The sequence below is a fragment of the Saccharopolyspora terrae genome, from assembly GCF_004348435.1.
Lineage (GTDB): Bacteria > Actinomycetota > Actinomycetes > Mycobacteriales > Pseudonocardiaceae > Saccharopolyspora > Saccharopolyspora endophytica.
This window is the reverse complement of record NZ_SMKS01000045.1, coordinates 1-49,930: the sequence shown is the minus strand read 5'-3', so window position 1 is coordinate 49,930 and position 49,930 is coordinate 1. Positions and strand designations below refer to the sequence as shown.

At 69.5% G+C, this 49,930-nt stretch carries 47 protein-coding genes and 1 tRNA gene; 24 read left to right on the top strand and 24 right to left on the bottom strand.

Going from position 1 to position 49,930, the window contains the following annotated elements; genetic code table 11:
- Positions 1-159 precede the first annotated feature (159 nt).
- Together E1181_RS22095 and E1181_RS22090 are read right to left on the bottom strand one after the other, a co-directional pair.
- Positions 160-585 (bottom strand): DUF4259 domain-containing protein, encoded by a 426-nt coding sequence (locus tag E1181_RS22095; RefSeq protein WP_165944714.1) that lies wholly within the window; start codon positions 583-585, stop codon positions 160-162.
- 25 nt (positions 586-610) lie between these two features.
- Positions 611-7,225 carry a golvesin C-terminal-like domain-containing protein gene (locus E1181_RS22090; protein WP_165944713.1) on the bottom strand — a complete coding sequence of 2,205 codons (6,615 nt, stop codon included), beginning with the start codon at positions 7,223-7,225 and terminating at the stop codon, positions 611-613.
- Positions 7,226-7,467: 242 nt separating this feature from the next.
- Between E1181_RS22090 and E1181_RS22085 the strand changes: the two genes are divergently transcribed.
- A complete protein-coding gene (locus E1181_RS22085) occupies positions 7,468-8,415 on the top strand; it encodes a YncE family protein (protein ID WP_132677555.1) in 948 nt (315 codons plus the stop codon).
- On the top strand, positions 8,372-8,548 hold the full coding sequence (locus tag E1181_RS22080; protein ID WP_165944712.1) for a hypothetical protein: 177 nt from the start codon (positions 8,372-8,374) through the stop codon (positions 8,546-8,548). The genes E1181_RS22085 and E1181_RS22080 overlap by 44 nt, the downstream gene beginning before the upstream one ends.
- A 73-nt stretch (positions 8,549-8,621) precedes the next feature.
- Here the strand turns inward: E1181_RS22080 and E1181_RS22075 are convergent, their stop codons facing one another.
- Positions 8,622-9,119, bottom strand: coding sequence for an RICIN domain-containing protein (locus E1181_RS22075; protein ID WP_165944711.1), 498 nt, complete (start codon positions 9,117-9,119; stop codon positions 8,622-8,624).
- 245 nt (positions 9,120-9,364) lie between these two features.
- On the opposite strand from E1181_RS22075, the gene E1181_RS22070 reads away from it, so the two are divergent.
- The 5 genes from E1181_RS22070 to E1181_RS22050 all read left to right on the top strand — a co-directional run bounded on the left by E1181_RS22070 (position 9,365) and on the right by E1181_RS22050 (position 15,325).
- Positions 9,365-10,195 carry a hypothetical protein gene (locus tag E1181_RS22070; RefSeq protein WP_132677552.1) on the top strand — a complete coding sequence of 277 codons (831 nt, stop codon included), beginning with the start codon at positions 9,365-9,367 and terminating at the stop codon, positions 10,193-10,195.
- Positions 10,196-10,282: 87 nt separating this feature from the next.
- Positions 10,283-10,828: a GNAT family N-acetyltransferase gene (locus tag E1181_RS22065; protein ID WP_235876946.1), complete on the top strand. Its 546-nt coding sequence runs from the start codon at positions 10,283-10,285 to the stop codon at positions 10,826-10,828.
- Positions 10,825-12,096, top strand: a complete 1,272-nt coding sequence (locus tag E1181_RS22060) for an MFS transporter (RefSeq protein ID WP_132677551.1) — start codon at positions 10,825-10,827, stop codon at positions 12,094-12,096. The genes E1181_RS22065 and E1181_RS22060 overlap by 4 nt, the downstream gene beginning before the upstream one ends.
- A gap of 35 nt (positions 12,097-12,131) precedes the next feature.
- A complete protein-coding gene (locus E1181_RS22055) occupies positions 12,132-13,610 on the top strand; it encodes an ABC transporter substrate-binding protein (RefSeq protein ID WP_132677550.1) in 1,479 nt (492 codons plus the stop codon).
- The gene (locus E1181_RS22050; RefSeq protein ID WP_132677549.1) at positions 13,607-15,325 is read left to right on the top strand and encodes an ABC transporter permease subunit; all 1,719 of its coding nucleotides are present in this window, start codon (positions 13,607-13,609) and stop codon (positions 15,323-15,325) included. The genes E1181_RS22055 and E1181_RS22050 overlap by 4 nt, the downstream gene beginning before the upstream one ends.
- 12 nt (positions 15,326-15,337) lie before the next feature.
- Here the strand turns inward: E1181_RS22050 and E1181_RS22045 are convergent, their stop codons facing one another.
- Positions 15,338-17,221, bottom strand: a complete 1,884-nt coding sequence (locus E1181_RS22045; protein ID WP_132677548.1) for an N-acetylmuramoyl-L-alanine amidase — start codon at positions 17,219-17,221, stop codon at positions 15,338-15,340.
- A gap of 111 nt (positions 17,222-17,332) precedes the next feature.
- Positions 17,333-18,148, bottom strand: a complete 816-nt coding sequence (locus E1181_RS22040) for a polysaccharide lyase (RefSeq protein ID WP_207922250.1) — start codon at positions 18,146-18,148, stop codon at positions 17,333-17,335.
- A 533-nt stretch (positions 18,149-18,681) separates the two neighbouring features.
- Between E1181_RS22040 and E1181_RS22035 the strand changes: the two genes are divergently transcribed.
- From E1181_RS22035 to E1181_RS22025, 3 genes are read left to right on the top strand one after another with little or no spacing between them, the layout of a single operon-like run.
- Positions 18,682-19,410 (top strand): NUDIX hydrolase, encoded by a 729-nt coding sequence (locus tag E1181_RS22035; protein ID WP_132677547.1) that lies wholly within the window; start codon positions 18,682-18,684, stop codon positions 19,408-19,410.
- Positions 19,411-20,559 carry a 5'-methylthioadenosine/S-adenosylhomocysteine nucleosidase family protein gene (locus tag E1181_RS22030; protein WP_132677546.1) on the top strand — a complete coding sequence of 383 codons (1,149 nt, stop codon included), beginning with the start codon at positions 19,411-19,413 and terminating at the stop codon, positions 20,557-20,559.
- Complete coding sequence (locus E1181_RS22025; RefSeq protein WP_207922249.1) at positions 20,556-22,511, top strand: hypothetical protein; 1,956 nt, start codon at positions 20,556-20,558, stop codon at positions 22,509-22,511. The genes E1181_RS22030 and E1181_RS22025 overlap by 4 nt, the downstream gene beginning before the upstream one ends.
- A 132-nt stretch (positions 22,512-22,643) precedes the next feature.
- Here the strand turns inward: E1181_RS22025 and E1181_RS22020 are convergent, their stop codons facing one another.
- On the bottom strand, positions 22,644-23,369 hold the full coding sequence (locus tag E1181_RS22020; RefSeq protein WP_132677545.1) for a helix-turn-helix domain-containing protein: 726 nt from the start codon (positions 23,367-23,369) through the stop codon (positions 22,644-22,646).
- Between the two features lie 156 nt (positions 23,370-23,525).
- On the opposite strand from E1181_RS22020, the gene E1181_RS22015 reads away from it, so the two are divergent.
- Together E1181_RS22015 and E1181_RS22010 are read left to right on the top strand one after the other, a co-directional pair.
- Entirely contained in the window at positions 23,526-25,400 is a 1,875-nt protein-coding gene (locus E1181_RS22015) for a S9 family peptidase (RefSeq protein WP_132677544.1), read from the top strand.
- Positions 25,397-26,041, top strand: a complete 645-nt coding sequence (locus E1181_RS22010) for a DUF3159 domain-containing protein (protein ID WP_132677543.1) — start codon at positions 25,397-25,399, stop codon at positions 26,039-26,041. The genes E1181_RS22015 and E1181_RS22010 overlap by 4 nt, the downstream gene beginning before the upstream one ends.
- A gap of 4 nt (positions 26,042-26,045) precedes the next feature.
- On the opposite strand, the gene amaP is transcribed toward E1181_RS22010, so the two are convergent.
- The 13 genes from amaP to E1181_RS21945 form a co-directional block, all read right to left on the bottom strand.
- Positions 26,046-26,660, bottom strand: coding sequence for an alkaline shock response membrane anchor protein AmaP (gene amaP, locus E1181_RS22005; RefSeq protein WP_132677542.1), 615 nt, complete (start codon positions 26,658-26,660; stop codon positions 26,046-26,048).
- On the bottom strand, positions 26,660-27,193 hold the full coding sequence (locus tag E1181_RS22000; protein ID WP_132677541.1) for a DUF6286 domain-containing protein: 534 nt from the start codon (positions 27,191-27,193) through the stop codon (positions 26,660-26,662). Before E1181_RS22000 ends, amaP begins: the two co-directional genes overlap by 1 nt.
- Positions 27,194-27,198: 5 nt before the next feature.
- Positions 27,199-27,540 (bottom strand): Asp23/Gls24 family envelope stress response protein, encoded by a 342-nt coding sequence (locus tag E1181_RS21995; RefSeq protein ID WP_132677540.1) that lies wholly within the window; start codon positions 27,538-27,540, stop codon positions 27,199-27,201.
- A complete protein-coding gene (locus tag E1181_RS21990) occupies positions 27,537-27,716 on the bottom strand; it encodes a hypothetical protein (RefSeq protein ID WP_132677539.1) in 180 nt (59 codons plus the stop codon). Before E1181_RS21990 ends, E1181_RS21995 begins: the two co-directional genes overlap by 4 nt.
- 39 nt (positions 27,717-27,755) lie before the next feature.
- Positions 27,756-28,022: a hypothetical protein gene (locus tag E1181_RS21985; protein ID WP_132677538.1), complete on the bottom strand. Its 267-nt coding sequence runs from the start codon at positions 28,020-28,022 to the stop codon at positions 27,756-27,758.
- Positions 28,022-28,162, bottom strand: coding sequence for a hypothetical protein (locus tag E1181_RS32250; RefSeq protein WP_235876945.1), 141 nt, complete (start codon positions 28,160-28,162; stop codon positions 28,022-28,024). The genes E1181_RS21985 and E1181_RS32250 overlap by 1 nt, the downstream gene beginning before the upstream one ends.
- 216 nt (positions 28,163-28,378) lie before the next feature.
- Positions 28,379-28,885, bottom strand: a complete 507-nt coding sequence (locus E1181_RS21975; protein ID WP_132677537.1) for an Asp23/Gls24 family envelope stress response protein — start codon at positions 28,883-28,885, stop codon at positions 28,379-28,381.
- Positions 28,886-29,031: 146 nt separating this feature from the next.
- Entirely contained in the window at positions 29,032-29,595 is a 564-nt protein-coding gene (locus E1181_RS21970) for an anti-sigma factor (protein WP_132677536.1), read from the bottom strand.
- Positions 29,588-30,154 (bottom strand): RNA polymerase sigma factor, encoded by a 567-nt coding sequence (locus E1181_RS21965; protein ID WP_132677535.1) that lies wholly within the window; start codon positions 30,152-30,154, stop codon positions 29,588-29,590. The genes E1181_RS21970 and E1181_RS21965 overlap by 8 nt, the downstream gene beginning before the upstream one ends.
- A 103-nt stretch (positions 30,155-30,257) precedes the next feature.
- Entirely contained in the window at positions 30,258-31,232 is a 975-nt protein-coding gene (locus E1181_RS21960) for a YihY/virulence factor BrkB family protein (RefSeq protein ID WP_235876944.1), read from the bottom strand.
- A gap of 105 nt (positions 31,233-31,337) precedes the next feature.
- Positions 31,338-32,666, bottom strand: a complete 1,329-nt coding sequence (gene gdhA / locus E1181_RS21955; protein ID WP_132677562.1) for an NADP-specific glutamate dehydrogenase — start codon at positions 32,664-32,666, stop codon at positions 31,338-31,340.
- A gap of 377 nt (positions 32,667-33,043) precedes the next feature.
- The gene (locus E1181_RS21950; protein WP_132677534.1) at positions 33,044-33,649 is read right to left on the bottom strand and encodes a class I SAM-dependent methyltransferase; all 606 of its coding nucleotides are present in this window, start codon (positions 33,647-33,649) and stop codon (positions 33,044-33,046) included.
- A gap of 86 nt (positions 33,650-33,735) precedes the next feature.
- Positions 33,736-34,182, bottom strand: a complete 447-nt coding sequence (locus tag E1181_RS21945; protein ID WP_165944710.1) for an STAS domain-containing protein — start codon at positions 34,180-34,182, stop codon at positions 33,736-33,738.
- Between the two features lie 346 nt (positions 34,183-34,528).
- Between E1181_RS21945 and E1181_RS21940 the strand changes: the two genes are divergently transcribed.
- Entirely contained in the window at positions 34,529-34,996 is a 468-nt protein-coding gene (locus E1181_RS21940; RefSeq protein WP_207922248.1) for a MarR family winged helix-turn-helix transcriptional regulator, read from the top strand.
- Between the two features lie 344 nt (positions 34,997-35,340).
- Here E1181_RS21940 and E1181_RS21935 read toward each other — a convergent pair whose 3' ends face one another.
- Positions 35,341-36,339 (bottom strand): MBL fold metallo-hydrolase, encoded by a 999-nt coding sequence (locus E1181_RS21935; RefSeq protein WP_132677532.1) that lies wholly within the window; start codon positions 36,337-36,339, stop codon positions 35,341-35,343.
- Between the two features lie 236 nt (positions 36,340-36,575).
- Here E1181_RS21935 and E1181_RS21930 point away from each other — a divergent pair, with 236 nt between their 5' ends.
- From E1181_RS21930 to E1181_RS21920, 3 genes are all read left to right on the top strand, one after another.
- Positions 36,576-37,754 (top strand): acyl-CoA dehydrogenase family protein, encoded by a 1,179-nt coding sequence (locus E1181_RS21930; protein WP_132677531.1) that lies wholly within the window; start codon positions 36,576-36,578, stop codon positions 37,752-37,754.
- Between the two features lie 26 nt (positions 37,755-37,780).
- Positions 37,781-39,298 (top strand): acyl-CoA synthetase, encoded by a 1,518-nt coding sequence (locus tag E1181_RS21925; RefSeq protein ID WP_132677530.1) that lies wholly within the window; start codon positions 37,781-37,783, stop codon positions 39,296-39,298.
- A 138-nt stretch (positions 39,299-39,436) separates the two neighbouring features.
- Positions 39,437-40,714: an MFS transporter gene (locus E1181_RS21920; protein ID WP_328590904.1), complete on the top strand. Its 1,278-nt coding sequence runs from the start codon at positions 39,437-39,439 to the stop codon at positions 40,712-40,714.
- Positions 40,715-40,735: 21 nt separating this feature from the next.
- Here the strand turns inward: E1181_RS21920 and E1181_RS21915 are convergent, their stop codons facing one another.
- Complete coding sequence (locus tag E1181_RS21915) at positions 40,736-41,182, bottom strand: MarR family winged helix-turn-helix transcriptional regulator (RefSeq protein WP_132677528.1); 447 nt, start codon at positions 41,180-41,182, stop codon at positions 40,736-40,738.
- A 90-nt stretch (positions 41,183-41,272) separates the two neighbouring features.
- Here E1181_RS21915 and couN point away from each other — a divergent pair, with 90 nt between their 5' ends.
- The 3 genes from couN to couM are packed head-to-tail and all read left to right on the top strand — an operon-like array spanning position 41,273 to position 43,604.
- Positions 41,273-42,184: a 4-hydroxyphenyl-beta-hydroxyacyl-CoA dehydrogenase gene (gene couN, locus E1181_RS21910; protein WP_132677527.1), complete on the top strand. Its 912-nt coding sequence runs from the start codon at positions 41,273-41,275 to the stop codon at positions 42,182-42,184.
- 8 nt (positions 42,185-42,192) lie between these two features.
- Entirely contained in the window at positions 42,193-43,083 is an 891-nt protein-coding gene (couO, locus tag E1181_RS21905) for a 4-hydroxyphenyl-beta-ketoacyl-CoA hydrolase (protein ID WP_132677560.1), read from the top strand.
- Positions 43,084-43,118: 35 nt separating this feature from the next.
- On the top strand, positions 43,119-43,604 hold the full coding sequence (gene couM / locus E1181_RS21900) for a p-hydroxycinnamoyl-CoA hydratase (protein WP_132677526.1): 486 nt from the start codon (positions 43,119-43,121) through the stop codon (positions 43,602-43,604).
- Positions 43,605-43,821: 217 nt separating this feature from the next.
- Here couM and E1181_RS21895 read toward each other — a convergent pair.
- Positions 43,822-43,896: transfer RNA gene (locus E1181_RS21895), tRNA-Val, on the bottom strand.
- 160 nt (positions 43,897-44,056) lie between these two features.
- Positions 44,057-45,277 carry an NADP-dependent isocitrate dehydrogenase gene (locus E1181_RS21890; protein ID WP_132677525.1) on the bottom strand — a complete coding sequence of 407 codons (1,221 nt, stop codon included), beginning with the start codon at positions 45,275-45,277 and terminating at the stop codon, positions 44,057-44,059.
- 236 nt (positions 45,278-45,513) lie between these two features.
- On the opposite strand from E1181_RS21890, the gene E1181_RS21885 reads away from it, so the two are divergent.
- The 3 genes from E1181_RS21885 (at position 45,514) to E1181_RS21875 (ending at position 47,160) form a co-directional block, all read left to right on the top strand.
- Positions 45,514-46,347: a metal-dependent hydrolase gene (locus E1181_RS21885; RefSeq protein ID WP_132677524.1), complete on the top strand. Its 834-nt coding sequence runs from the start codon at positions 45,514-45,516 to the stop codon at positions 46,345-46,347.
- A gap of 126 nt (positions 46,348-46,473) precedes the next feature.
- Positions 46,474-46,902 (top strand): hypothetical protein, encoded by a 429-nt coding sequence (locus E1181_RS21880; protein WP_235876942.1) that lies wholly within the window; start codon positions 46,474-46,476, stop codon positions 46,900-46,902.
- Positions 46,903-46,959: 57 nt separating this feature from the next.
- Positions 46,960-47,160, top strand: a complete 201-nt coding sequence (locus E1181_RS21875; protein ID WP_132677523.1) for a DUF1918 domain-containing protein — start codon at positions 46,960-46,962, stop codon at positions 47,158-47,160.
- Positions 47,161-47,188: 28 nt separating this feature from the next.
- On the opposite strand, the gene E1181_RS21870 is transcribed toward E1181_RS21875, so the two are convergent.
- On the bottom strand, positions 47,189-47,863 hold the full coding sequence (locus tag E1181_RS21870; protein WP_132677522.1) for a TetR/AcrR family transcriptional regulator: 675 nt from the start codon (positions 47,861-47,863) through the stop codon (positions 47,189-47,191).
- A gap of 89 nt (positions 47,864-47,952) precedes the next feature.
- On the opposite strand from E1181_RS21870, the gene E1181_RS21865 reads away from it, so the two are divergent.
- Both E1181_RS21865 and E1181_RS21860 read left to right on the top strand, forming a co-directional pair.
- On the top strand, positions 47,953-48,978 hold the full coding sequence (locus E1181_RS21865; protein WP_132677521.1) for a medium chain dehydrogenase/reductase family protein: 1,026 nt from the start codon (positions 47,953-47,955) through the stop codon (positions 48,976-48,978).
- Between the two features lie 82 nt (positions 48,979-49,060).
- Positions 49,061-49,897: a DUF4253 domain-containing protein gene (locus tag E1181_RS21860; protein ID WP_235876941.1), complete on the top strand. Its 837-nt coding sequence runs from the start codon at positions 49,061-49,063 to the stop codon at positions 49,895-49,897.
- Positions 49,898-49,930 lie beyond the last annotated feature (33 nt).

The following is a 49,930-nucleotide window of genomic DNA, read 5'->3' as shown; positions in this document are numbered from 1 at the left end:
GCCGAAACCCCCGTCCGAAACCCGGTGTTCGGCCACCCCCCATGCCGCGCACCGGAACGGACGCCCCCAAATGAGGTCGGGTTCCCGCGCACAGTCCCCCAGCGCGCGGGAACCCGACCTTTGGGTATTCGGGCAAGCGGGTCATCCTCGAAGGAAGCCTCAATCCTGCGCTGCGGCGCGAAGCACAACGAGCAGTCGACCAAGGGCTTCGTCGAACTCGCGCCGGTCGCTGGCATCAACCCAGCTCCGTCGCCACCAACCTTCGGGCGGGAGCGCCGCCTCGATCGCTTCCACGGCGAGTGCGGAATAACGAGCGTGCACGGGCTTCGTCAGCCAGTGATCGACTCCCTCCGCGTCCTCATTCCAGGGAAGTTCAGCTCCCCCAGGAAGATTGGCTGCGAGTATCGCCGCAACTGCCAGCGTCTCATCAGGAAGCGGATCCTCTGACGATTCACCGTTCTGAACAGCGGAGACCAATGTGCGCTCGATGAAGTCGAGGCGCTCTTCAGGCGAGTACGACACAACCACGTCGATGACGTCGAGAGCAGTGTCACTGCCGAACGGACTGGTTGCCCACGTTCCCAACGGTGTACCTCCAAAGTTGCGCGGGTCAGAAATACCCTCCCACAGGAACGTGGATCTCCGGGTCACGCCGGTTCAAGAGCTTCGTCCCATGGCTCTTCCAGCCCTCCATCACGGTCTGTTCCAAGCGCCGAGCCGTAACGGATTTGATGCCTGAAGGCAGATTCATCCACGTCACATTGGCCACGTCTGAAGGCCCGTACCCACGTGAGCCAACGGCGTGCTTCTTGCCCATGGATGCACTGACTCGCCCGTTGATGTTGGTGGTGGACATCCCGACGTACTTCTCACCGCTGTTCATGTGGATCGTGTAGACACCCGGCTGGTTCGGCACGCCGAACGCATCACCGAGCTGATCACAGGGTTGCGCCCCGGCGTTGTGGACCAGGACGTTCTGGTCACCGACCGCGATGTTGTAGGTCGGAGTGCCGTCGATGGTGAGGTTGTGGACCATTCGGTCGAAGGACGTCCACGTGCGGATGGACACGACCAGCAAGCGCTCACCCGAGGGCGTGCGGAGTTCCTGACCCGGCTTGACATCCTCGGCCAACGACCAGTGGCCTTCGTCGTCCACCCAAATCGGGTGGCCGTCGGTGGACTGGACCTTGGACGTGGCGTTGCCCCGAGCGCCGTCCGTGTCGACCGTCAGCTCGACCATGTTCTTCATGCCGGAGCCGGTGATCGTGGCTGCTACCGGGCGGACTTCACTTCGCCCGGTCGTGGGGTCGGTGGTGACAACCTGGTCGCCCTCCTTGACCTGCTCGATCGGCTTGCGCGATCCGTCGGCCATGAGCACGCCAGTCCCGCCGACGAAGCTGTTGCAGCTCGGGTTCTTGCCGCCACCCTTCGGGGAGCCCGGCGTTTGCGCGTCCGGAGGTTTCGGTGGTGGTGGCGGTGGTGGCGGCTCGGCTTTCACCGACGGTGCGGTGGGCGCGTTGGAGCCTCCGCCTTCGGGTTTGTCCCCGCCGCCTCCGGGCTTGTCGCCTCCCCCGGGTTTGCCGCCGTCGGGTTTGCCTCCGCCCGGTGAATCGCCGCGCGGTGTGCCGCCGCCCTGCTTGCCGGCGTTCTTGGCCGTGCCCGCTGCTTCGTCGGCTCCCTTGGTGCCGCTGCGGATCGCCTTGGCCGCGTACTTGCCTCCCTTGGCGGCCGCGGCTCCCCAGCCGACGAACGGGATCGCTCCCGCCGCGGACAGGGCCGCGTCGGTGTAGTTGCCCTCGGCCGCGTACCAACCGGCGTTGGCCAGGTCCGCGACTTCGCCGACGACCGGGACGAGGCCCGCGACGTCCAGTGCCGCGTGGCCGAGGTCGCTGAGCCAACCGTGGCCGTCGATCTCCACCCGGCTCAACGGGTTCCCGCCGCCGAACGCGTAGCGGTTCTGGGTGAACGGGTCGGTGGTGAGGTTCAGGTCAGCCAGGGCCCCGTTGTAGAGGTCCATGGTGGTGAACCGGTTCAAGCCCGGGTCGTAGTCGCGGAACCCCATGTCGTAGTTGCCCGACGAGGCGTCCCAGCGCATCGAGTTGTAGCGGTAGACGTTCTGGGGTTCCTGCGACGGCTGGCCGCCCTCGGGCGAGTCGGCGCCGGTGAACTCCGACTGCTCGTCCTCGCCGTAAGCGGTGTAGCCGTAGGTCGACTGGGTGTTGCCGTCGTCGCCGGTGGTGGCTTCGACGTCGGTGTGCGAGTTGGTGCTGTACTCCGAGTCCTCCTCGCTGCCGTCGTCGTTGAACTTGATCTGCGACAGGCGCTCCCCCGTCGCGGAGTACTGGTAGGACTTGCGCAGCTTGCCGTTCTCGGTCTCGCCGATCACCTGGTCGCCGATGCCGAGGTAGGTGAACTCGGTGTTCTTGTCCTCCCCGTCGCCGGTGACGGACTGGCGGGTGGTGCGGTCCAGCGGGTCGTAGCTGTAGTCGCTGGTGACGCCGCCCTGCCCGCCCGGGCCGTACTGGCGGTGCTGCGCGGTGCGGTCGAAACCGTCGTAGCGGTAGGACTCCTGCGGATCGCCGGCGAAGGTGAGCTTGTCCAGCCGCCCGAAGGTGTCGTAGCGGTACTGGGTGGTGGCGCCGTTGGAGCTGGCCGAGACCAGCCGGTTGCGGTCGTAGGAGAAGCGGGACGTCTGGCCGCCGACTGTCTGCTCGATGACGTTGCTGTTGTCGTCGTTGACGTAGTTCTCGCGGGAGTCCTGGCCGTCGCCGGACTTGCGGACCTCGCTGATCCGGTCGCGCGGGTCGTAGCTGTAGGTGGTGTCGCGGTCGATGGTGTCGGAGTGGTCGTCCGCGTTCATCTTCCGCGACTCGTCGCGGGTCCGGTTGCCGTTGGCGTCGTAGCTCGCGCGGTGCTCGTTGACCAGCGCGCCGTCGGCCTTGCGCTCGATCTGGTGCGAGAGCTTGCCGTCCAGGAAGTGCTCGTAGTCCGTGCGGTTGTTGTTGGACTTGTTCTCGGTGACCAGCATTTCGCGCTTGTCGTAGGCGAACGTGCTGGTCTTGGGGTCCGGGTTGTCGCCGGCCTTGGAGTTGGTGACCTTGGTGACCAGGTCGCGGGCGTCGTAGGCGTACTCCGCGGACTGCTGGTCGTGCTGGTAGCGGAGCAGGTTGCCGGTCTCGTCGTAGCCGAACGTCGTGGAGTGCCGGCGGTTCCCGCCCTGCAGCTCGTCGACCTTCGTCGCCCGTCCCAGCTGGTCGTAGTCGATGTTGTACGTGTCGGCGCGAGCGCCGGAGGAGCTGTCGGTGACCCGGGTGAGGTTGCCGTTCGGGTCGTAGGAGTGCTCGAAGGTCTTGCGCTCGTCGTCGCGGGTTCCGAGGTTGTCGCGCACCCAGCGGACCGCGTCGGCGTTGACCGCGCCGTCCGCGCCGCCGTTGAGGGTGACCGAGCGCAGCTGGCCCTCGGTGTAGTCGTAGGAGCCGAGGGAGACCCAGCCGTCCTCGCTGACCTGCGTCTGGTCGACGGTCTTGGTGGTGCGGCCGCCGTCGTGCTCGACGGTGTAGGTGGCGTTGGTGGCCTCACCGCGCGGGAACCGCACCGCCACCTCGTAGCGCCCGGAAGCCGGGACGTCGGCCTTCCAGACGAAGCTGTCCTGGGTGGGTCCTGGCTGGTGGGTGCGGTAGTCGTAGCCCTGGTGGTCCGGCCCGTCACCGGCGGTGCCCCAGTCGCCGCGCGCCTCGGTGTAGTTGCGGTCGGAGTTGTCGACCAGCACCGGGTTCAGGCCGGCGGGAACGCCGTCGTCGCTGCGCTGGTGCAGCTTGCCGTCCGGGTAGTAGGACCAGGTCTGCGTCCGGTTGGCCTTGCCGCTCTCGTCGCTGACGGTGCGCTTGGTCTGCTGGCCGAGTGCGTCGTGCTCGTAGGAGGTCCGGATGTCCCACGGGTCTTCGCTGGAGGAGATCCAGCCGTTGTCGAAGTACTCGTAGCTGGTGACGTTGCGGTTCTGCTGCCCGTCCGAGGGCGGGGCGCTGATCTCGGTCGGGCGGCCGGCGGCGTCGTAGGTGTAGCGGGTCGAGCTCGGCCGGTTGTAGCGCGCATCGGCCGGGTCGTAGGCGTTGATCTCCTCGATGACCCGGTTCATCTTGTCGTAGACGGCCTGCTGCGCGAAGTCGTCGGGTTCGGGGGTGTTGACGCCGCGCGGCGTGATGGTCCTGGTGGTGTTGCCGACCTGGTCGTACTCGAAGCGGGTGGTGTTCACGACGCCGTCGCGGTGCGGGACGCGCTGCTCGGTGACCATGCCGCGCTCGTCGAGGACCAGGTCGGTGCGCACCCCGGCGCGGTCGGTGCTGGCCACGGGGTTGCCGTCGCGGTCGTAGGTGGTGCGGGCGACGTTGCCGTCGGCGTCGAACTCCGCGACCGGGCGGTGCAGCAGGTCGTACTCGGTGCGGCTGGTGAAGTCGGCCGGGTCGGGGGTGGCGTTCTTGCGGGCGTCGGCCACCTCGATGACGTTGCCGACGTTGTCGTACTCGGCGGTGGTCCGGCCGCCGTGCGCGTCGGTGACCTCGATGAGCTGGTCGATCTGGTCGTAGGTGTAGCTGGTGGTGTAGTCGCCTCGGGTTCCGGTGGCGGTGCCGTTGGGTTCGGTCTCGCGCAGCAGGTTTCCGACGGCGTCGTACTCCATCGTGGACACCTTGGCCGGGCCGTCGGCGGTGTCCTTCGGCGCGGTGACCGATACGGGCAGGTCACCGGGGTCGTAGGCGGTGGTGGTGACCGCGCCGTTGGCGGCGGTGGTGCGCACGGTGTTGTCGTTGGCGTCGTAGACCGGACCGGGCGTGATCACGTGGTGCCGGTTCGGGTCCGGGCTCGCCGGGTCCCACGGCTGCTTGGTCGACAGCGGCCTGCGGAACTGGTCGTAGGTGTAGGTGCTGGTCTTGCCCAGCGGATCGGTCGCGGCGACGACGTTGCCGACGACGTCGTAGGAGAAGTCGGTGTGGTTGCCGTAGGGGTCGGTGATGCGCTTCGGGTAGCCGTTGGGGTCGAACTCGCCGTAGGTGGTGGTGTTGCCGTTGGCGTCGGTGTTGGTCCGCAGCTGGCCGAAGCGGTCGTAGCTGTAGCGGGTGGTGTAGTCGCCGTCGGCGGGCGTGGCGGTGCCCTTCGGGTCGGTGACGGTGAGCAGGTTGCCGCGCTCGTCGTAGCCGAAGGACCAGGTGCGGCCTTCGGGCGTGGTCTTGCCGGTGAGGTCGGCGACGTAGCCGCCTTCGCTGAAGCGGTAGTCCAAGCGGGTCGGCGGTCCGCGCTCGGCGTTGGCGCGGGCGTCGCGGATCTCCAGCGGGTACCCGGTGCGCTGGTCGTAGACCCAGGTCGACAGGGCGCCGTTGGGTTCGGCCATGCGCACCACGTTGTTGTCGGCGTCCCAGGTCAGCTCGGTGGTCTCGCCCTTGGCGTTGGTGAGCTTCACCGGCCGCCCGTAGCCGTCGATGCGCACGTCGGTGCGATGCCCGTTGGGATTGGTGACCACCGAGTCGACGGTGGAGCCGTGCACGCCGTCCGGGTCGGCGTAGTCGAAGGTGGTGCGCCCGCCGCGCCGGTCGGTGATGGCCTGGACGCGCTTCTTGTGCAGCAGGTCCAGCAGGCCGCCTTCGAAGTAGCCGATGCGCGTGGTGTTGCCCAGCGGGTCGGTGACGGAGGTGAGCTTGGCGTTGTTGAGCAGCCCGCCGTCGTAGTCGAAGGCGAAGGTCCGGGCGCCTTCGGTGTCCTGGCCGTCGACGATCTGCCGGAGCTTGCCGAAGTCGTCGTAGACGAAACCGATGCGGCGCCCGGAGACGTCGGTGATGGATTTGAGCTGGTTGGTGACGTTGAGGTTGGTCAGCGAACCGATCAGCTTCTTCACGGTCCCGATCAGCAGCGGCGCGTTCTCGCCCCACTCGTAGTAGTCGAAGGTGAGCACCTGGCGGCCGGTGGCGTCGGTGACGTTCTTGAGCACGCCGGTGTTGCGCCCGCCGAGGTGGGTCTGCTCGTAGTTGAAGGTCAGGGTGTTGCCGTTGGCGTCCACCATGGACCGCTGGTAGCCCTGCTCGTCGAAGAGGGCGCGGCTGCGGTCGGGGCGCATCAGCTCCCAGCCGCGCTCGACGCGGCTGAGTCTCATGTGGACACCGGCGGGTTCGTCGTAGGTCCAGTTCGCCGGGTCGAGGCTGTCGTTCTTGTTGAGCTCGAAGGTGTGGCTGGTGCCGTCACCGTCGATCATGGTCACCTTGCTCGCGTGCCCGACCAGGCCGGGCAGCAGACCGCGGAACTGCAGCGGCGAGCCGAGCCGGGTCAGGCTGGAGGCCGACACCGACCAGCCGTGACCGGCGTAGGAGTGGGAGGTGTCCTGGGAGTTGTGGGTCAGCCGCACGAAGCTGGCCAGGCCGCGACCGGGGTTGTTGATCGGGTCGAAGGAGAACACCGCGTTGCCGGCGTGCTGGTTGGCCAGCACCGTCGAACCCGCACCGGCGTTGGTGCCCTGGAACTGGAAGAACTGCTCCAGGCCGAGCTGGTCGGAGGTGGGGTCTTCGACGGTGACGGGCAGGCTCAGCGGCGGCACGTCGTCGGTCTCGGACCACCACTGCCCGGTGAGCCGGTGCCGCACGTCCCAGTTGAGGACGAACTGCTCGCGCTTGTTGCCGAGGTCGGCGAGCTTGGGGGCGCGGACCTCGGCCTGCAGCTGGACCTTCTCGCCGGGCTCGAGGTCGTGCGGGAGTTCGGTCTTGATCTCGCCGAGCAGCTCCGGCTGGGGCGTGCCGTCGGCCAGCGACCAGTGGTAGGACAGCGCGTGGGTCTTGGCCGACAGGGTCCGGTCGGTGACGTTGGTGAGCGTGACGGTGACCTCGTGCACGTCACCGGGGATCATGCGCTGCGGGGTGGTGGGCGCGTCGTAGGCGCTCGGCTTCTCCGGGGCGGGTGGCTGGGCGAGCGCGCGGGCGGACTCCTCCCGCTGCCGCCTGCCCTCGGCGGACTCATCGCTGTTGGTCCAGTTCGCGCGGATGTCGTCGAGGCCGGGCAGCGGGTAGACCTGCTCGTCGCGGTTGCCCGGCCGGTCCTGGCCGGGTGCTTGCGCGGTGGCGGGCAGCTGCGCGACGCCGGTGGCCAAGAGAGCGGTGGACAGCGACAGAGCCAGCAGCCGCCGATATTTCGACATCCCGGCGTTCCCCTTCGCGGTGGTGTCGTGCACGAGGAACTCGGCCATCCCCATTCGGCCCGAAATTCCCCCAGTCGCGCGGATCCGCGGAATCGCGGAATCCGACTCGGCGGAAATTAGCGGCACTCTCACGCTCCCCCAATCCGCCATTCGGGTGGGGATGTTCTTCGTGCGCCCGAATGCCGCATGCGAGCGGCCATTTCACGCCAATCGCGAAGAACTCGCCCACATCGGGAACTGCTTCCCGCTACCCTCCTGCGCCGGGCGAGTTCTGCACCGCCGATTCAGGGGGAACAATGCTGAAAACCGCACGCACGGCCGCAGCAGCGCTGGTCGCAGCGGCTGCGACCATTCCGATGGCCGCTCCGGCACAGGCGCTGGAGCTCGACGAGATCCCGATCTTGGGATCGTTGTTCGCGCACGAACTCCCACTTCCGGGATACGGCGACATGGTCGTCGACAACGCGCGAGAGCAGATCTTCATCAGCGGCGGACCGACGTCGCAGGGAATCGTGGTCACCGATTTCTCCGGGCACGTGGAGAAGACGATCGAGGGCCAGCCCGGCGCGACCGGTCTGGTGCTCAGCGACGACGGCGCGACGCTGTACGCGGCGTTGAGCGCGGGTGACGCGATCAGCGCGATCGACACCGAATCGCTCTCCGAGAAGGCCCGTTTCGGCACCGGAGCGCAGTCCTGCCCGACGCACCTGGCGCGCACCGCGGGCAACGTCTGGTTCGGCTACGGCTGCGGTTCGTCCTGGGAGGGCCGGATCGGCAAGCTGGACACCGCCGGGCAGCCGCCCGCGGTGGAGCTGGACGTGCAGGGCGGCACGCCGTTCCAGCAGGCACCGCTGCTGGCCTCCGGGACCGGTGACGCCGGGCCGGTGCTGGCAGGTCAGCCGGACACGAGCCTGGCGCTGCTGAAGCGCTACGGCGCGAGCGGTGACGAGCTGACGCCGGGCGCGGAGTCGGGAGCAGCCGGGAGCAACCTCACCGACCTGGCCGTTTCACCCGATGGTGCAACGGTTTTCACCGCTGCTGGATCGCGGGACGCGGTGGACGCGTTCAGCTCCGGCGACCTGGCCGCCCGGGACCTACGCGAGCGGTCCGCATCCGCTGGCGGCGGCACCGTCGCTGGACGGCGGGTTCCTGGCCACCGCGACCGCCGGGTCGACCGAGGACCAGGTGCGGATCTACCAGGTGGGTGGTGCCAAGCCGGTCAAGGCGGTCGACGTGCGCGGTGACGCCGTGGCGGCGCGCGGCCTGGCCTGGTCGGCGGAGAACGAGAGCCTGTTCGTGGTGACCGTCGACGGCGAGGACGTGCCGACGCTGGAGTGCGTGAAGCACCCGACGTTCGACCTGCCGCTGCTGCCCTGACGCCCGTTCCCGCTCAAAGAGAAGACGGCTGCTCCGACCGGAACCCGGTGGGGCAGCCGCCTTCTCCGTCGGCTCAGATGTCGAGCTTGAACGACTGGGTGTCCCTGGCGCTGTGATCGGGTTTGGTGGAATTGCTGGTGACCTGTTCTCGTTCGGTGAGCTGCAGAACGCCGTTCTTGGCCGGGGGCTGCTGGATCGCCACGACCAGTCGCGGCGTGGACTTCGGGCTGATGACGACGGTGCCGTCGTTGCGGCGGTTGATCGTCCAGACCTGGGCGGCGTTGGCCGGATCGCAGTCGGCGGTGCGCAGTTCACCACCCGTGCGCGCCTCGGCGGTCACGCACTGGCGGTTCTCCTGGCTCTGGATGGTCATCGCACCGTCGGGGCGCTTGGCGATGACCCACTGATCGGCCGAACGCGGTTGTGCGGCCGAGTGGGGCTGGACGGCGCGGATCGCCGAGTCCGGTCCGTTGACCACCCAGCGGGACTTGTCGGCGACGGTGGTGATCTTGGTGACGAGCACGGAATCGGCCGAAGCCGACAGCGCGGGCACGGTCGACAAGACCGCCATCGCGCCGAGTGCACCCAACATCCAGCGAGCGCGTCTCATGGTTGTTCCTCCGAGGATGAAGGTGTTTCGGGGAAGGCGAACCCGTCCGGTTCGCCCGAAATCGATACATACCAGCGCCCCGGGTGATGTTCGCGGTCAGTAATCACAACGGGCGAAGCCCGGATGATTCGAGGCGTTCCCCGGCCCGACACCACCGGTGAGTAGCCTGGCGGCCCGGTGTTCCCCAAGAGCTGCGAGGATTTTCGGTGACCGAGTACCAGCACTACGAGTTCCTCGCGGTCGACCGGCCGTTGAGCGACGACGAGCAGGCCGAGGTGCGGGAGCTGTCCAGCCGGGCGGTCATCAGCGACACCGCCTTCGCCGCCACCTACGAGCAGGACGACTTCCGCGGCGACCCGGACGTGCTGGTCGAGTCCTACTACGACGCCCACCTGCACGTGACGAGCTGGGGCACGCACCGGCTGATGATCCGCGTCCCGCGCGGGGACCTCGACGACGCGATCGCCGAGGAGTTCGAGGTCACCGAGCGCGTCGACGTCTGGAGCTCCGAGGACCACGTGGTGCTGGACTTCGTCAGCGAGGACGAGGAGCCCTCCGAATCGACCGGCCACGATGGACTGCTGTCGCTGCTGGCCGGCGTCCGCGACGAGATCGCCTCCGGGGACCTGCGTCCGCTGTACCTCGCGTGGCTGTCGGGTTACGGCACGTGGGAGCGCGACGAGTTCGCCTTCGACACCAGCGCCGAGGAGGAGCTCGAACCGGTCGTGCCGCCGGGGCTCACGCAGCTCACCGCCGCGCAGACCGCGCTCGCGGAGTTCCTGCGGCTGGACGACGACCTGCTGGCGGTGGCCGCCGAGAACAGCACGCCGCTGCAGGAGCGGCTCGACCCCAAGGCGCTCGGCGCCTGGGTGACCGATCTGCCGTCGGCCGACAAGGACCTGCTGTTGTTGCAGGTCGCGCAGGGTCAGGCGGCCGAGGCGCGGATCGAGATCCTGCGCCGCTTCAACGGCGACACCGCCGCGGGCAGCCGCACCGTGGGCGAGCTCCTCGACCAGGCGGCCCAGCGCCGGGCCTGACCTCACACCCCTTTATTGCCACCTCATTGCTACAGCAATCGAGGAGTGATTAACCTCGGAGGGGTTGGTCGTGGCCGAGGGGGGAACGTGGACGAGGTGCAGCGGATCGGCGACTACGCGTTGCGGCAGGCCCGCCCGGAGGACGTCGAGGGTGCTCGCGCGCTGATGCTCGACACCTTCTACCGGGAGATGGGTTCCGGCTACGTGCCGGAGTGGCACGCCGACGTGATCGACCTCGAACGCACCTACCTGCGCACTCCCGGTCAGACGTTGTTCGTCGCCGACCTCGGCGGTGAGGTCGTGGCCACCGCCGGTCTGCGGTCCGGTGGCCCGAAGAGCCCGCCGAACCCGCTGTGGCTCGCCGAGCACTACGCGCGCGGAACCACCGCGCAGCTGGTGCGCACCTACGTCCGCCCGTCCCACCGCAGGCACGGGCTGGCCCGCGCGCTGGTCGAGAAGTGCTGCGAGTTCGCCGCGGAAGTCGGCTACGACACCGCCTACCTGCACACCAACCCCGAGATCGACGGCGCGGAACCCTTCTGGCGGAGCCTCGCCAAGGAGGTCCACGACGCGCGCGGCGAAGGCGAAGCGATCGTCCACTTCGAGATCGCCCTGCCGACCTCGCGCGCGTGACCGCCGCCGACACCCGGCGCGGCCGGTGGTCGCTGCTGGCGCGGTTGACCGTGCTGCCCGGACTCGCCCGCCTGCTGCTGCTGACCCAGCTGGCCTTCAACGTCGGCTTCTACCTGGTGGTGCCGTTCCTGGCCACGCACCTGTCCGACGACCTGGCGATGGCGGGCTGGGCGATCGGCATCGTGCTCGGCGTGCGCACCTTCAGCCAGCAGGGCATGTTCGCGATCGGCGGCGCGCTGGCCGACCGCTTCGGCGTCCGGACCGCGGTGCTCGCGGGATGTTCGGTGCGCATCGCCGGGTTCCTGGTGCTGGCCGCGGCGGGCGACTTCGCGACCGTGCTGGTCGGAACCGTGCTGATCGGGCTCGCAGCGGCGCTGTTCTCGCCCGCGGTGGAATCGTCGCTGGCCGTGCAGGGCGCGGAGCTGGAGGAGCGGGGCGTGATCTCCCGAACCGAGCTGTTCGGCCTGTTCGCGGTGTGCGGCGAGGTCGGCGCGGTGACCGGGCCGCTGCTCGGCGCGGTCCTGCTCAGCGTCGACTTCGGACTGACCTGCTCGGTCGCCGCCGCGGTCTTCGCGGTCATCCTGGCCGCGCACGCGCGGTGGTTGCCGCGCGGACCGCACGCCGAGCGGCGGCCGCTGCTGGCCGGGTGGGCCGACATCGCGCGCAACCGCACGTTCCTGGTCTTCGCCGCCGGTTACAGCGCCTACCTGCTCAGCTACAACCAGCTCTACCTGGCGCTGCCGGTGGAGCTGGACCGGGTCGGAGCCGACTGGGCGCTGGGCTGGATGTTCGCGCTCGCCGCGGTCGTGGTCGTCGTCGGCCAGCTGCCGCTGGCGGCGTGGGCGCGCAACCGGTTCGGCGCGCATCGCGCGCTGCCGCTGGGTTTCGGCCTGCTCAGCCTCGCTTTCGCCGTCGTGGCGGGGTTCTCGCCGTGGACCCTGCCCAGCGGGTTGTCGCTGCTCCCGGCGGTGCTGTTCGTGGTGCTGCTGACCTTCGGGCAGATGCTGGCGGTTCCCGTGGCCCAGGACCTGGTTCCCCGGCTGGCCGGTGGGCGCAACCTCGGCTCGTACTACGGGTTCCTGTCCTCGGCGGGCGGTCTCGCCGTGCTCGTGGGAAGCGGTGTCGCGGGTGAACTGCTCGACCTGGCGGCGAGTCCGGGCCCGTCGGCGCCGGTGCCGTGGTCGGTGCTGGCGCTGCTGCCCGCTGTGGGTGGTCTCACGCTGCTGGTACTCGCCAGGCGGTACAGCAATGAAAGTCGTTCTCATTAATCTGGGTGCTTCCGCGCCCGAGGAGGTCCGCCCCCATGTCCCAGGGACTCACCCGCGTCGCCGCGCTGTTAGCCGGCGCGCTCGTGCTCTCCGGCTGCTTCGCCGCCGCTCCCGGCGGTGGTGCGGACGACCGGCTGGGCGTGGCCATGTCGTTCCAGCCGGTCGCGAACCTCTCGCCCCACAGCGACGACGCGCTGCTGCTCACCAAGCTCGGGGCCGCCGAAACGCTCACCGTCCTCGACCGCGACGGCACCGCGCGGCCCGCGCTGGCCGAGAGCTGGGAGCAGACCGACCCGCTCACGCTGCGGTTGAACCTGCGCGCGGGGGTCACCTTCCACGACGGCACGCCGCTGACCGCCGAGCACGCCGCCGCCTCCCTGAACCACGTCGTCACCGCCACGACCCCACCCCGCGCGCTCAAGGGCGTGCAGCTCACGGCGAAGGCCGCGGGTGAGCGGGCGCTGGAGCTCACCACCGCGCGACCGGATCCGATCCTGCCGCAGCGGCTCACCGCTCCGCAGCTGGCGATCCTGGCTCCGGCCGCCTACGCGGACCCGGCGTCGCCGAACCCGGTGCGCACCGGAACCGGTCCCTACGTGCTGGATTCGGTGCAGGGCGCGGCGGGCGCGACGCTCAACGCCAATCCCCGCTACTGGGGCGGAGCGCCGAAGGCGTCCGGTGTGGACGCGCGGTTCATCGCCGACGGCGCGAGCCGGGCGAACGCGCTGCGCGCGGGCGAGGTCGACGTGGTCGACACCGTGCCCGTCTCGCAGCTGCCCACCGTCGAGGGCAACGAGGTGCTCGACGTGCCGCTGCCCCGGCTGATCGGCGCGCACCTCAACACCCGCTCCGCGGTGTTCGCCGACCCGGCGATGCGCGCGGCGGCTCGGCAGGCCATCGACCCGGCGCGCATCGCCGAAGGCGTCTACGCGGGTCAGGCCGATCCGGCGCGGGGGCTGTTCGGCCCGGCGAGCCCGTGGGCGACCGCCGCCCCGCCGCCTCCCGCTCCTGCGGCTGCCCAGCCGCGCGGCCGCATCCGCATCGCCACCTACGACGAGCGCCCGGAACTGCCCGAGATCGCCTCAGTGGTCGCCGAGGACCTGCGCAAGGCCGGTTTCGAGGTGACCGACGTGGTCGTGCAGGAGTTCTCCACGATGGAGTCCGACCTGCTCTCCGGCGCCTACGACGTGGTGATCGGCGCCCGCAACTACTCGGTCGACACCGGTGACCCCATCGGCTACCTGCGCAGCGACTGGACCTGCGACGGCGGGTACAACCTGTCGCGGCTGTGCGATCCGGCCATCGACGCCGCCGTCGAGGCCGCCCAGCCCGCGCCCCCGCAGGAGCGCGAACGCGCCGCCGTGCGCATCGCCGAGCAGGTGCTCGGCACCGACGCGATCGTCCCGATCGCGCACGAGCGCAGCCGCATCGGCATCGCGCCCGGGGTCAGCGGCGTCGCCGAGGACGGCTTCGACCGGAGGCTGATCACCGTCGAAACCTCGCGCGGCGCATGAGGAAGGTGCTGCGCGGACTGCTCGTCACCGCCGGCGCCGTGCTCGTCCCCGCGTTCGTGGTCGGCGCGCTGCCGTGGTTGAGCGGCGACGACCCGGCGCAGACCGTGCTGCGCGCCCGCTCCGCCGAGCAGGAGCTCGACCCGGCCGTGCTCGCCTCGATCCGGCACGACGTCGGCATCCCCGACGACCCGGTGACCGGCGTGCTGGGCTGGCTGGCGGGGGCGGTGCGCGGGGACTTCGGGCGGTCCTGGGTCAGCGGCGTTCCGGTGGCGGATTCGATCAGCCGGGCCGCCGGGATCTCCGTGACGCTGGCCCTGGTCGCCGCGCTGACGGCGCTGGTGTGCGCGCTGCTGGTGCTGGCGCCGAGCCTGTGGCGGGCCGCCCAGGGGGCCGGTGGTGTCGGCCGGGGCGCGCTGGCCACCGGTGCCGTGCTCGCCGCGGTGCCCGAGTTCCTGCTGGCCACCGGCCTGCTGGTGCTGATCGCGGTGCACTGGGGGCTGGCGCCGACCTCGGGCTGGTCCGGTCCGGCGAACATGCCGCTTCCCGCGCTGGCGCTGGGACTTCCGGCGGCCGGTGCGCTCAGCCGGGTGCTGGCGAGCGCGATCGACGGCGCGCTGGCCGAGCCGTGGGTGCGGGTGTGGCGGGCGAACGGGGTTCGCAGGCGCGTGGTGCTGCGGGCCGTGGTGCGGCGCGCGGTGGCGGTGGCGTTCCCGCAGCTGGTGCTGCTGTTCGTCGGGCTGCTCGGATCGGGGATCGTGGTCGAGGCGGTCTTCGCCATCCCCGGTCTCGGCGCGACCGCGCTGCACGCCGTTCTCGCTCAGGACCTGCCGCTGGTGCAGGGCTGCGTGATCGTGCTGGCCCTGCTGGGCCTGGCGTTCGGCGGCCTGGGCGTCCTCGCTCACCGGTGGATGCTGGGTCCCGCCCTGCGCAGCACCGGCATCCCGCAGTCCACATCGGACTCGACGGGGAGCGCGCGCTGGGCGCTGGTGGCGGCCGGAGTGCTGGCCATCGCCGTGCTGGCCGGGCTGCTGCGCGACCCGAGCGCGATCTCGCTGACCGACCGGCTGCAGGCCCCGGCCTCCGCGCACCCCTTCGGCACCGACTCGCTGGGGCGCGACCTGCTCGCCCGCTTCGGCCACGGCGCGCTGCTCAGCATCGGCGGATCGCTGGTGGTCAGCGCGGTGGCGCTGGTCCTCGGACTGGCCTCGGGCATGACCCGCACGCGCGCGGGGGTCGCCGACGTCCTCAACGCGGTGCCTCCGGTGCTGGCCGGCGTCGTGGTCGCGGCCGTGGCCGGGCCGGGGATGCTCAGCGCCGTCATCGCGGTCTGCTCGGTCGCCTGGATCCCCCTGGCCGTGCACGCCCGGACCCTGACGGCGGAGGTGCGCGCCTCGGGTTTCGTCCGCACCGCCATCGCCACCGGCGCCAGCCGGACCCACGTCATCACCCGGCACCTGCTGCCCTCGGTGTTCACGCCGGTCCTGCGGCACGCGCTGATCCGGCTGCCGCACAACGCCCTCGCCCTCGCGGGCCTCGGCTACCTGGGACTGGCTGCGCCGCACGACTCCCCGGAGTGGGGCGCGATCCTGGCGCAGTCCATCGACTACGCCGAAACCGCCCCGTGGAGCGTGCTCTTCCCGACCGCGGGCCTCACCCTGCTCGGCCTCACCGCCGCGCTGGCACCGCACGCACCGGGCGGTTCACGCCCGAACTGACCACCGGGCCCGTCACGCGACCGGCTTGACGTCCGATCGCTTCACGTACACCCAGCGGTGGTGGTAGGAGATCCGCACGTACTGCTCGGCCCCGCTGATGACCACGTGGTTGTTCGGGTCCTCCAGACCGTCGTAGCCGACGTGGTAGTCCGTGGCGCCGACGTCGTCCCCGGCGACGTAGACCTGGCCGGCCGGGATGGTGTACGGCAGCGGGTCGATCACGGTGGGGTCGATGCCCTCCGGGTACTCGCGCGGCGACGGTGCCGCCATGCCGTAGGTCGGGATGCCGTCGCGGCGGGCCTCGACGAGTTCGGCGTCCTCGGCGGGAGCGGTGTTCTCGCCGCCCGGGTCGCGCAGCCACGCCTTCTCGCCGCCGAACCAGATCGCCAGCCAATCTCCCCGCCGCTCGGCGACCGCGTAGCGCTGACCGGTGGCGGCCTTGGCCGACCAGTCCTCGATGCGGGTGGTGCCGGGCTCGCCGTCGGGGTGCAGCGCGGGGTTGCTCAGCAGCGGCGCGTCGTCGCGCGGTTCGGTGCGCAGGTACAGGAAGTTCGCGGGCTGCGCGGGGAGTTCCTGGCAGGCGCCGTCCGGGCATTCGGTGACCGGCGGCTGGTTGGTGGCGAAGCGCGGGGAGATGGTCACCGCTTCACCTTCGCCGCGCTCGCCGTCGAGCGGTGCCCCGACGAGGTTCATGTAGTGCGCCCAGTCCCAGTACGGGCCCGGGTCGTAGTGCTCGGACCCGGCACCGGCGGGCTTGTCGGCGCTGACCTCGTCGTGGCCGACGACGTGCTCGCGGTCCAGCGGGATGTCGTACTTCTCCGCCAGGTACCGCACGAGCTTCGCCGACGAGCGGTACATCGCCTCGGTGTACCAGGTGCCGCCCTCGTTGGCCCAGCCCTCGTGCTCGATGCCGATGGAGCGCATGTTCCGGTCCCAGCTACCGGCGTGCCACGGCATGTCCTTGGTGGGCACCATCTGCGTGACCTCGCCGTCGGACGACCGGATCACGTAGTGCGAGGCGGCACCGTGCGCCGGGTCCTGGAACAGCGAGATCGTGGTCTGGTAGGCGACTTCGGTGTCGTGCAGGACGATCGAGTCGATCTCGACGTCGTCGGGCCGCTCGGCGGTGTCGTAGTTCCCGTACCCGGCCGAGGGGTCCTCCGGGTCGGTCGGCGCGTAGGCGGCGGGGATGAAGCGGCAGTCCAGCGAATCCGGGCACTCGGCCTCGGATTCCGCTTCGTCCTCGGCGAGCGCGGTCGCGGAGAGGTCGCGGTCGGGCTCCACCTCGGGGATCCGGGAGAACGCGACGTGCTGCCCGCTGGAGGTGGTGCGGGCACGCCCTTGGCCGAGCACGTCGTAGACGCTGTCGGCGAAGTCCTGCGCACCGCTGGTCCGCGGGCTGCCGCTGAGGTCGGCGATCGCCGGGTACCAGGCGCCGAGGTCGTTCGGGAGCTCTCCGCCGCCCAGGCTCTTGGCGCGCGCGGCGAGCAGCGCGGCCCCGGCGCGGACGTTCTGCTCCGGGTCGCGCTTGAGCGTCTCGGCCGGAACGCCCACCAGCTCCGCGGCTTCCGGCAGCGTGTGCAGCGCGGGGTGGTCGGCGAGCTCGCGCAGCTTCGGGTTCTCCTCGCGCAGCCGGGCCACGTCGACCTCGGTGAGGTGCATCGGCCCGTAGCCGCCCGCCCTGCTCTGCTCGCCGTGGTGGTCCTCCCACCTGGTGAGCTGGTAGGACGTGGCCATCAGAAGCGGTGCGGGAACGCCGAACTCGGCCGCAGCCGACTCGAACGTCCGCTGCACCGCGGTATCCGGATCCTCCGCTGCGTGAGCGGGAGCGGTGCTGAGCAGCAGCCCCGCGGTCACCGCCGCCCACAGCGCGCGTCGCTTCGCCTGTGCCTTCACCCGGGCCTCCCGTTCCTGTCCACTCACGATGGAGCGCTCAGGAACGGAATGTCCTCCTCCTGCCGCGGGCGCGTCGGCGAGTTCACACAACTGCCACCCTCTCGTTACCTGTCAGGGCGTGCTGACCTGGAAATCGCGGAACTGAGCGTGCACGTCGTGGCTCGGGCCCCACTCGGTGGCGTGGCCGCCGAAGAACGTGGAGAAGAAGATGCCGGAGAAGGGGATGTCGGAGATCTGCTGGATCCCCTGCTCGTCGAGCACCTGCTGCCCGTCGATGCTCACGAGGATGCGCCCGCTGTCTCGGTCGACGGTCTGCTGCACGGTGTGCCACTGGTCGTCGGCCTGCCACTGCCAGGCACCGCGACCGACGTCCTCGCCGTAGCCGTCGCCCATCGACGGGTCGTAGACGTAGACCTCGCCGTCGGCTCTGCGAGCACCGGAACCGGCGTCGTTGCGCCACATGAACCGCGTCGACCACGCCTGGCCGTGGTTCCCGCCCCCGGCCTCGCCGGGTTTCCCGCCGTAGAGACCGGGCAGCTTGCCGCCCTTGCCGAAGTCCCAGTCCGCCGGGAACCGGACCTGGTAGGTCAGCTGGAGGCTGCGCGCCTCGGCGAGATCGCCGCGCCCGGCGGCGGTGAAGTCGCTGTAGAACTGGCCGCCACCTTCGCTGGGGCAGTCCTCGCAGGACGGTGCGGACGAACCCTGCCCGTAGAACACGTCCACGGCCCCGTCCTGCCCGGACATCCGGTCGAACCCGAACTGCCCATCACCGACCACACCCCACTGCTGCGACCACGAATCAGCCGGGAAGTCGGCGAAATCCCCGTTCCACGGCTCCGCCGCCGACGCCGTCGCGGGCAGCGACACCGCCGCGGCCAGCACGAGCCCGAGAAGTCCCGCCGCGCGGCGAGATCGGTGAGTGCGCATCGTTGATCACCTCGACCACGAGCACACACCCCCACCCCCACCAGGTCAACGCCCTGGCGTGAACCTGCCGCGGTCAGGTGCCGTGGAGATAAACCAACCGCTCGGTCCGTTTGATAAATGGACCAAAGGGTTTGTTTTTGTCTCCCCAGCTTAGAAGACTCGATTCCTTTCGATTCTGAAAACCGCACCACGAAGGTCGATCAACACTGCTAAGCAGTCACCTGCAGCGGGGATACCTCACGACGATCGGCTGCCTCGACGCAGCGGAGCCACAACTCGTCGCTTTCCTTTGCAGCGAGCCATTGCAGAACATCACTTCGAAGGACGCTTCATCAGTCAAGTGCAAGAAAACGCCAAACACCGACGTTTCCGACATGCGCCCGACCTTCGGGTCACCCGTGCGACGACTCGCGACTCGCCCGTCGCCCCATCGACCCCGTGCGAGCGGACGCTTGCCACCCCTCGGAACCGCACCCGATCGGCCCAGTCGCTGATTATTGTCAATCTGACACTATCTCGGTATGGTCCTCGCCATGCACGATGAATCCTGGTCGCCACCAACCGTTCTCCTCACGGTCGACCTCGTGATCCTCACGCTTCGAGCAGGACGCCTCTGCGTGCTGCTCGTCGAGCGAGGCGAAGAGCCGTTCCGAGGCGAGTTGGCACTACCCGGTGGCTTCTTGAACAACACCGGGGAAGCGATCACGGAAGCCGCCCACCGCGAGCTGAACGAGGAGACCTCTCTGAACGCGGAACAACTGCACTTGGAGCAGTTGGCCGCTTACGGAGAACCGGAGCGCGATCCCCGGGGGCGGATCGTCTCGGTGGCGTATCTGGCGATCGCCCCAGGTCTCCCCGAACCGAAAGCGGGAACCGACGCAGCACATGCCTCTTGGGTCCCCGCAGAAGAAGTTCTGAGCAAGCGGGCACGGCTGGCGTTCGACCACGAGCAGATCGTGGTCGACGGGATCGAACGTGCTCGAGCCAAGCTCGAGTACACATCGCTGGCCACGGCTTTCTGCGGCGATCTCTTCACGATCGCGGAGCTGCGGAAGGTCTACGAGGCCGTCTGGGGAGTCGAACTCGATACGCGCAATTTCTACCGAAAAGTCCAAGCAGTGAGCGGATTCATCGTTCCGGCGGAAGCCGAACGACGAACTGCGGTGGGGCGACCCGCACGGTTGTTCCGAGCGGGGCCGCAAACCGTGTTGTCACCTCCGCTGATCCGCCCTGCCCCATTCCCGACCAATGAGGGAACTTAGATGAACAAAGACCTCGTGGTGGTACTGACCGCCCTCAATCTCGAGTACGAAGCCGTGCGACGGAGATTGGCAGATCCGCAGGTGCACCGCCACGCCAGGGGGACACGATTCGAAGTGGGGAGGATTCCGGGCAAGGCGTGCCGGGTCGCGCTCGGCCTGACCAGCAAGGGCAATCACCCGGCTGCCGTTCTCGCTGAACGCGCGATACAGCAGTTCTCCCCGGCGGCGGTGCTCTTCGTCGGTATCGCAGGCGCCTTGTGGGAGACGACGAAGCTGGGCGATGTCGTCATGGCAACCCATGTTTACGCGTACCACGGCGGCACCAGCGAAGACGACGGCCTCAAGGCGCGGCCGCGCGCGTGGGAGGCCCCGCATGCGATCAGCCAGCTGGGCTTCCACGTGCAGCGCGCCGATGACTGGGTCGACAGCGCCCACGAAGGTGACCGGCCGCAAGTTCACTTCGGCGCCATCGCAGCTGGAGAGGTCGTCCAGAACTCACGCATCTCCGCCGAGGCGCACTGGATTCGACAGCACTACAACGATGCGCTCGCGATCGAGATGGAAGCCGCCGGAGTCGCGCAAGCCGGACACCTCAACACATCGCCGGTCGCGATCGTTCGCGGCATCAGCGACCTGGCTGACGGCACGAAGAGCACCAATGCGGATCGCAATTGGCAGCCCCGAGCAGCGAACAACGCCGCAGCCTTCGCCACGCGGCTGGCAGCGGAGATAGCAGCAGAAGGAGTCAGCGCGATGTCCGATGACATCAGCCCCACCGCACCACGAAGCGTCACCAACACCGCCCACTCCAGCACTGTCGGGATCATGGCCGGCGGCGCGGTCGTCGGAAGCACCGTCAACGTGAGCGCGCCCCCAACGATCTCGGGACTGCCCGACCTGATCGCGGGGCTCAACGACATCCGTGAGCAGCTTGATCGCGAGCACGCCGCCGGAGCGCTCGACGACGACACATACCACGACGCGCAGGCCGAGCTCGACACCGCCAGCCAAGCAGCGCGGGAGAACACGCCGGATTCCAAGAAGAAGGTGACTCTGGCGTTGAAGCGGCTGCGAGGCCTCGTCGCGGATTTGGCCAACCTGGCCGCCCAGCTGGCTCCGCTGATCACGGCTGTGGGAGCGCTCTCATGACCAACGAAACCGGCACCACCACCAACACCGCTGAGAACTCCACGGTCGGCATCCAGGCGGAGACCGTCCACAACTCGAACGTGTACATCGTCGGCCCGGACTCCGCCCCCGAGCACAAGTACGAGGTCGGTAAGCGCTACCTGGACGACGGTGTGCCCAAGAGCGCACGCGATCTGATCAGTGATGCGATCGCATGCGGCCACAACACCGCTCAGGTCCGCTTCCACTGGGTCCTGGCCATGCTCAGCAAGCGCGCGTACCACGACCTGACCGCTGACGAACGCGAGCGCTTGCACCTCGTTTCCGGACTCGTCGACAGCTATCCCGACGACGAGTGGAAGGCAGCTCTGCGGGTGACCTTCGATCTGCTTGAGTGCCTCGTCGAGGTCAACGGGGAGACGGAGACCGCTCTGAAGGCGCTCCGGGAGCTGCCGCCCGAACAGCGCGACCCGATCGTTCGACACCTGGACCTCGTCCTCACCGGCGGGATCAAGGACAGCATCTGGGCGGAGTCCCGGGAGGCGGCCAAGGCTTCACGATTCGCCAACGACCGCAGCAAACGGGTCTGGGCCTACTTCGAGCCCGAACCGATCGGTCCACGTGCTCGTCCTCCGGTGACCGTTGCTTATGGCATCGAGACTCAAGGCGAGGCGTACGTCTACTCAGGGCTCTTCGCGCTCCTGGCCGGCCTTCTGTGGATCTTCGGGGTATCGGCATCACCGGTGCCGGTGATCATCGAAACGTTGATCCTGGTAGGCGCTGGTTTCGGGGCCTATCGCTTTGGCGAGCAGTGGTGGTTCCTGAAGCGTCGCTTGGAGGACAAGGAGCGGGAGCACTTCCCTCCGTACCTCACGAACGTTCACACCACGGGGGACGGGTTCACCAACCGCGTTCATCACTCCTTCGAGCACTACTTCGCGGTGTGCGCGCCGCACGGCGTGGACCGCGACCAGTGGCTCAGGTACACGACCGGCATCCGCGCCAGCCTCGGAATGGAGATCTCCGAGATCTACCGCGAGAGCAGAGTGGGAATCGATCGCCTGTACTGGTTGATCCGGTACCTGGCACGGGACACCCGCGACCGTCACGTCAACGGATCGCTGGTCGACTACCGGCAGCGCTACACGACCAAGATGACCACAAAGGCGGCGTGCACGGCCTCGCTCGGCGTCACGGTCCTCATGGGGTTGAGCATCGCCGTCCAAACCGGTTCTCCCATGGGATTTTTGGGGTTGATCGCTGCGGCTTTGAGCGGCGGCAAAGCGGCAACCGCATGGCTGCGCCTCAGCAGCGAGAAGCGCCGGCTTGCCGAGGACACCCACGAGTACGAAGAACGCCTGGCCGCCCGAGTTGACGCGTACCAACGGTGGAAGGGCTATCTCGATTCGATCCGGCCCAGCGAGTCCGAGATGGAGACCTGGCTCGCCTGCGACAAGACGATTTTCACGGACGAAGTCCTCCGCCACTACCAGCTCGGATGGCGTGAAATCATCACCCACACCATCCTGTTCACCCCGGCGCGGCCGTACAAGCGCGCTCGCGTCAACGGTGGCCCTTGGCGCTACTCGCGCTACGAGCTCCGCCTGTTCCTGGTCACGCAGGACGGCGTCCGGGAAGTCAGCACCGAGCTCGACTTCTCCGACGCGACGCTCACCAACGAGCACCGCAGCAACTACCGGTTCGACACCGTCTCGTCCGTGCAGGTCGCCGAACGCAGCGGCGCCAGCTACGAACTCGAGCTGATCCTCTCCAACGGCCCCGCGCGGATCATTCGCGTCAAGGACGCGGACACGCACCAACTGGTCCCAGGGGAGAATCCCGAAGTGATCTCAGCGATCAACCTCGATGCCGTGGGATTCACCAACACCTTCCACCTCCTGGAAGGCATCGCCGCTGACGGCAAGCGCTGGATCGACCGGAACAGCCCCGGCCGCCCGCCACACGCTGCGTAGGTCACCGAGAATCGGCAAGCGCACCGGATCGTGCCGGGCGGCAACGAACTGCGGCCGCCCGGCACCTCCGACGACGTCCTCCAAGTCTCCCCTCCTCCACCAGGTCAACGCCCTGGCGTGAAGCTGCCGCGGTCAGGTGCCGTGGACGAGGTGGTGGACTCTGCGGAGGACGTCGAGCTGGGCCGGGTTGTAGAGGTCGATGAGGGCTTTGCCGGCGGTGGTCCAGGCGTGGCGGGAGCCGCCGGGGGCGTCGGCGTCGAGTTCGAGCAGGCCGGGGTGCTCCTCGTAGAGGGTTCGGGTGACCTCGGCGAGGCCCTCGGCGACGGCCTGGCGGGTGGGTTCGTCGGCGTCGGCGGGCAGGTCGTCGAACTCCGAGGAGCTCTGCTCGACCGAGGTGCTCTGCAGCATGTCGACGTAGGCCTTCATCCCCTGCGGGCCGAGGACCCTGGAGATCACGACCAGGAACGAGCGGTCGGTCTTGGTCATCGGGGTCGCCGCTGCTGCGGAGCCGAGTTCGGGCGGCAGGTCCGTGGGTGCGGCCTGGTGCAGGATGAGACCGAGCTCCACGCGGGCGCGTTGCAATCGTTCGATGGTGGCGGCGAGTTCCGCGTCGAGAGCGCGCAGGGCTTCCTCCGGGTGGTCGTCGGCGTCGCCCATGGCGGCGATCTGGGACAGCGAGAACCCGAGATCGACCAGGCGCTTGATGCGCAGCAGCCGGACCAGGTGGGCGACGCCGTACTGCTTGTAGCCGTTGGCTCGGCGTTCGGGCTCCTCGAGCAGCCCCACCTCGTGGTAGTGCCGCACGGCGCGCAGGCTCGTGCCCGCCAGCTCGGCGATCTCGCGGGTGCTCCAGGCCACCGGGTTTCTCCTCGTCTCAACGGCGTTGCACGTCGTAGTCAAAACCGTGCCGCTGCGGCATGGTCAAGGGTGAGCCACATCACCCCGCTGCGGGCTTGAGCATGCCGCAGCGGCACACCTTCTCCTTGTTCCACAGCCACGAACGAGGGGGATGACATGCCCAGACCCGACCACCTCGCGGTCGAGGATCTCTTCGCCGACCCGCAGCGCGCCAAGGCGCGGATCTCGCCGGACGGCACCAGGTTCGCGTTCCTCGCGCCCTGGAAGAACCGGCTCAACGTGTGGGTGCAGGACCTCGACCCGGACGCCGAGCCGCGGTGCGTGACCGCCGACGAGACCCGCAGCGTGCAGAGCTTCCACTGGACCGACGATCCGCGCTGGCTGCTCTACCTGCAAGACGACGGCGGCGACGAGAACTGGCACCTGCACCGGGTGGACCTGGACGCCCCCGGGTCGCCCGCCGTGGACCTGACGCCGTTCCCCGGCGCGCGGGTGGTCTCGGCGGAGCCGTCCCTCGGCCGTCCCGGCAAGCTCGCGATCCTGCTGAACGCGCGCAACCCGGCCGAGTTCGACCTGCACGAGCTCGACATCACCACCGGTGAGCTCACGATGCTCGGCGAATGCCCGCGACTCGGCACGACCTGGTTCCAGGCGGGCGGCGGGGAGCTGCTGGCCACATCGCTCACCGCCGACGGCGACGTCGAGATCCTGCACCCGGACGCCGACGGCGCGCTGCGGCGCGTGCTGCTGCTGCCGGGTGCCGACCACCCGGTGGGCGGCATGTCGCAGATGACGTCCGACGGCACCGGCATGTGGTTCGGCACCAACGAGGGCACCGACCGGACCCGCCTGGTCCGCATCGACCTCGCCACCGGCGAGACGACCGAGGTCGACAGCCACCCGACCTTCGACCTCGACCCGCGCCCGCAGGTGTTGCCGACCTTGCCCGAGACACTGATCCGCGACCGCGCCGGCGAGCTGCTCGGCGTCCGCTACCTCGGCGAGCGCCAGGAGATCAGGGCGCTCGACCCGCACTTCGCGGAGGTGCTGGCCCGGCTCCAGGAGCTCTCCGACGGCGACCTCGGCGAGCTCACCTCCGACGACGCCGGGCAGCGCTGGATCGCCTCGTTCAACCACGACCGCGACCCGGGCGCCACCTGGTTCTACGACCACTCCACCGGTGAGCGGCGGCTGCTGTTCCGGCCGTGGCCGCACCTCGACCCCGAGTCGCTGGCACCGATGACGCCGGTGACCATCACCGCCCGAGACGGGCTGGAGCTGCCGTCGTACCTGACGCTGCCGGTCGGCGTCGAACCGTCGAAGCTGCCGCTGGTGCTGCTGGTCCACGGTGGACCGTGGGCGCGCGACGCGTGGGGGTTCGACCCGGTGGCGCAGCTGTTCGCCAACCGCGGTTTCGCGGTCCTGCAGGTCAACTTCCGCGGTTCGACCGGTTTCGGCAAGGCGCACACGCAGGCCGCGATCGGCGAGCTCGCCGGAGCGATGCACGACGACCTCATCGACGGTGTCGACTGGGCCGTCGAGCAGGGCTACGCCGACCCCGACCGGGTCGCGATCTTCGGCGGCTCCTACGGCGGTTACGCGGCGCTGGTCGGCGCCACCTTCACCCCCGACCGCTTCGCAGCCGTCGTCGACTACGTCGGCATCTCCAACCTCGCGAACTTCATGCGCACCCAACCCGATTTCGTCAGACCCGGGCTGGTCAACAACTGGTACCGCTACGTCGGCGACCCGGCCGATCCGGAGCAGGAGACCGACATGCTGGCCCGCTCGCCGATCACCCGCGTCGACGCGATCCGCGCCCCGCTGCTGGTCGTCCAGGGCGCCAACGACGCGCGCGTGGTGCAGGAGGAATCGGACCTGATCGTCGAGGCCGCCCGGGCGCGCGGCATCGAGGTCGAGTACCTGGTCTTCGACGACGAAGGGCACATGTTCGTCAACCGGGAGAACGTCATCGCCATGTTCCACGCCGCAGACCGCTTCATCACCCGCCACATAGGAGACGCGAAATGACCACGACCGAAGCCGACGCGCCCCAGTCCGAGGAGAAGCCCGTCAACGTCCAGCAGACGCTGCTCGACGGTCTCGGCGGACCGATGGGAATGCTGTTCACGACGTTGCCCGTGGTGGTGTTCGTGACCGCCACCGCGTTCCTTCCGCTGACCCCGTCGATCGCGGTCGCGCTCGCGACGGCCTTGGCGCTCACCGGTTTTCGCGTGCTGCGCGGCGAGAAGCTGTCCTCGGCCCTCGGCGGCGTCCTGGCCATCGCCGCGGCCGGCGGTGTCGCGGCCTGGACCGGCTCGGCCAAGGACTTCTTCCTCGTCGGGATCTGGGCCAGCCTCGCCGGTGCGATCGTCGTGCTCGTCTCGATGCTCGCCGGTCGCCCGCTGACCGGGGTCATCTGGAACCTGCTGCACGGCGGCGGACACGCGTGGCGCCAGAACCGGTCCGCGCTGCGCGCCCACTACCTCGCGTCGCTGGCGGTGCTGCTGGTCTTCGCGGGCCGGTTCGTGGTCAAGGAATGGCTCTACCTCGCCGATTCCACCGGCTGGCTGGCCTTCGCCAAGATCGCCATGGGCACCCCGCTGACCGCGCTGGCCGCCCTGGTCGTCCTCTGGTCCTTCCGCCGCACCACGAAGGTCCTCAAGCCCTGACCGATCAGCTGACCCGGCGGCCGGCCGCGCGATCCAACTGGAAGTGGATCGCGGCCGGCAGCCGTTCGGTCCCCAGCGCTCGGCGTGCGCGGTCGAGGACCTCGTCGTCCAGCTCCGCCCACACCCCGCGCACGTCAACGCCTTCCTGCAAGGACAGCGCGAGCCGCAGGTGCGGCCGCTGCTCGGTTCCCGCCATCCGCACCCGGGCCCGGCTGACGCCCGCGACCTGCTCGGGGTCGCTGCGCACCGCCGCGGCGAGCGCGCCGGAGGTGATGGTCGCCGAACCGCCGTCCTCGTCGGCCAGCGGCACGTCCGGTCGCCCCTCCGGGCGCAGCGAACGCAGCAACCACCAGATCCCGACGACCACCAGCACGGCGCCCAGCGCCGCGGCCCCGGCGAGGAACGACACCCGGTTCGCACCGACCCAGCCCTCCAGCAGCGGGTCCAGCACCGGCCGTCCCGCGCGGAACCGGCCGAGCAGACCGGAACCGACCACCAGCGCCAGCGCGCCCGCGGCCAGCAGCACGAGCGCGAGCAGGCCCAGCAGCGAGCGCTCGAACCCCAGCGACCGCCCGACCGGTGTGCGGCTCGGCCGCACGTCCTCGTTCACCTTCGTCATCACCGCTCCTTCGCCGGAGAGACCGACACCGAGACCCTCGGACCCCGCTGCAGCGGCAACGCCTCGACCGCGGCGGACGCGGTGGTCGCCGCCCGGTCCCGCAGATCGCCGACGACGCGGAACCGCCCGGTCACCTTCACCCGCACCCGCTTCCGGCGGGCGGTCACCGCCGTGGCCGCCACGCCGTCCTCGGCGCGCACCCGGTGGCCGACGACCCTGGCCAGCGAACGAGGATCGGTCGTGACCGTCACCTCCGGCGCCGGGTCGAGCAGCCGGATGACCCGGCGCCCCGCGAGCAGCGAGATCAGCAGCAGCACTGCGCCGAGCGCCGCGCACCCGGCGGCGACGGCCAGCACCGGGCCGTCTCGCCAGGTCAGCCCCCTCAGCACGGCCCGGGCGGCCGACCACGGGACCAGCACACCGCCCGAGCCCGGGCGAACCCAGACCCCGACGACCTCCACGATCAGCAGCGCTCCGCCGGCGAGCACGACCAGCCCGGCCAGGGACGTGAGCAATCGGACGACGACGCGCACGGGACTCACTCCACTCGGTTTCGTCGGGCCGCGGGCACCAGGGCGGAGACTGTGACCTCCACGTTCAGCACCCCGGCATCGGCCAGCCGCTCCAGCTCCTCGGACACGGCCTCGCGCACCGCGCGGGCGGTCTCCCGGACCGGTTCCGGGTAGCTGACGGGCAGGTCCAGCCGGATGCGCAGTTCCTCGGCGGGCCCGGAGAGCTTCGCGCTCGGTCCGCGACGGGTGCGCGCGACGCCCGGGACTCCGCTCGCGGCGTGCTCGACGATCTTGCGGAGCACGCCGCGGTCGATCTCCAGCGAGCCGCGCTCACCCGCGTCCTGCGCCTCCGCGACCGGCGCGCTCACCGGTCCCCACCCCGGCCGAACACCTCTCCGAGGTCCAGTTCCCCGTCCACGACCCGACCGACGACCACACCGATCGCACCGAGCACCAGCGCGATCAGGAAACCGGTGAAACCTCCTGCCGCAGCGGCAACTCCGAGGATCAACCCGGCCAGCAGCCCTGTCTGCACAGCGTTCATCCGTCACACCCTCCTCGTCGCCTCGATCGAGGCGATCTCTCACCGCACCCGGCTGCGCTTCCTGCGCCGGCGCCAGGCGCGGACCCGGCCGGCCAGCCGGGTCACCATCCGCGCGTCGGGGACCACTTCCACCGGGGCGTCGTAGCGGTCCGGACGGCGCTCGCGTCCCCGCTGAGGCCGCGAGCGGGCGCGGAGCCGCTCCAGACCCGCCGCGAACACCTCCGGATCACCACCCGCGTCGGGGTGGTTGGCCCGGATGAAAGCGCGATACCGGCGCCGCGCGTCCGGATCCGGTTCGCGGTCCATCAGCCTTCTCCCGGTTCCTCGCCCGGCACGACGACGGCGCAGACCACCACGTCCACCGGGACCTCGCCGACGACCGCGGCGACTCGCCGCCGCAGCTGGTCCACGACGTCCGGCAGCGGGTCGCCCAGCCGCAGCACCACTGCCGACCTCGACCGCGTCGTGCGCGCCGCCGAGCCGAACGCCGACGACCCGGCGGCCGGGCAGGCGCGTCGCGGTGGTGCCGAAGCTCCCGCCGTGCAGCCAGGCCACCGCCGGGTGCGCCAGCACGGCCGCGGCGACCTGATCGGCCACCTCAGCTGCGCCGGGGCTCATCCCGGTTCCTCCGCGCATCGCGTGAGGTGGGCGGACGCCACGACTCACTCCACCCGGGAGGACGGGCCGGTGGAGGTGCCCTCGTTGTCCTGGCCTTCCTCGGAAGGCAGGTGGATGTCGTTGACGGCGATGTTCACCTCGATGACCTCCAGGCCGGTCATCCGCTCGACGCCGCTGATGACGTTGCGGCGCACGGCGCGGGCGATCTCCGAGATGGACGCGCCGTACTCGACGATGATGTCCAGGTCGACGGCCGCCTGCTTCTCCCCGACCTCGACCTGCACGCCGGAGGTCGACGAGGTGCCGCTACCGCCAGGGATGCGCTCCCGGATCGCACCGAAGGCGCGGGAGACCCCGCCGCCCATCGCGTGCACGCCGGAGATCTCGCGCGCCGCGATGCCGGCGATCTTCTGCACCACCGAAGCCGCGATCGTGGTCTTGCCCTGCGAGCTGCGCTCGGTGAGCCGAACCGATCCCGAACCGACCGAGGTGGACGTCGTGACGTCCTGGGACTCGGTGCGCTGGGTGGAGTTGCCGCCCGACTGGGGCATGGTGAAACCTTTCCGCTCGATCGCTCGCGGCCGGCCGCCCGCGAACACCGCGGGCCGGGCCGAACCGCTGCCGACGGAAGATCAGATGCGGCCCGGTGGAGATCCGTGACGACGACGTGACGCGCATCACGAGCGGGGCGGGTTGGTCACTCCCCGGGGTACGAGACGTCGGCGATGCGCACCCACACGACGGGGGCGCCCGGACCGAGCGCACCGCGCAGCCCGTCCTCGACCTCCTCGCGCAGCCGCGTCGCCAGCTCCGGGGCGTCCGAGCCGTAGGTCACCTGGAGCTCGACGCGGATCTCCTGCGAATCGCCCGTGCACGCCAGCAACCGGACACCGGGGAAGCCCGCGAGCAGCTCGGCGATCAAGCGCCGCGCCAGCACCAGCGCGGCGTGCGGGGTCACCCGCAGCGCCCCGCCTTCCTGCGGGATCTCGATCGACGGTCCGACGTTGACGCCCCGGGCCCGGCGGGAGGTCATCAGCACCCGGTCGAGCAGGCCGTTCGGCGGTTCCACGGAGACCTGGGCGGCGCGGCGCACCGGCGCCCAGCTCGGGGCCAACCGGTCCAGCGCGGCGCGGCAGTGCGGGCAGCCGGCGACGTGCTCGGCGAACTCCGGCGTCGAGTCGCCGGCGAGGTGCTCGACCAGCTCGCCGTAGGTGTGCCCGCAGGCCAGCTGTTGCTCGGGGTCGAAGGGAAATTCACCCACGGCGCATCTCCTCCAACTTCGCGAGCAAGGCCAACCTGGCGCGGTGCAACCGCGAGCGCAACGCGGCGGTGTTCACCTCTAGCACCTCGGCGATCTCCTCGTAAGACATCCCTTCGAACTCGCGCAGCACCAGGGGCACCCGTTGCGAGGGTTCGAGGGTGGCGATCGCCCGGTGCACCAGATCGGCCTCCTCGGAACGCACGGCGTGCCCTTCAGGATTCCCCGTGCCGTCGTCGGCGAACAGGTGGTCCATCGACTCGTCGCTGACGTCCATCGGAACTGCCCGGCGCCTGCGGACCTGGCCGAGCGCGGCGTTGGTCACCACCCGGTACAGCCACGTGGTCGGCGCGGCATCGCCCCGGAAGCGGCTCAGCGACCGCCAGGCGGACACCCACGCCTCCTGAACCGCGTCCTCCGCCTCCGCCCGGTCGGCGAGGATGCGGAACGCGACCCGGTACATCGTCGCGGTGTGCCGACGGACCAGTTCGTCGAACGCCACGCCATCGCCGCGCTGGGCAGCGGCCATCAGGCCTCTGTCGGTGTCGACCCGCTCGGTCACGCCCGAAGTCTCCCGCAGCTCATCGGCAGAGGCGACTCCACCAGAGGTCCACTTCACCGCCCGCGCCCAGCGGTGATCTCGATGATCGCACCCCGCAGCGGGATCACGACGCGGACCCGCCCTCGCGGATGGCCCGGCGGGCCGTGGCGATCACCCGGGACGGCTGGACGGTGTCGAGCTCGGCGTTGACCACGGCTCCCAGCAGCACCGCGAACGCCGTGACGTACAGCCACAGCAGCACGCCCATCGGGGCCGCCAGCGCGCCGTAGACGGGCGAGTTCTGCAGGCTCACGTCCAGGTAGATCCGCAGCCCGAAGCTGCCCGCCAGCCACACCACCAGCGCCACCGCGGCGCCCGGGACGTGCTCGCGCCACGGCGCGCGGATCGGGACCGAGACCATGTACAGGGTGCTCAGCGACGCGATCGAGCCGAGCACGATGAGCGGCCAGTACAGCCCGTACACCAGCGCCGCCGCCTCCGGGACCCACCCGGCGATCACCGACGGCCCGACCGCCAGCAGCGGCAGCAGGATCAGCGCCACCAGCAGGCCCACCACGTAGACCAGTACCGACATCAACCGCTGCCGCACCACGCCGCGCTGGCCGCCGAGGCCGTAGACCACCGAGATCGTGTCGATGTAGACGTTCAGCGCCGCCGACCCGGACCACAGGGCGAGGACGAAGCCGATCGAGATGATCCCGGCGCGCCCTGATCCGAGGACTTCGAGCAGCACCGGCCGCAGCAGCTGATCGATGGCCTGCGGCGACAGGACCGTTCCGGCGGCCTCCACCAGGGTGTTCTCCACCGCCGCGACCGTGTCCTCGCGGCCGAGCCATCCGGCCAGGTAGCCGAGGGTGCCGACGACGCCCAGCAGGACCGGCGGGAGCGAGGTGAGCGTGAAGAACGCGGCCTCGCCCGCCAGACCCATCAGCCGGTAGCGCCCGCTGGCCTCCGCGGTGCGGGAGGCCAGCCTGATCAGGCCCCGCAGCCGCGGGTCGCGCGGGTGTCGAAGCCGCTGGAAGAGGCTGCGCGGCACGACCTCCTCCTCCGGGCGCTCTGCTTCTCGCGTGGTGATCACGAACGGTCCGATGCGCGGGAGGGCCCCGGCGTCACGGTCCTGATCGTAATTTTCCGCGACGCGGTGCTCGACCGCCTCGCGGACACGCCCGGAGGGGATGGGGCCTCAGATGACGCCGAGGTCGAGCATCGTGTCGGCGACCTTGGTGAACCCGGTGATGTTGGCGCCCAGGACGTAGTTGCCCGGGGCTCCGTAGGCCTCGGCGGTGGCCAGGCAGCCGTTGTGGATGTCGGCCATGATCTCCGCCAGCCGCGCGTCGGTGTAGTTGAAGTGCCACGAGTCGCGGGACGCGTTCTGCTGCATCTCCAGGCCCGAGGTGGCCACGCCACCGGCGTTGGCGGCCTTGCCGGGCCCGAAGGCGGTCCCGGCGTCGAGGAAGATCTTCACCGCGCCGGGGGTCGTCGGCATGTTGGCGCCCTCGCCGACCGCGACGACGCCGTTGCGCACCAGCGCGAGCGCGGCCTCGTCGTCGAGCTCGTTCTGGGTGGCGCAGGGCAGCGCGATCGCGCAGGGCACGTCCCAGATCGAGCCGCCCTCGACGAACCGGGCGCGCTCGTGGTCCTCGGCGTACTCCTTGAGACGACCGGCGCGGACCTCCTTGAGCTCCCGGACCGCTTCGACGTCGATGCCGTTCTCGTCGACGACGTAGCCGCCGGAATCCGACATCGCCACGACGGTGCCGCCGAGCTCCTCGGCCTTCCGGGCGGCGTAGATCGCGACGTTGCCCGAACCGGACACCACGACGCGGCGGCCGTCGAAGCCGTCACCGCGGGCGCGCAGCATCTCCTCGACGAAGTAGACCGTGCCGTAGCCGGTCGCTTCGGTCCGCACCTGGGATCCGCCCCAGTTGAGCCCCTTGCCGGTGAGCACGCCCGACTCGTAGCGGTTGGTGATGCGCTTGTACTGGCCGAACAGGTAGCCGATCTCGCGGCGCCCGACGCCGATGTCGCCCGCGGGCACGTCGGTGTACTCGCCGATGTGGCGGTGCAGCTCGGTCATGAACGACTGGCAGAAGCGCATGATCTCGGCGTCGGACTTGCCCTTGGGGTCGAAGTCCGAGCCGCCCTTGCCGCCGCCGAGCGGCAGCCCGGTGAGCGCGTTCTTGAAGATCTGCTCGAAGCCGAGGAACTTGATCACGCCGATGTTGACCGAGGGGTGGAACCGGAGCCCGCCCTTGTACGGCCCGAGCGCGGAGTTGAACTCGACGCGGAACCCGCGGTTGACCCTGACCTCGCCCGCGTCATCGGTCCACGGAACCCGGAAGATGATCTGCCGCTCGGGTTCGCACAACCGCTCCAGCACGCCGGACCGCAGGTACTCGGGGTGCCGAGCGAGCGCGGGTTCCAGCGACTCCAGCACCTCGTAGACAGCCTGGCCGAACTCGGGCTGGTGCCCGTCGCGGAACTGGATGGCGCCGAAGACGTCGGCCGTCAGCTCTAGTCCGTTCGGGTCTCGGCTCACGGGCGAGGCTCCTCAGCAGTAGGAATAGCAGAACGCTTGTACTGTTTTTAACAGAACATTGACCTGAACGAAACACGGTTCGCGAACTTGATGTTCTGCTGCTCCAGTTGTCCCAATCACGCACGCGCGAAGCGGGCGAGCCCGGATGACCTCCCCGGACGCGCCCGCCCCCCGGGTCACTTCGCCGGCACGAGCACCTGGTCCACGACGAAGACCGTCGCGTTCGCGGTGGGCACGTTGCGCGCGGGCCAGCGACCCGGAGGCGGCGAAGCGCCTGTGGGAGATGTCGAGGCGACTCACCGGGATTCCCGGCCCGGGCGACCTCCTGGCCTGAGCCTCGGAGCCCGGGGTCAGCCCACGCGGGAGGCCACGATCGCGCCGTGCGGCCGGACGCCGGGATCGTCGCGGGTGTCGCGGGCCGAGACGGCGAACCCGGCTTCCTCGATCAGGTCGCTGAGCTGGTCGACCGGCCAGAAGTACGCGGTGGTCACCGCGTGGTCGAAGGGTTCGAGCTCCGGTCCGCGGAAGAAGCCGACGAGGAGTCCGCCGCCGGGTTCGACGACCCGGGCGAACTCGGCGAGCGCGGCGGGGACGCGGTCGGGCCGCACGTGGATCAGGGAGTACCAGGCGAGGATCCCGGCCAGGCTGGAGTCGGCGACGTCGAGCCGCTCGGCGACGCCTTCCCGGAACGCGACGTCCGGGAAGCGCTTCCGGGCGGCGTCGACGAATTCCGGTGTCGGATCGAGACCTCCGACGTCCAAGCCCTGCTCGTGCAGCCAGTGCGTCCAGTGCCCCGGCCCGCACCCCACGTCGAGGATCGGTCCCTCGGGTTGCGCGCGAGCCCAACCGGCGATCACCTCGCGATCGGGTGGTGCGGTCGCATCGATGTCGCCGAGGAGCGCGATGTACTCCTCCGCTCGCCGTCCGTACGCCTCGCTCGCAGAACCCTCCGCCACTCGGCATGTATACCACCGCCGAACGCCGAATCCTCCCGGATCGGGCCGAAAGCGGAAGCGGACGCGACCCGCGCACACGCCCGAGGTCAGTCCCTCGACGCGCCGATGACGTCGGTGCTCGTCGTTGTCGCGGCGAGGGCGTCCTGGACGGTGGCGTGGCACTCCAGCAGGGCGCGGAGCCCGGCGGCGTGTAGCGCGTTCCGGACGGCCTCGCTCGCGACGACGACGCGCAGCGCCCCACCGCGAGCCTGCGCCAGCATGTGGGCGTGGGTGAGAAGTTGCAGGTCCGGAACGTCGAGCACGCGCACGTCGGTGAGGTCCACGACGACCAACCGCGCCGTTGACGTCGGCTGCGGCCAGAGCATGGTCTCGAGCTGGTCGACCGTGTCGCGGTCCACGGGCGCGCTGACGGTGGCGACGACCGCGTCCGGCCGCGGGAACGTCACCTGGACGCTCGCCGCCGGTGCCTTGCCGATGGTGTCGTGCAGAGCCTCGTCACCGAGAGCTCCGGCAACCCGCTGCCCGAGGGACATCCTGTCGTCCTTCCTCGCGTCGGCGGCATCGTCGCCGGCCGACCGTTGCGGCCCCAACCCGATCAAGTTGAACCACGTGATCTTAACGAGTGCTTGTCGCATGGCAAGCAAATTCGCGGAGAACGCCGAGCCTCCCGCACCTCGTCGCGCGGGAACGGATCAGTGCCACGCGGCAAGCGGTTCGAGGACCGGATCCAGCTCAACTCCAGACGTGTCGCGACGGTCACCACGTCTCCGGCTTCACCCAAGTCCGCTCAACCGCGGACGTTCTCGGCTCCTGGCGTGCCAGAATACGTCCGGTATCGCAGTGCGCGGACTTGATACATCCGGCGAGGAGGATCCTCCGGTGCGCAAACCCGATCCCCTGTCCACGGAACACCTCGACGACCTCGAAGCCGGTATCGGGGTTCTCATGGTCGTCTGGGGACGCAGCGCCGAGCGAATGAAGCCGAAGGTCTCCCCCTCGCAGCTGCGGGCGCTCGTGGTCGTGGACCGCCACGGCTCCATCAACCTGATGAGCCTCGCCGACGAACTGGGCTCCATCCCGTCGGTGACGAGCCGCGTCTGCGACCGGCTCCAAGCCGCAGGCCTCCTCGACCGCGTCGCCGGCTCCTACGACCGGCGCGAGGTCATGCTCCAGCTCTCCCGGGACGGCCGCCGCCTCCTCCGCAAGTTCCAGCGGGAACGCCAAGCCGACCTCAAGCAGGTCCTCGACGCCATGCCCCCGCGCACCCGCACAGCACTGCTGACGGGCCTCAACGCCTTCCACGCAGCAGCAACAGACCTCGACCTCCCAGACGAAGAACTCGCCTGACGCCGAGGCTCGGACCGGGAAGTGAGGGGGTTGCATGGCCGTGGAGTCTTGGGGGCCGGCCTCGCCGATATCGCGGGAGTTGTCGAGCTCGTTCTTCGGAGATCCCTCGTCGGTCGACGGATGTGACGACGCGGACTTCTACGGGCGGATCTCGATGGCCGTGTCGTGCCTGTACGGGCCGGGGCTTACGACGTCGTGGAGGAGCTGGTCCGCCAGCTCGTCCGGGAGAAGGTGGGACGCCGTCCGGACCGGAGTCGCACGAGCGGCGCGCACGAGGCGTACGGGGGCTCAGTGCGAGGCCGTGATCACCGGAGGGGCGGTGGTCACGGCCTCTGGTCTTCTGATCAGGCGCGGCGGAGCGGGATCCGGTCCAGGTCTTGGCCGACGACGAGGGTGCCGGAGAACTCCTTCGCGGCCTCCTCCCACCGCGGGGACTCCAGCTCGCCCGGCACGAAGTGGTTGAGCGCGAGGATCCGCACCCCGGCTCGTTCTGCGACGCGGCCGGTGTCGGGGATGGCCGTGTGGGCGGTGAGGTGGTGGTCGATCATCGAGCGCTGCTGCTCCGTCCGACCTCCCTCGTACTGCCGGTGGACCCACTGCTCGTCGATGACCTCGTGGACGAGGACGTCCGCATCGGCTGCGAGTTCGATCAGGTTCTCGCACACCCCGGTGTCCCCCGAGAACACCACCGAGCCTTCGTCGGTGTCGAAGCGGAACGCGAACGCGGGGGCCACCGGCGCGTGCTGCACCAGGGTCGCGGAGACGCGCACCCGGTCGTCCTCGTAGATCTGGAACGGCCGCATGCGCGGGCACGGGCGGTGGTCGGGGTCGAACGGCACGTCCTGGGGCAACGCGATGTCGCGAGCCACGAGGAGGTCGTCCGGATGCCGCCTGAGGTTGTCGCGCAGCCTGTCGTTGATGTCGGTGGCGAAGGCCCGCGTGAGGTGGCGCGTCATCTCGGCCAGCCCCGGTGTCGGGCTGTCCGAGCAGATCGTCGCCGGAGGCGTCAGCAGGTGCGGTGAGGCGGGAGGAACCCTGCCGCGGTCACCGGGCCCGAGCGCGACGACCGGCCGCTCGACGCCTTCGAGCTTCTCGTACCAGCCGAAGAGCAGCAGGCTGAAGAAGTCGATCGTGTGGTCGGAGTGCAGGTGGGTGACGAAGAGTCCGCGCAAGCGATCCAGCCCGAGCCCCGCCCGGATCATCTGGCGGCCCGTCCCGTACCCGCAGTCCACGAGGTAGGCGGCGTCGCCCACGACGAGCGCCGACGCGACCCCGGCGCGATCACGTCGCCAGCGCGGTCCGCCCGAGGTACCGAGCAGGATCACTTCGGTTGCTGAAGACATCGAGAGCTCCTTCTCCGGTGCCGGCCGGCGGGACCCGTCGGCTCGCGGGCTCGGTCATCCGGAATCTGGTGTGCGGATTCGGAGATGAGGGTCGGTCGCCCTCCCGCCCGCAGTGCATGATGACAGCACTCGTTGACATTGTCTTGGGTTGACATTTTCAATCATCTAAGTTTCATTGTGATCTGCGTGACCACTCGCCCGCCGCACAGCGGCGCAGCCGGCACGAGAGGACCTCGATGAGCAGCACCGTTTCGTTGCCCCGCACCATCTTCGACGCCGACCACGAGGCGTTCCGCGATGTCGCCCGACGCTTCGCCGAGCGCGAGGTCGCCCCGCACCTCGCCGAGTGGGCGGATGCCGGGCGCGTGGACCCGGCGATCTACCGGACGGCCGGCGAGCTCGGCCTGCTCGGGGTCGGTGTCGATGAGCGGTTCGGCGGCGGGGGCGTCGACGACTTCCGCTTCAACGCGGTGCTCATCGAGGAGCTCTGCCGGATCGGCGGGCAGGCGGTGACCATGAGCCTGTCCGGGTTCAACGATCTCGTGGCGCCGTACTTGAACGCGCTGGGCAGCGACGAGCAGAAGCAGCGCTTCCTCGCTCCGCTGTGCACCGGGGAGAAGATCGCGGCCATCGCGATGAGCGAACCGGCTGCGGGCAGCGACCTGGCCGCGGTCACCACCACCGCGACACGCGACGGGGACCACTACGTGGTCAGCGGCGCGAAGACGTTCATCTCGAACGGGATGCTCGCCGACCTCTTCATCGCCGTCGTCAAGACGGAGCCCGCCGCGGGCAAGCACGGCATCAGCCTGCTCGTCATGGAAGCCGATGCGCCTGGCTTCTCCCGCACAGGGCCGCTGCGCAAGATCGGACTCGCAGCGCAGGACACAGCGGAGCTGCACTTCGACGGCGTCCGAGTCCCGCGCGCCAACCTCCTCGGCCAGGAGGGGGAGGGCTTCGGCTACCTGCGGCACCACTTGGCCCAGGAGAGGCTGAGCATCGCGGTCGCATCCATGGCGTTGATGCGCCGAACGTTCGGCACCGCGCTGGAGCACGCCGTCACCCGCACGGCCTTCGGGCGGCGAATAGCGGACTTCCAGGCCAACCGCTTCTACCTCGCGGAGCTGGCGACGGAGATCGAGATCGCGCAGTCCTTCGTGGACCGCTGCATCCTCGCCGCCGCGCAGCACGACTTGGACGAGATCACCGCGGCGATGGCGAAGTGGTGGGTGACCGAACTGCACTCGAAGGTGGTGAACCGAGCGGTCCAGCTGCACGGGGGCTACGGGTTCATGGCCGAGTACGACGTCGCCGCCGATTACCTCGACTCCCGCGGCAGCACCCTGTACGGCGGAACCACCGAGGTCATGAAGGAAATCATCGGCCGCAGGCTGATCTCGAGCCGATCGGACTGAGCAGCACACCGAAGGAGCCACACCACATGCGCAACGAAGGCACCGGTTCCTGGCCGCACCGCAGGTTCCGGCTCTCCCCGGAGAAGATCGCGATTTCCTTCCGCGATCGTCGGATCACCTACCGAGAGCTCGACGACCGGGTCACCAGGCTCGCGCACGCCTTGCGGGAGCTCGGGGTCGGGCGCGGGGACCGGGTCGCGCTGCTGAGCGCGAATCACCCCGCCTACCTCGAAGCGCTGTTCGCCTCCGGCCTGCTCGGCGCGATCTTCGTCCCGCTCAACGCGCGGCTGACCGCACCGGAAGTCGAGTTCGCCCTGCGCGATTCCGGCGCTTCGGTCCTCATCCACTCGCAGGAGCTGACCGAGGTCGCGCGGGCCGCGAGCGGTTCCGCGACACGAGTCGTGATGCGCGACGGGGACGCACCCGCGGACACCGCCGGCTACGAGGACCTCATCGCCTCGGCCGGCACCGCGCGCATCGACGAACCGGTGTCGCACGACGACCCGTGCTTCATCATGTACACCTCCGGCACGACCGGTCGTCCGAAGGGCGTGGTGCTGACGCACGGCAACATCGTGTTCAGCGTCATGAACGCGGTGATCGACCTCGACCTCACCAGCGATGAGACCGCCCTGGTGTGCGCTCCGCTGTTCCACACCGCGGCGTTGGACTTCGTCGCGCTGCCGACGCTGCTCAAGGGCGGCAACGTGGTCATCGAAGAGGGCTTCGAGCCCGGCCCGATCCTGCGGACTCTGGAGAGCGAGCGGATCACCTACACCTTCGGCGTGCCGACCATGTTCGACGCGCTCAGCTCCCACCCCGACTGGACTTCGACGGACCTGTCCGCCATCCGGCGTGTGACGGTGGCCGCGGCACCCGTACCACCCCGGACCTTGCGGACCTACGCCGAACGCGGCATCAAGATCTGCCAAGGCTACGGCCTGACCGAAACCGGCCCGGGCGCGCTGATCCTCACGCCGGACGACGTGGAGCGCAAGCGCGGAACCGCTGGTGTTCCGCACTTCTTCACCGACGTCAGGGTGGTGGACGAGGAAGGGCGCGACGTGGCGCCGGGCGAGCGCGGCGAGATCCAGATCTGCGGTCCGAACGTGATGCGCGAGTACTGGAATCGACCGGACGCCACCGCCGACGCCTTCACCGACGGGCTCTGGTTCCGCTCGGGCGATGTCGGGCTCCCAGACGTGGACGGCTTCGTGACGATCGTGGACCGGCTCAAGGACATGATCATCTCCGGCGGGGAGAACGTGTACCCCGCCGAGATCGAGGCAGTGCTGCTGGAGATGCCGGGCGTGACCTCCTGCGCGGTCTTCGGCATCCCGGACGAGAAGTGGGGCGAGGTCGGCTGCGCCGCGGTGAGCCTGGACGACGGGCACGCGCTCACGCACGAGCAGATGGTCGAGTACCTCGGAGAGCGCCTCGCGAAGTACAAGATCCCGAAGTCGCTGCTCGTCCTCGACGAGATCCCCCGCAACGCCACCGGAAAGATCCGCAAGAGCGAACTCAGGCGGCTCCACGCCCGCTGACACGCCGTCGCCCCACTCCAGCGGCGCTGTACGGCGCGCTGCGCGATCCCCTCGTTCACCGACCGAAGGAGCACCATGACCGAAACCGGCTCCGCGAGAACACATTCACCACCTGCGCGAACGGGAGAAGCCGCTCGCGTGGTGCTTTCGAGCTACCTGGGAAGCACCCTCGAGTACTACGACTTCCTGCTCTACGGCACTGCGGCCTCGTTGGTGTTCGGTCCGGTGTTCTTCTCCGGTCTCTCGCCCGCCGCTGCGACCATCGCCTCGCTGGGCACCTTCGCCGCCGGCTACCTCGCGCGCCCTCTCGGAGGCGTCGTGTTCGGCCACTTCGGCGATCTGATCGGCCGGAAGAAGATGCTGGTGCTGTCCATGGCCATCATGGGTGTGGCCTCGTGCCTGATCGGCCTGATCCCGCCGGCGTCGATGATCGGGTCGTGGGGTGCGATCGCGCTCGTCACGCTGCGGGTCCTCCAGGGCGTCGCGATCGGCGGCGAGTGGGGCGGTGCGGCGTTGATGGCGCTCGAACACGCCGAACCGGAGCGGCGGGGCTTCCTCGCCGCGTTCACCAACGCGGGTGCGCCCACGGGTGCGCTGCTGGGCACCCTCGCCATGTCGGGAGCTGCACTGCTGCCTTCCGAGGACTTCCTCAGCTGGGGATGGCGCGTCCCCTTCCTCGTGTCGGCCGTGATGCTCGCGCTCGGCCTGTACGTCCGCTCCAAGGTCAGCGAGAGCCCCGTGTTCCGAGCAGCCGCCGAGCGCGCGGCCCGCGAGCAGGCCGACCGCAAGAAGACCGCTCCGCCGATCTTCGTCGTGCTGCGCCGTCCGCGAACCGTGGTGTTCTCCGCGTTGGCCTGCATCGCCAGCTTCGGCATGCAGACCGCGTTCACCACGTTCGCGATCACCTACGCGATCAAGCACGGAGGGGTGAAGTCCGAAGTGCTGCTCGGCTTCGCCGTGGGCCAGTTCTGCGCGATCTTCCTGGTGCTCGGCTACGCCCGGCTGTCCGACCGGATCGGCCGTCGACCGGTGATGCTGGGCGGCCTGGCCGGGATGGTGGTGCTCGTCTACCCGCTGTTCATGCTCCTCGCCCAGGGCACCCTCGCAGCGGCGGCGTTCGCCTTCATCGGTTACACGTTGTGCCAGAGCGCCACGTACGGGCCGGTCGCGGCCTACATCTCCGAGCAGTTCGGCACGCGCAGCCGCTACACGGGCGCCTCGCTCGGTTATCAGCTGGCGACCCTGGTCGGCGCGGGCTTCACACCGGTGATCCTGGCATCGCTGTTCGCCTCCGCCGGTGGCTCGATCCTGCCGGTCGGCATGTTCATCATCGGGCTGTGCCTGGTCAGCGCGGTGTTCATCCTCCTGGCCGGAGAGAGCAAGGACAACGACCTGGATGCGGTGGGCGGACGCTGATGGGGGCCCGCCGCGACTCGGTCACGTCGTGCTCTCCGGGAACACGATGTGCTGCAAGCCTTCTCTCAGCTGGTCCAGCACCTCGCTGGGCAGGTGGTCGAAGTAGCCGTCTTCGACCCGGGCAGCGCGCGCACAGGCGTCCGCGTGCAGTTCGCGCCCCTCGTCCGTGGCCACGATCAGCTTGTTGCGGCGGTCCGCGGGGGCGGCCGTGCGTTCGACCAGGCCGCGCTCCTCGAGGTCGTCGACCAGACCCACGATCTGACTGGGGTCGAGCCCCATCGTGGCCGCGACGCTGCGCTGGTTGACTCCTTCGGGCGCTTCGCACGCCAGCGCCAAGACGGAGTACGAGCGCACCTTCAGGCCCAGCGAGACCAGTTCTTTGTTCACCGCACCGGCCAGGATTCCCCCTGAACGCGAGAGCAGAAAACCGAGGTCCTCCGCCAACGAGCGGCCTTGTGACTGCGGCATGCCTCTCCCCTGTCCATGACTCTGCGTCTAAATAATTGAAAATCTTAACTATGGATTTTACCATGCGAAAGACTCGACCTAAGGAGCATGATGGAGCTGAGCACCAAGGTTGCCGTCGTCACCGGTAGCGGGCAGGGCCTGGGCCTGGCGTACGCGAAGGAGCTCGCGCGACGCGGGGTCGCGGTGGTGATCAACGACGTGGACCAAGCCACCGCGGACACCGCTGTCGCCGAGATCGTCGAGTCCGGAGGCCGCGCGATCGCGGTGGTAGCTCCGGTGGGAAGCGCGGAGACGGCCGAGCGACTGGTGGCCGCCGCCGTCGAGGAGTTCGGGCGACTGGACGTCCTGGTCACCAATGCCGGCATCTTGCGGGACAAGGTCCTGTGGAAGATGACCGACGAGGACTTCGACGCGGTGATCGACGTGCACCTGCGCGGCACCTTCACCTGCGTTCGCCGGGCGGTGCAGCGCTTCCGGGAGCAGGGAGAGGGCGGCCGGATCATCTGCGTGGGTTCTCCCGCCGGTCAGCGCGGCAACTTCGGGCAGACCAACTACTCCGCTGCGAAGGCCGGAATCGTCGGCATGGTCCGGACTTGGGCGATGGAGCTGAAGCGGGCCGGCATCACCGTCAACGCCGTGTGCCCGGTCGCCGCGACGGCGATGACCGAGACCATCCCGTTCCTCGCGCCGCACGTCGAGTCGATGAAGCGCGGCGAACCGCTGCCTGCCGTCATCCGGCGCGATGTCGGGATGGGCACGCCCGAGGACGCCGCAGGAGTCGTCGCGTTCCTGGCCTCCGAAGCGGCGGCCGAGATCACCGGCCAGGCCATCTCGGTCGGCGGGGACCGGCTCGCGCTGTGGTCGCACCCGCAGCTGACGACGACCGCGTTCCACGACGGCGGTTGGTCGGCCGACGACATCGCGACCGAGTGGGCCGCGACCTTCGATCACGCCGTCGAGTCGGTGGGCGAGGAATTCCCGGAGGAGGTGCGGGCCCGATGAGCGACGAGGTGACCCGATACGAGTGCGCCATCGACTTCGACGCGATCGAGGCCATCGACGTGCACACCCACGTCGAGATCGACGGGTGCGGGCACAAGTCCGTCGACGACGAGCTGATGGCGGCTTCGGAGAAGTACTTCAAATCCGGCCACGAGCGCACGCCGACGATCGACTCCATCGCTGCGCACTACAGGGAGCGCAACATGGCCGCCGTCGTGTTCACCGTCGACGCCACCTCGGCGTCGGGCCACGCGCCCAACTCCGTCGAGGAGATCGCCGAACTGGCCGCCGCGAACAACGACGTGCTCATCCCGTTCGGCTCGGTCGACCCCTGGCAAGGCCTGACCGCGGTCAAACGCGTCCGAACCCTGCTCGACGACTACGGCGTGCGGGGCTTCAAGTTCCACCCGAGCCTGCAGGGGTTCGAGCCCAACGACCGCCGGTTCTACCCGCTGTACGAGCTGCTCTCCGAGGCCGGTGTGCCCGTGCTGTTCCACACCGGGCAGACCGGCATCGGTGCCGGGCTCCCCGGTGGGCACGGCATCAAGCTCCGCTACTCGGACCCGATGCTCCTCGACGACGTCGCTGCCGACTTCCCCGATCTGACGATCGTCCTGGCTCACCCCGCGGTGCCGTGGGTCGACTCCCAGATCTCGATCGCCATGCACAAGGCGAACGTCTACATCGACCTGTCGGGGTGGTCGCCGAAGTACTTCCCGCCGCAGCTGGTGAAAGCCGCCAACACGATGCTCCGCGAGAAGGTCCTCTTCGGCTCCGACTTCCCCGTGATCCAGGTCGATCGCTGGCGCAACGACTTCGCGAAGCTCGACATCAAACCCGAGGTCGCCCCGCTGATCTTCAAGGAGAACGCGCTGCGCGTTCTCGGGATCAAGAGCTGACAACACAACCGGCCGCGTTCGAACGAGGAGAGGCCATGACCGACCGCACGACCGCGCCGACCACGACCCGCGTCGCCACGCTCGCCGACCTCCAGGCGCTGGAGGGAGCAGAACTGGGCACTAGTCCCTGGGTCGAGGTCCCCCAGCAGCGGATCAACACCTTCGCCGATGCCACGGACGACCACCAGTGGATTCACGTCGACCCCGACCGCGCCCGGACGGAAAGCCCCTTCGGAGGGCCGATCGCGCACGGCTACCTGACGCTCTCGCTCATCATCCCGATGTGGGCCGAGGTCCTGCAGGTGGACAGCGCGACCATGGCGATCAACTACGGGCTGAACAAGGTCCGCTTCACGAACCCGGTTCCGGCAGGTGGCCGGGTCCGCCTGCACGCGACGCTCACAGCGGTGGAGGTCCTGCCGAAAGGTGGCGTGCAGCTGATCGTCGACGGGCGGATCGAGCTCGAAGGCCACGAGCGTCCAGCGGTCGTCGCGGAGGCCGTGTACCGCTTCTTCGAATGACCCATCGCTGCACCGGTGGACGCGTCACCTTCGGGGATGCGTCCACCGGTGCAGTGCGAAACCGGTGACGGACACGGCTGTTCGAGCGGATTCCACGAGTCACCGCGGAAAGCGGCGTCGACTCGACCTGGAACCGCCGAACTCGCCAGGTGATTACCTGCGGCGACGCGCGAACTCGCCTGAGGCGGAACAGAATCGCCAAGCCGCATGAAAGTGGTGGTGCGCGATACTGGGATTGAACCAGTGACCTCTACCGTGTCAAGGTAGCGCTCTCCCACTGAGCTAATCGCGCTCGGCGGATCTCTCCGCCAGCGGTGAAGAGTTTAGCCCAACGGGTTTCGGCCGTTCGCACCCACCCCTGGCGTTCGCGGGACGTCGGCGGCGCCGGTCGCCCGGAACGCAAAAACGCCGCTCCACCTGGGGTGGTAGCGGCGCTTCGCGTCAGCCGAAGATCAGCGGTCGGCCATCTTCTTCTGCAGGTTCTCGTCCAGCGTCGCGAGGAACTCCTCGGTGGTCTGGAACGGCTGGTCGTTGCCGACCAGCAGGGCCAGGTCCTTGGTCATCTTGCCGCTCTCGACGGTCTCGACGATGACCTGCTCCAGCGCGCTGGCGAAGCCGATGACCTCCGGGGTCGAGTCCATCTTGCCCCGGGCCTGCAGGCCGCGGGTCCAGGCGTAGATCGACGCGATCGGGTTGGTCGAGGTGGGCTTGCCCTGCTGGTGCTGGCGGTAGTGGCGGGTCACCGTGCCGTGCGCGGCCTCGGCCTCCACCTTGCCGTCAGCGGTCATCAGCACCGAGGTCATCAGACCCAGCGAGCCGAAGCCCTGCGCGACGGTGTCCGACTGCACGTCACCGTCGTAGTTCTTGCAGGCCCAGACGTAGCCGCCCTCCCACTTCAGGGCGGTGGCGACCATGTCGTCGATCAGCCGGTGCTCGTAGGTGATGCCCTTGGCGTCGAACTGAGCCTTGTACTCGGCCTCGAAGACCTCCTCGAACACGTCCTTGAACATGCCGTCGTAGGCCTTCAGGATCGTGTTCTTGGTCGACATGTAGACCGGGTAGCCGCGCTCCAGGCCGTACCGGAAGGACGCGTGCGCGAACTCCTCGATCGACTTGCGGTAGTTGTACATGGCCATGGCCACGCCACCGTCTTCACCGAACTTCGCCACCTCCATCTCGATCGGCTCGGAGCCGTCTTCGGGGGTGTAGGTGATGGTGACGGTGCCCGGGCCCGGGACCTTGAAGTCGCTGGCCTTGTACTGGTCGCCGTGGGCGTGACGGCCGATGACGATCGGCTTGGTCCACGTCGGCACGTACCGCGGGATGTTGGAGATGACGATCGGCTCGCGGAAGATCACGCCACCGAGGATGTTGCGGACGGTCCCGTTCGGGCTCCGCCACATCTTCTTCAGGCCGAACTCCTCCACGCGCGCCTCGTCAGGCGTGATGGTGGCGCACTTGACGCCTACGCCGTGCTTGGCGATGGCGTTCGCCGCGTCGACGGTCACCTGGTCGTCGGTGGCATCCCGGTGCTCGATGCCGAGGTCGTAGTAGTCGAGGTTGATGTCCAGGTAGGGGTGGATCAGCTTGTCCTTGATGAAGGACCAGATGATCCGGGTCATCTCGTCGCCGTCCAGTTCGGCGACCGTGCCCTGGACCTTGATCTTGCTCATGTGGCGGGGTGCTCCTCTCGCGAGAATGCAAGCGGTACAAGCGTACTGCTAGCGCCTTCGATTGTGCCTTGCCCCCGTCGGCCGCCACCAGGGTCACGGCACATCCGAAGCCAGATTCACAGCTGCCACTCCCCGGGCAATGCCGAGCCGCACCGCGATCTTCTTCTACTCTCGAACTCACAGACGAGTGATCTTGTCGAGCAGGTGTTCGGCGCGGCAGGCGATGCAGGAGAGACATGGCGACAGGACCGACGCACGCGATGAGCGGGTTGGCCGCATGGGCAGCGGTGACCGCCCTGGCCGACACGCACGCGATTGGGCAATTATCCCCCAAGACCTGGGTGGTCGGAGCCACTCTCTCCGCAGGCGCCGCTCTGCTGCCCGACATCGATCACCCGTCGTCCACGGTCGCGGCCACCTTCGGCGCCATATCCAAGGGCTTCTCCGCGGGCATCAGCGGCTTCAGCGGCTTCCTGTACCGGCTGACCCGCACCAAGAAGGACAGCGACCGCGAGGGCACCCACCGCGGCTTCACGCACACGGTGGTCTTCGCCGTCCTCGCCGGGCTGATCACCACCGCGATCGTGCAGACCAGCGAGGGCAGCGCGCTCGGCGTGCTGATGTTCTTCTTCGCCGGGCTCGCGGTGCGAGGGCTGATGCACACCTGGAGCTCGCGGCAGGACGCGCTGCTCATCGCGGTCACGTCGTTGCTGCTCACGGTGGCCTGCTGGGCCTGGGCGGGCGACCAGCCGACCGACGCCGCCGCGTTCGGGCTCGCCGTGATGATCGGCTGCGTCGCCCACTTCATCGGTGACGCGATCACCGAGCAGGGGTGCCCGATGCTGTGGCCGGTGCCGCTGGGCGGCAAGACCTGGTACCCCGTCGCGCCGCCGAAGAAGCTGCGCATGCGCACCGGCGGCGCCGTCGAGCTCGCCATCATCGGCCCCGGCCTGACCCTCGCGGCGGCGGCGCTGACGTGCGTGGTGCTCTACCGCCTCGGCGTGGCCCCGTGGCTGGCCGGGCTGGACCTGCCACCTGGCTTGATGGCCTGGATCGAGGCAAGCCCTTGAGCCAGGCGGAGTAGGGTTTAGACCATTAGCAGGCAAAACAAGACAAAGGGCACAATCCCTCTGGTCTGACCGATAAGGTGCACCTGCGGTGCCATGTGGGCACCGCTCCTTGTCCCCGGAGGGAAGATGCGAGCTCGAATGCGGATCGCAGCGGCGGTCGTGTCGCTGCCACTGCTGGCCGGCCTCGCCGCGTGCGGCGAGATCCAGGAGGCCCAACAGGGACTCCAGCAGGCCAACCAGCAGCTCCAGGGCGCCCAGCAGAGCCTGGACACCGCTCAGGCGTGCCTGCAGGCGATCAACGCCGCGAACTTCGTGCCGAATTTCGCCGACCCGCAGAAGGCCCAAGCCGATGCGCAGGCCAAGGTCACCGAGATCCAGCAGCTCGCCGACCAGACCGCCGACGAAACCCTGAAGCAGAACCTGCTCGACGTGCAGGAGTCGGTCCAGCAGGTGGCCGACGGCCAGATCGACATCGAGGCCAGCGCCGAGTGGACCTCCGCTCAGCTGGACAAGTACCAGGCCGTCACCACGACCTGTTCCCGCCTGGCCGGCTGACGACCATGCGGAGCGTGTCGCATGTCACCTAGCCTGGTGTGGCGGAGGTGATGTGCGATGAGAGCAGTCGTGGGCGACCAGCTTCACGTGCACAGCAAGCACGTCGACGAGGCCGAGAAGTACGGGGAGATCCTGGAGGTCCTCGGACCGGACGGCGAACCGCCGTACAGGGTCCGCTACACGGACGGGCACGTCGGCCTGGTGTTCCCGGGTTCCGACTGCGTGGTCGAAGCCCCATCCCCTCGCCGAGGCGAGTAGAGCGGCCGGTCGCGCCCAGCGGCCGGCCTCACTCCCACGGTTCGGCGAGGACCGAATCCACCTCGGCCCGGAACAGCGGTTCCGGGTCGACCCCCATCCCGGCGAACTGACCGGTGACCTCGAGGCTCAGCACGCCGTGCAGGCGCGACCAGGCGCGGACCGCCTTGCGCAGCGCCGGCACCGGCGGCTGCGGCCCGCCGCGCCGCTCGCGCCAGGCCACCAGCTGCCGGTCCAGCGCACCGCTCGGCGCCGCCTCCGGCGCCAGCTCGGCGAGGGCGTCCAGGAGCGGCCGGAACGCGCGGTCGGCGAGGCCGAAGGTCTCCGCGGGCGCCTCGTAGCCGGGCACCGGCGTTCCGTACAGCAGCAGGAAGCGCTGCGGGGCCTCCAGCGCCCACGCCCGGAAGCCCGTCGCGATCTCGCGGAACCTGTTCTCGGGAGCCTTGCGGCGGTGGTCGAGCGCGATGCCCTCCAGGGTCTCGGCCAGGTCGCGGTAGCCGTCGGTGACCAGGTCGGTGAGCAGCGCGTCGCGATTGGCGAAGTACCGGTAGAGCGCGGGCCCGGTGACGCCCATCCGCTTGGCGATCGCGTTGACCGAGATCCCCGACGGCCCCGACTCGGCGAGCTGCTCCATCGCGACCTGCTTCGCCTCGTTGCGCGTCTGCTCCCGGAACCGCTCGCGGGGACTGCGCTGCGCTGCTGACATGTCCGCCTCCCTTGACACCCACACGGTAACAGCTTCATATTTGGGTTATAAGTTCTAACGTTCGCTATTCGCTATCACGAGGAGTCGTCATGGCAGGCACCGAGATCGCGTTCACCGGACTCGGCGAGATCGCCGTCCGCGAGGCCGACGCACCCGAACCGGGACCGCGCGGCGTCGTGATCCGCACCGAGGCCACCGGGGTCTCCTTCGCGGAGGTGCAGATGCGGCGCGGCCGCTACCCGGCCCAACCCGCGTTCCCGTTCGTGCCCGGGTACGACCTGGTCGGCGAGATCGTCGCCGTCGGACCCGAGAGCTCCTGGCGGATCGGGCAGCGGGTGGCGGCCATGCCGCGCACCGGCGCGTGGGCCGAGCACGTGGAGGTCCGCGACCGCGATCTGGTCGAGGTCCCCGCGGACATCGACGCGGCGGAAGCGGTGTCGCTGGTGCTCAACGGCGTCACCGCGCGGCAGCTGCTGCGCGCCGCGAACGTCCGAAGAGGACGAACGATCCTGGTGCACGGCATCGGCGGCGGAGTCGGGACGCTGCTCGCGCAACTGGCCGCCGCCGACGGGATCCGCGTCATCGGAACGGCTTCCGCGCACCGGCACGCCGACCTCGCCGACCTCGGAGCGGAGTTGATCGATCACCGCGCGGAGGACGTCGCGGCGCGCGTGCGCGAGCTCGCACCCGGCGGCGTCGACGCCGTCCTCGACCCGCTCGGGCCGTCGAGCCTGCCGACCTCCTGGCGGCTGCTCGCACCCGGCGGCACCCTCATCAGCTACGGCAGTGCGACCACGCTCGACGATTCCGGCCCGTGGTGGCGGCCCTACGTGGGAATCACCCGGATGCTGGTCGGCTGGGAGCTCCGCCGGTTGCTCGGCAGGACGGCAGGACGCCGCATGCGGCTGTACTACGTGAAACCCGGAGAGCGCTTCCGAGCCGATCTGGCCGAGCTGTTCCGGATGGTCACCAGTGGACGGTTGCGACCGCTCATCGCCGAACGGATGCCGCTCCAGGACGCCGAGCAGGCCCTGGACCTGCACCTATCCGGGAAGAAGACCGGCCGCATCGTGCTGCTGCCAGGAAACCGGGACGCAGGAAACCCGAAATGTTAGCTGGTTTGCACCATCCCGGACTCCCACGAAACGCGCCGCGTCCTTAAGGTGGTTCCAACGGGAATCGCGAGGAGGCTGTGAAGTGTTGCAAGACGACCGGGACGCGGGGGCACCGGCCGATCTTCCTGCGGTTTTCGGCATCGGTTCAGGCCTTTCCACGGAGCTGCCACCTGGCGAGATCCTCACCGAGCGGATGTCGATGGCCGCCTACCCGACACCGCTGTGCTGGATCAGCCTGGACACCCCGAGACCCCAACTGGCCGCCGCGCTGCGCGCCGAGCACCGGCGCAGCGGGCTGTGGCCGCTGCTGCTGTGCGACAGCGACGAGACCTTCGGCGAGCGCTGCACCGTCGGCGTGACCGCCCCCGAACCGCTGGAGCACATCGACCGCTGGCGCGTCTACGACGTCATGGTCCGGATCTGGGACGGCCTGGTGCAGACCGACGACGAACTCGGCCCCGCCTACGACCTCGACGTCCTGGCGCCCTTCGACTACGCCTGCCCGGGACCCGCCAAGGCCGGCAACCTGCTGGCCGATCCGGACGTGCTGGCCAACCAGCAGCTCCCGAAGCTCGTCGACGCCGACACCCGGCTGGCCCTGGTGCCGGTCAAGCGCGGCGCCGACGTGCTGACGGTGCTCGGCTGGTCCGGTGCCGCCAACCACGTCTCGCGCACCGCCGGGCTGTCGGCGATGGTCCGCAGCTGGGAGGAGCGCTTCGGCGCCCGCATCCTGCGGCTCGGCCCGGACCGCCTGGACATGAGCGTCGCCGCCCCGCCGCAAACGGCCGAGCACGCCACCCAGGTCGCCGCCGAGCACTGGACCTTCTGCCCCGACCGGATCCTGCAGGAGACCGGCTCGATCTCGGCCTACGCAGGCGAGATCCGAGGCCGCCGCACCTGGTCCTTCTGGTGGGACTGACCACCCCACCACCAACATCGCCCCGATCCCCCG

Bases quoted from the DNA above. Each gene is read 5' to 3' on its own strand.
- E1181_RS22090 (WP_165944713.1), bottom strand. From the start codon at position 7,225: ATGGGGATGGCCGAGTTCCTCGTGCACGACACCACCGCGAAGGGGAAC.
- E1181_RS22085 (WP_132677555.1), top strand. From the start codon at position 7,468: ATGCTGAAAACCGCACGCACGGCCGCAGCAGCGCTGGTCGCAGCGGCT.
- E1181_RS22075 (WP_165944711.1), bottom strand. From the start codon at position 9,119: ATGGCGGTCTTGTCGACCGTGCCCGCGCTGTCGGCTTCGGCCGATTCC.
- E1181_RS22055 (WP_132677550.1), top strand. From the start codon at position 12,132: ATGTCCCAGGGACTCACCCGCGTCGCCGCGCTGTTAGCCGGCGCGCTC.
- E1181_RS22050 (WP_132677549.1), top strand. From the start codon at position 13,607: ATGAGGAAGGTGCTGCGCGGACTGCTCGTCACCGCCGGCGCCGTGCTC.
- E1181_RS22040 (WP_207922250.1), bottom strand. From the start codon at position 18,148: ATGCGCACTCACCGATCTCGCCGCGCGGCGGGACTTCTCGGGCTCGTG.
- E1181_RS22035 (WP_132677547.1), top strand. From the start codon at position 18,682: ATGCACGATGAATCCTGGTCGCCACCAACCGTTCTCCTCACGGTCGAC.
- E1181_RS22030 (WP_132677546.1), top strand. From the start codon at position 19,411: ATGAACAAAGACCTCGTGGTGGTACTGACCGCCCTCAATCTCGAGTAC.
- E1181_RS22025 (WP_207922249.1), top strand. From the start codon at position 20,556: ATGACCAACGAAACCGGCACCACCACCAACACCGCTGAGAACTCCACG.
- E1181_RS22015 (WP_132677544.1), top strand. From the start codon at position 23,526: ATGCCCAGACCCGACCACCTCGCGGTCGAGGATCTCTTCGCCGACCCG.
- E1181_RS22010 (WP_132677543.1), top strand. From the start codon at position 25,397: ATGACCACGACCGAAGCCGACGCGCCCCAGTCCGAGGAGAAGCCCGTC.
- amaP (WP_132677542.1), bottom strand. From the start codon at position 26,660: ATGACGAAGGTGAACGAGGACGTGCGGCCGAGCCGCACACCGGTCGGG.
- E1181_RS21990 (WP_132677539.1), bottom strand. From the start codon at position 27,716: ATGAACGCTGTGCAGACAGGGCTGCTGGCCGGGTTGATCCTCGGAGTT.
- E1181_RS21985 (WP_132677538.1), bottom strand. From the start codon at position 28,022: ATGGACCGCGAACCGGATCCGGACGCGCGGCGCCGGTATCGCGCTTTC.
- E1181_RS21975 (WP_132677537.1), bottom strand. From the start codon at position 28,885: ATGCCCCAGTCGGGCGGCAACTCCACCCAGCGCACCGAGTCCCAGGAC.
- E1181_RS21945 (WP_165944710.1), bottom strand. From the start codon at position 34,182: ATGTCCCTCGGGCAGCGGGTTGCCGGAGCTCTCGGTGACGAGGCTCTG.
- E1181_RS21935 (WP_132677532.1), bottom strand. From the start codon at position 36,339: ATGTCTTCAGCAACCGAAGTGATCCTGCTCGGTACCTCGGGCGGACCG.
- E1181_RS21930 (WP_132677531.1), top strand. From the start codon at position 36,576: ATGAGCAGCACCGTTTCGTTGCCCCGCACCATCTTCGACGCCGACCAC.
- E1181_RS21925 (WP_132677530.1), top strand. From the start codon at position 37,781: ATGCGCAACGAAGGCACCGGTTCCTGGCCGCACCGCAGGTTCCGGCTC.
- E1181_RS21915 (WP_132677528.1), bottom strand. From the start codon at position 41,182: ATGCCGCAGTCACAAGGCCGCTCGTTGGCGGAGGACCTCGGTTTTCTG.
- couN (WP_132677527.1), top strand. From the start codon at position 41,273: ATGGAGCTGAGCACCAAGGTTGCCGTCGTCACCGGTAGCGGGCAGGGC.
- couM (WP_132677526.1), top strand. From the start codon at position 43,119: ATGACCGACCGCACGACCGCGCCGACCACGACCCGCGTCGCCACGCTC.
- E1181_RS21890 (WP_132677525.1), bottom strand. From the start codon at position 45,277: ATGAGCAAGATCAAGGTCCAGGGCACGGTCGCCGAACTGGACGGCGAC.
- E1181_RS21885 (WP_132677524.1), top strand. From the start codon at position 45,514: ATGGCGACAGGACCGACGCACGCGATGAGCGGGTTGGCCGCATGGGCA.
- E1181_RS21880 (WP_235876942.1), top strand. From the start codon at position 46,474: ATGCGAGCTCGAATGCGGATCGCAGCGGCGGTCGTGTCGCTGCCACTG.
- E1181_RS21875 (WP_132677523.1), top strand. From the start codon at position 46,960: ATGAGAGCAGTCGTGGGCGACCAGCTTCACGTGCACAGCAAGCACGTC.
- E1181_RS21870 (WP_132677522.1), bottom strand. From the start codon at position 47,863: ATGTCAGCAGCGCAGCGCAGTCCCCGCGAGCGGTTCCGGGAGCAGACG.
- E1181_RS21865 (WP_132677521.1), top strand. From the start codon at position 47,953: ATGGCAGGCACCGAGATCGCGTTCACCGGACTCGGCGAGATCGCCGTC.